The sequence below is a fragment of the Kitasatospora sp. NPDC091335 genome (genome assembly GCF_044757205.1).
Classification (GTDB): domain Bacteria; phylum Actinomycetota; class Actinomycetes; order Streptomycetales; family Streptomycetaceae; genus Kitasatospora.
Genome location: NZ_JBIVUM010000010.1, coordinates 280086 through 322145, shown reverse-complemented (window position 1 = coordinate 322145; position 42060 = coordinate 280086). Strand labels below are relative to the sequence as shown.

The following is a 42060-nucleotide window of genomic DNA, read 5'->3' as shown; positions in this document are numbered from 1 at the left end:
GGTGTCCAGTTCATGTTGGCGGACATGGCGATGAAGCTGGAGGCGGCGCGGCAGTTGACGTATGCGGCGGCGGCGAAGTCGGAGCGTGGGGACGGTGATCTGACGTTCTTCGGTGCGGCGGCGAAGTGTTTCGCGTCGGACGCGGCGATGGAGATCACGACGGACGCGGTGCAGTTGCTGGGTGGGTACGGGTACACGCGGGACTATCCGGTGGAGCGGATGATGCGGGACGCGAAGATCACCCAGATCTACGAGGGCACCAACCAGGTCCAGCGGATCGTGATGGCCCGCAACCTCCCGTAACCGGCCGGCGAGCGCACCACGGCGCGTACCACGCGCACCGGCGGCCGGGCCCGTGAGCGGCCCGGCCGTCGACGCCGCCCCCGTCCGTGGATGTTAGGTTCCGGTGAATGAGCGATCAGGAAGAGCAGGACCAGTCCATGAATGACGGGCCCTCGAAGCCGGCGATGCGCGAGGCGCTGGTGGCCGCGGCCTTCGAGCTCTTCCTGGAACGGGGCTTCGAGCAGACGACCGTCGACGACATCGTCTCGCTGGCCGGTGTCGGGCGGCGCTCCTTCTTCCGCTACTTCCCGGCGAAGGAGGACGTGGTCTTCCCCGACCACGAGCGCAGCCTCGCCGAGATGACGGAGTTCCTGGACTCGGGCACCGGCGAGGAGGACCCGGTCAAGCACGCCTGCGACGCCGCCCGCCTGGTCCTGCGGATGTACGCCGAGCAGCCCTCCTTCTCCGTCCAGCGCTACCGGCTGACCCGCAAGGTGCCCGGCCTGCGCGCGTACGAGCTGTCCGTGGTCTGGCGCTACGAGCACACCCTCGCCGCCTACCTGCGCGGCCGCTTCGCGGACCGCCCGGACGGACCGCTGCGCGCGGACGTGATCGCCGCGGCCGTCGTCTCCGCGCACAACCACGCCCTGCGCACCTGGCTGCGCTCGGGCGGGGAGAGCGACTGGGTGGCCGAGGTGGACGCGGCGATGGCCTTCGTCACCGGCACCTGGAGCGACCGCCCGGCCGAGGCCGCCGACGAGGGCGAATCCGACGAGGTCGTGGTCCTGGTCGCCAGCCGCCGGGCGCCGCTGTGGCGGATGGTCCAGGGCATCGAGAGCGCCCTGGGCGCCGACACCCGCCAGGCCTGACGACACCCGCCAGGCCTGACGACGCGCGCCAGGCCTGACGGCACCCGCCGGGGCCGGCGGTGTCTGCCGGGCCTGACGGCACCCGCCAAGCCTGACGGCACCTGACGACACCTGACACCCGCCGGAGCCTCAAGGGCTTCGCCTCACCCGTGCGGCGCAACCGCGCCCGGCCCGGCACCGCCCGGTCTCCCGCGCGCCGTGCGGCGCCCCGGCGTCCGGGCGAGACTCGGTCGCAGGACGGGGCCTCCCGGGCATCGGGCGGCCCGGGAGCGTGAGGGAGCGGCGATGCCGGAGACGTCCCAGCAAGGGGGCAGCGGCCCGACCCTGCGCGAGGTGCTGCTGCACAGGGGCTACCTCCGGCTGCTGCTGATCTCGGCACTGGTCGGCATCCCGGTCTCGCTGGCCGCCTTCGGCTTCGTCGGCCTGGAGCACGAACTCCAGCACTGGGTCTGGGAGAGCCTGCCCGAGGCGGCCGGCTACGGCCGCGCCCCCTGGTGGTGGCCGCTGCCCGCGCTGCTGCTGGCGGGCCTGCTGCTGGCCCCGATCGTGACCCGGCTGTCCGGCCACGGCGGCCACGTCCCGGTGGACGGGCTGGGCGGCCCGCCCACCGCGCCCGCCGCCGTCCCCGGCGTGGTGCTGGCCGCACTGGCCTGTCTGCCGCTCGGCGCGGTGCTCGGCCCGGAGGCGCCGCTGATGGCGCTCGGCGGCGGGCTCGCGCTGCTCGCCGTCCGGTCCGCCCGGCGGGCCGAACAGCCGCAGCTGGTGGCGGTGTTGGGTACGGCCGGCGCGGCGGCGGCGATCTCCACCATCTTCGGCAGCCCGCTGGTGGCCGCGGTGATGCTGATCGAGGCGGCCGGGCTGGGCGGCCCGCAGCTGATCGCGCTGATCCTGCCCAGTCTGCTGGCCGGCGGGGTCGGCGCGCTGGTCTTCACCGGTTTCGGTCACTGGACCGGTCTGTCGATCGGAGCGCTCTCGCTGCCGCGCCTGCCGAGGAGCGGTGTGCCCGACCCGGGGGACTTCCTCTGGGGCGTCCCGCTGGCCGTCGCGATCGCCCTGCTCTGTGTGGCCGGGCAGACCGTCGGCCGCCGGGTGAAGACCCTCACCACGACCGGCACCGCCCGGCAGACCGCCCTCCGTACCGTGCTGTGCGCGGTCGCGGTCGGCGGCTGTCTCGCCGGGTACGCCCTGCTCACCGGCCGCTCCCCGGAGGAGGCCGCGCTCTCCGGGCAGGCCACCCTGGGCGTGCTCGCCGCGGACCCGGGGGCCTGGCCGGTCGGCGCGCTGCTCGCGCTGGTGCTCTGCAAGGGGCTGGGCTGGTCGATCGCCCTCGGCAGCCTGCGCGGTGGCCCGATCTTCCCGGCGATCCTGCTCGGTGCGGCCCTCGGCACGGCCTGTTCCTCGTTGCCGGGCTTCGGCGCCGCACCCGCCCTGGCCGTCGGCCTCGCGGCCTCCGGTGCCGCCGTCACCGGCCTGCCGGTCACCGCTACCGTGCTGGCCGCCGCCCTGCTCGGCGGCGAGGCGGCGAACTCGATGCCGCTGCTGATCGTGTCCACGGTGGCGGCCCTCATCACCGCGGAGTCGCTGCGCGGCCGGCCGAAGCGGGACTCCGCCCCGGCCGGCCGTACGGGGGCCGCCCCGGTCAGCTGACCTCCTGGCCAGGGCCGTCCGCGACCGCGGTGAGGTACTGCTCGATCTGCTGCTGGTTCTCCACCAACCGCAGGCACAGGTGCCGCAGTTGGGCCAGCTCGTCGGGGTCGAAGCCGCGGAAGACGGCGGCCATGGCGCGTTCGGTGGGCACCCGGAACTCCTCCAGCCAGGCCAGCCCCTCGGCCGTCGCCGTGACCAGCACCGCCCGCCGGTCGTCCGGGTCGGGGGAGCGGCGGGCCAGCCCCTCCCGTTCCAGGGTGTCCACCAGCCCGGTCGCGTTGCGCGGACTCACCCCGCCGGCCCGCGCCAACTCGCCCACCGTCAGCCCGGATTCATCCGCCTCACCCGCTTCGCGGGCCGCACCGAGCCGCACCAGCACGTCCAGTGCCCCCGCGCTCAGCCCGCGCCTCTGCGATCCGTGCGCCCGCAGCCTCTCCACCGCGTGGAACGCCGACCGCGCGGCGGCGGCCGCCTCCAGCGCCAGGGTGTCCCCGCCCTTGGTGAACACGCCCATCGCGGTCCGCACCCTGCTGTCGTACAGCCGGCCCTCGGCGTCCCGCCCCAGCGGGCCGGTCGCCGTCTCCCCAGATTTATTTACCTGCTTCATAATGAAGCCATTCTGCACTGCCTTGGGAGCCTGTCAAGGGGCTGCGGGCTGGGGGCTGCCGACTCGATCGGCGCTGCGGGTCGTCGACGTTCGCCGGGCGGGGCCGTCGGCGCCGCCGCCGGAGCGGCCCCGCGGCGGGCGCCCGGCCGTAGTGGAGGGTGACCCGGAGTGCTCCGGCCGACTGATTCGCCAGACAGGCGTACGAACTGTATTTCTGCTGATGGGAGCGGCGTTTCTGACGGACTGTGAGACCGCGCGGGTGCGGGCACCGGTTGCGGCGGGATCCGGGGCATGGCTCCCTGAGTCCTGTGCGGGGCCGATCGGCGCCGCCGCCCGTGAACCCCGAAAACTCCGTGGAGGAGATCTTCATGCGTGCTCTCAAGCGAGTCGTGGCCGTCGGTGCTCTCACCGTCCCGCTCGTGATCGGCTGCGCCGGCCTGGCCTCGGCCCAGGAAGGCCTGGACGCGTCCTTCGGCAAGGGCCAATTCATCGCCAACGAGAACGGCGCGGGTGTCGCCAGCACCCAGTCCTCCGTCAGCCCCGACGGGGTCTCGCACGCCGACTTCTGGATCTGGGCCGACGACACCGGCGTCTACGGCTCCTTCACGGGATCCGGCGCCACCTGGCAGAGCGAGTGACGTAGCCCGCGGGCCCCGAGGGGAAAACCGCGATGGAAAAGCAGAAGGGCCCCAGATCGACTGGGGCCCTTCGTTGGTGTCCGAGGGGGGACTTGAACCCCCACGCCCGATAAAGGGCACTAGCACCTCAAGCTAGCGCGTCTGCCATTCCGCCACCCGGACCGGGTGTCGCCCTCGCGATTTCCGATCTCTCGTCCGTCGCGCTGACAGATGTAACTGTAGCAAAGATCGGCTTGGGCTCCCAAAACGGTTCCCGGCCGGGGACCGGGGCCGGCGGCGGGGGCAAGGACCGGCGTGTGGCGGCGGCGTGACCAGGGGGTTTCGGGGCAGTGCGGGGGGTGGATCGGGATCCGGGGCTGGGGGAGGATGGGCGGACGTGCTCGTACGGCCCGGGTGCAGGTCCCGGGGGTGGCGCGCTGGTGCGTCGGTGCGGGCCCAAGACGAGGAGTGACCGTGAGCGAGCGGAGCGAGTCGGCGGCCCCGAAGGTGACGGCTGAGTCGGAGGTCGCCGAGATCTGTCGCGATCTGATCCGGATCGACACCAGCAACTACGGGGACGGGTCCGGGCCGGGCGAGCGCAAGGCGGCCGAGTACGTCGCCGAACAGCTCGCCGAGTTCGGGCTCGAACCGAAGATCTTCGAGTCGGCCAAGGGCCGGGCCTCGACCGTGGTGCGGATCGAGGGCGAGGACCGCTCCCGTCCCGGCCTGCTGATCCACGGCCACACCGACGTGGTGCCGGCCAACGCCGCCGACTGGACCCACGACCCGTTCGGTGGCGAGATCGCGGACGGCTGCGTCTGGGGCCGCGGGGCGGTCGACATGAAGGACATGGACGCGATGACCCTGGCGGTCATCCGCGACCGGCTGCGCACCGGCCGCAAGCCCCCGCGCGACATCGTGCTGGCCTTCCTCGCCGACGAGGAGGCCGGCGGCACCTACGGGGCGCGCTTCCTGGTGGACAAGCACCCGGGGCTGTTCGAGGGCGTGACCGAGGCCATCGGCGAGGTCGGCGGCTTCTCCTTCACGGTCAACGACCAGGTCCGCCTCTACCTGGTGGAGACGGCCGAGAAGGGCATGCACTGGATGCGCCTGACGGTCGAGGGCCGGGCTGGCCACGGCTCGATGGAGAACGACGACAACGCGATCACCGAGCTGTGCGAGGCGGTCGCCCGGCTCGGCCGGCACCAGTTCCCGCTGCGGATCACCAAGACCGTCCGGGCCTTCCTGGACGAGCTGTCGGACGCCCTCGGGGTCGAGCTGGACCCGGAGAACATGGACGAGACCCTGCGGGTGCTCGGCGGCATCGCCAAGATGATCGGCACCACGCTGCGCAACACCGCCCAGCCGACCATGCTCGGCGCCGGGTACAAGGTGAACGTGATCCCCGGTCAGGCCACCGCGCACGTGGACGGGCGCTTCCTGCCCGGCTACGAGGAGGAGTTCCTGGCCGAGCTGGACAGCGTGCTCGGCCCGCGGGTGAAGCGCGAGAGCCTGCACTCGGACAAGGCGATCGAGACCGGCTTCGACGGTGCCCTGGTCGAGGCGATGCAGACCGCGCTGCGCGCCGAGGACCCGATCGCCCGGGCGGTGCCGTACTGCCTGTCGGGCGGGACGGACGCCAAGTCCTTCCAGGACCTCGGAATCCGCTGCTTCGGCTTCGCGCCGCTCCAGCTGCCGCCGGAGCTGGACTTCGCCGGGATGTTCCACGGCGTGGACGAGCGGGTGCCGGTGGACGGCCTGAAGTTCGGCGCCCGGGTGCTGGACCGCTTCATCGACGCCTGCTGATCAGGCGACTGGGTCGGCCCGCTCCCGGAGTGCCGGGGGCGGGCCGACCGCATTGTCGGAGCTGATGATTGTGGGACGGGTTGAGGGAGATCGACAGAAACGATTCTTCCGAGAATTCCAGGCTGATCATGTGTGCGAGTCATCACCGTTGCGGGTGAATGGGAGATTCCTTCCGTACCCCGTTTGCCGCAGTGTCGTTCATCCCTGTGCAGCCCGCCGAACGGGTTGCGTTGTCCATACAGGAGGAATGATGAAGGTCAAGAAGATCGCCGCTGTCACCGCCGCCACCGGCGGCCTGGTGCTCGCCGCCGCCGGTGTGGCGTCGGCTCAGGCCGGCGCCGAGGGTGTGGCCGCCGGTTCCCCGGGTGTGGTGTCGGGCAACCAGATCCAGATTCCGGTGCACGTGCCGGTCAACTTCTGCGGCAACACCGTGAGCGTCATCGGCGTGCTGAACCCGGCGTTCGGCAACTTCTGCGCCAACACCTGAGCCGACCTCCGGGCCGCCGAGGCCTGTTGAGCGGACTCGACGACCCCCGGGCGGCGGACGCGCCGCGCCGGGGGCGTTCGGGTTTCCGGCGGGCGGGGGAGGCCCCGGATACACGGAGCGCGACACGATCGCTCGATCGGGTGAAGCTGATTCGTTCGGCTCAACCTCGCCGTTGGCCTCTCGTTAACTCGTGTGCAGTCGAAGCCCTTGCGTGATTTACGGATATTCCGAAATTCCGACTTTCGCAAGGTTCATGTCAAGGTCGACACGTCGTCTCGAAATGTCAGGGGAAAACATGAGGAATGTAGCCAAGAAGGGGATCCTCACGGCCGTGGCCACCGGCAGTGTGCTGGCCTCGGCCGCCGGCTACGCCTACGCGGGGGGCGCCGAGGCACAGGGGGGTGCCGTCGGCTCGCCCGGCGTCGCTTCGGGCAACTCGGTGCAGGTGCCGATCGAGGTGCCGATCAACGCCTGCGGCAACACGGTCGACGTGATCGGCTTGCTGAACCCGTCCTTCGGCAACCACTGTGCCAACGCCAGTGGCGGGAGCCATCACGCGGGCCGGCCCGCCCAGGGCGGCCAGCCCGGCGGAGCGGGCAGCGGCCAGGGCGGCAGCGGCCACACCGGCGGAGGCGCGGGTGGCGGCTCCGGCACCGGCGGGGGCTCCGGTGGCACCGGCATCCCGGGCACCACCGGCATCCCGGGCGCCACCACCGTCCCTGGGGCCAGTGCCTCCGGCGTTGCCACCAACTCGGCCGGTGTGATCTCCGGCAACAGTGTCCAGGCGCCGGTGGACGTTCCGGTCAACGCCTGCGGCAACTCGGTGAACGTGGCCGGCGTCGGCAACCCGGCCTTCGGTAACGACTGCGTCAACGTGGCGAAGGCCGCCCCGAAGCCGGTCGAGGAGTGCGAGGAGGCCTGCCCGACCACGCCCCCGTCGCCGCCGCAGACCTCGGCCGAGGAGGTCACCCGCAACGGCGCTCCGGCCCCCGTGGCCACCTCGGCCGCCGCCGTGACGCCCGTCGCCGCGGCCGAGAGCGCCCTGGCGGCCCCGGCTGCCGCCCCGGCCGCCCAGCTGGCCTCCACCGGTGCCGGCGGCGTCGAGCTGCTCGGTGCCGCCGGCCTCGCGCTGCTGCTCGGCGGCGGTGTGCTCTACCGCCGCTCCCGCGCCGGCGTCCGCTGACGCGGCGGACCAGGGGCCGCTGACCCGGCCCCGCGCGCACCCACCGTGGGAACGACGCGCCCGCGGCCGCCGAGTGAACGGGCGGCCGCGGGCGCGTGAAGGGTCGGTGCGAGTTCTCCCCGGGGCCGGGACGCCCCGTCCGTCACCAGGCCCGGACCTGCCGGATGATCCGCCGCTTCAGCCGTACCGTCCGGCTGCCGTCGGGAAACAGCCTGAGCCGGTCGAGCTCCCAGTGCCCGTACTCGGCGTGCTCGGTGAGCAGTTGGCGGGCCGCGTTGCGCGTGGTGCCGCGCGGCATGCGCAGGGACTGGTACTCGTACTCCGGCTGCCGGACCGGCTTGCGTGGGATCAAAACGCTCCTCCTGGGGATCACCTTCGGGCAAGCCTACGGCCTGCCCCGGACGGAAGCGGTGCCCCGGGGGGATGCGGTCCGACCGGTCGACTGACAGTGCATCAGTTCTGTTGTCGCCGTGGAGGGGATACCCCGATGCCGGCGCGCGAAGCGGCACCCGGACGGCTCCGCAGGGCCCGGCGCGCGCCCTCCGCGCCCGTTGCGCGCCGGTACCGCACGGGGACGAACCGGCACCGATCGGACATCAGGGGGGAAGTTGCGGTGAAAACGGGGGTGTAGGTGACAACCGCTGTGCGTACCGGCGCCGCGGGGAGATAGCGTCTGCACCATGTCTGATGCCGCGCAGCCCACCATTGCCGAGGTACGCGCCGCCGCTGAGGCGGTCAAGGCCGCCATCGACCGTCATCTGGAAGCGGTGTCAAGCCCCAACGCAGCCGATGATCCCGCCGTGTCCGCCGCCTACGAGCAGCTCGCGACGGCGGCCATCGCCTACGACCAGCTCCTGTACGAGGCCTACGACGAGGTCACGCCCTTCGAGATCCCCGGGGACGAGGGACCCGGCGGGTACCACGGCCCCGAACAGCCCGAGGCGATCAGCGTGTTGATCCGCCGCGACTACCACGTCGTCGACCCCAAGCGGCTGCGTGCCCAGGCCGAGCGGCTGGACGAGTCGCTGACCCCGGGCGGCGTGGGCGCCGGCGAGGTGAACGCCGCGATCGGGGTGCTGTTCGGCGAGTACGAGCCGGACGAGATCGCCGCCCGCAGCGAGGAGTTCGGCCTGGAGGAGGCCGACTCGACGCTCTGGGTCGCGGCCGCCGAGCCGACCGATCCGGGGGAGTGGCTGCCGGAGCCCTTCGAACACGCCGATCCGCAGCTGCTGATCTGCCGGTTCGACGTGAGCGAGGTCTACGACGACGAGGACCCTGACGACTGAAGCAGTCGACGACCGAAGCCGTCCGGGACGGCCGACGGGCGGGCCCGGGACCACCGGGGCCCGCCCGTCGCGCGTCTCCGGCCGGTCGGCGCGGCGGGTCAGTACGCCGAGGCGGCGTTCTCGGCGAGGATCGCCCGGAGCCGGGTGGTGCGCGGCTGCGCCGGGCGCCCGGTGACGGCCTGGCCGAGCGCCGGGCCCGCCGCGTGCACCACGGACAGGTGCCGCTCGCCGCGGCCGAAGGCGGTGTAGACCCACTGCCGGGTGAGCACCGGGGCGGCGTCCTCGGGGAGCACCACCACCGCGCCCGGCCAGCGCCGGCCGAGCGCCTGGTGGACGGTCAGCGCCCAGCCGTGCCGCAGCCTGGCGGCCTCGGCGGGCGGGACGGTCCGGCGCGAGCCGTCCGTGTACTCCAGGTGCAGACCGGTGGCGTCGCCGTCCAGCACCCGCGCCGGGCGGGTGGTGCCGGGAGCGGGGGAGTCGACCACCCGGTCGCCCGGGTCGAAGCCGCCGAACCGGCCGGGGCCGGGGTTGAGCCTGGCCTTGGCGGCGGCGTTCAGCGCCCGGGTGCCGGCCGGGCCGCCGTGGCCAGGGGTGAGCAGCACCACCTGCTCGGCCGGGATGCCGAGCGCGCGCGGGATGGAGTCGGTGAGCAGCTGAATGGCGCGGTGGACGGCCTCGCCGCCGTCCTTGGCGGTCAGGATGACCACCTCCTTGTCCGGCGCCTCGACCGGCTGGAGCTCGCCGATGCCGATGCCGGAGACCAGTTCGCCGATCGGGCCGAAGTCCGGGGTGCGGGAGGCGACCGCCGGGCAGACCTTGGCGGCGAGCAGGTCGGCGAAGAACCGGCCGGGGCCGGCCGACCAGAGCTGACCGGGATCGCCGCTGAGCACCAGCCGGGTGCCGTCGGCGAGCGACTCCAGGACGATGGCGGCCAGGTCGACGTCCAGCAGTGGCGCGTCCAGGACGACCAGCAGGTCCAGGGCGAGGGTGCCGTCCGGGGCGCGGCCGGGGCCGGCGGTGCCGGAGAGCAGCTCGGCGAGGGTGACCACGGGGGTCTCGGTGCCGTCCGGGGCGCCGGCGAGCGCGGCGAGGGAGTCCCGGCCCTGGTCGGTCCAGGTGGCGGCCCAGGCCCGCAGCCCGAGGCCCCGGGCGGCGGCGACCAGGGTGGCCGGTTCGGCGCGGGACGCCTCGCCGCCGGTGTGGAGCACCAGGGCGCTGTCGGCGACGGCGCGGATCAGGGCGGTCGCGGAGGAGGACGGGGCGGCCTCGGCGGCGGCCGCCCAGGCGCTCGGACCGGGGGCGGCGGGGCCCCCGGCGGCCTCGGCGCTCACGGTGTCCTCGGAGTCTGCGGTGCCCGGCGTGTCCTCGGTGTCCGGCGCGCCCTCGGTGTCCCCGCCCGGGACGAAGGTGGCCATCAGCTGGACCAGCTTCTCGGCGAGGCTCTCCTCCGCCATCGCCAGCCCGGCCAGCCCGAGCAGCGTCCGGGTCGGTGCCTCGTCCTCCTCGTCGCCCCCCGTCGCCTGCGCCTCGGGGCCGGTCAGCTCCTCCTGGAAGGACAGCACCCGTCCGTCCTCGACGGCGGCCCGGATCGCGTCGGCCGGTTCGGGCATCCGGAGCCGGTCCAGGCCGGCCGCCACCTCGGAGAGCTCCAGGGCGGAGTGCCCGCGCAGCGCCGCCTGCTCCAGCAGCCACGGCACCAGCGCCCGGGCGCGGCGCTGGTCGTCCGGGCCGGCGCCGGCGCCGAGCAGTTCCCGGGCGAAGCCGTCCGCGTGCTCGGGCCGGACACCGGGCAGGCTCAGCACCGCCCACGGGTCCTCGCGCAGCCGCGCGGGGGCCTCCTCGCCGAACGCGGCCACGGCGGCCGCCGCCAGCTCGGCCGGGGCGCCGCCGGCGGTCAGCACCTCGGCGGTGGCGCGGAGCGCCTCATCGCGCTGCTCGTCGGAGACCACCGGAGCCGGAGCAGCGGGAGCGACCGGAGCGGCCGGGGTGACCGGGGCGGGTGGGGCAGCCGGGGCGGGAACAGCCGGCTCCGAAGCCTCGGCCGCCGACGCGTCGGGCTCCGGAGCCTCGGCCGCCGAGGGCTCCGCCATCGAGGCCTCCGCGCGGGCGGCACCCGCCCGCGCGGCGTTCGACCCGGCGTCCTCGGGCTGCATGCCGCGGATCCGCTGCGCCAGCTCCGCGAACGCGGCGGCCTTCGCCTCGGGGGTCAGCCGGGCCCCGGAGGTCACCTCCGGAGCGCCGTTCCCGGTGTCAGTCATCGTCGTCCGCTCCAAGGGTCACTCCACTGCACGTTCTGTTCGACGACCCGGGCCGGGGTCACAACTCGGTCCAGCCCTGGTCCGGGTAGCGGTGCACCGGCGACGAGATGTCGTCCAGCGCACCACGGATCTCATCCGGAAGCGTAAGCGCCTCCACCGACAGCGCCGCCTGGAGCTGGGTCACCGTCCGCGCTCCGACCAGCGCGCTCGCCACCCCCGGCCGGTCCCGGACCCAGGCCAGCGCGACGGCCAGCGGGCTGCTGGCGAGCCCGTCGGCGGCGGTGGCGAGGGCGTCCACGATCCGCCGCGAGCGGTCCCCGAGGTACGGCTGGACGAATCCGGTCAGGTACGGCGAGGCCCCGCGCGAGTCCTGCGGGATGCCGTGCCGGTACTTGCCGGTGAGCACCCCGCGCCCGAGCGGCGAGCCGGCCAGCACCCCGACCCCGGTGTCCAGCGCGGCGGGCAGGGCCTCGCGCTCGATGCCGCGCTGGAGCAGCGAGTACTCCAGCTGCGCACCGGCCAGCGGCACCCGCCCGGGGTGGGCGTGCTGCCAGGTGGCGGCCCGGGCGAGCTGCCAGCCGCTGAAGTCGCAGACCCCGACGTAGCGGGCGCGCCCGGAGGAGACGGCGATGTCGAGGGCGCTGAGCGTCTCCTCGACCGGCGTCGCGGAGTCGAAGGAGTGCAGCTGCCACAGGTCGACGTAGTCGGTGCCGAGCCGGCGCAGCGAGGCGTCCAGGGCGGCGAGCAGGTGGCCGCGCGAGCCGTCGAAGCGGCGGGCGGACTCGGGGACGCTGCCGGCCTTGGTGGCGATGACGAGCTCGGAGCGGGGGACCAGGTTGTCGGTGAGCCGGGAGATCAGGTACTCGGCGCCGCCGTCGGCGTACACGTCCGCGGTGTCGACCAGGTTGCCGCCGGCGTCGACGAACTCCTTGAGCTGCTCGGCGGCCTCGTGCTCGTCGGTGTCGCGGCCCCAGGTCATGGTGCCGAGGCCGAGCCGGGAGACCTGGAGACCGGTGCGGCCGAGGTGACGCTTTTCCATCGGACGGGTCCTCCACTGGCCGGTGGCCCCGGGAGCCCCGGCAGCCCTGTAAACGCGCAGGTGGAGAGAGTGCTCCCCACCCCGGCCGAGCGTAGCGGCCGGTGCCCGGGCAGGGGTGCAGACCCGCAGACGACCGTTCGCGGCGGAAACCGGGCGGGTGTGACCCAGCCCACCACTACCCGTCAGTAGCATGACGGGTCGGGCGCGGCTACCCTCGCCACCAACCCCAACCCACTGGAAGGTGCGGCAGATGCGACTCGGGATCAACCTCGGATACTGGGGACTCGGCATGGACGCCGACAACGTCGCCGTGGCCCAGGAGGCGGACCGGCTCGGCTACTCGGTCTGCTGGGCGGCGGAGGCGTACGGCTCGGACGCCGCGACCGTGCTCAGCTTCGTCGCCGCGAGGACCGAGCGGATCGACGTGGGCTCGGCCATCTTCCAGATCCCGGCCCGCACCCCGGCCATGACCGCGATGACCGCCGCGACCCTGGACACCCTGTCCGGCGGCCGGTTCCGGCTCGGCCTCGGCGTCTCCGGGCCGCAGGTGTCCGAGGGCTGGTACGGCGTCAAGTTCGACAAGCCGCTCGCCCGCACCCGCGAGTACGTGGAGATCATCCGCAAGGCGATGTCCCGCGAGCGCCTGGTGCACGAGGGCGCCCACTGGACGCTGCCGCTGCCCGGCGGCCCCGGCAAGCCGATCAAGCTCACCGTGCACCCGGTGCGCGAGCACATCCCGGTGTACATCGCCGCGATCGGCCCGAAGAATCTGGAGCTGACCGGTGAGATCGCCGACGGCTGGCTCGGCATCTTCTTCTCGCCCGAGCACGCCGCGATGTCCCTCGACCCGCTGACGGCCGGCCGCGCCAGGGCCGGGAAGACGCTGGAGGGCTTCGACCTCTGCCCGACCGTCAACCTCGCGGTCGGCGAGGACGTCAAGGCCGGGGTGGACGCCCTGCGCTCGTACGCCGCGCTCTACATCGGCGGCATGGGCAGCAAGGAGAAGAACTTCTACAACCAGCTGACCCGGCGGATGGGCTACGAGCGGGCCGCCGACGAGATCCAGGAGAAGTACCTGGCCAGGGACTACGCGGGCGCCGCGGCCGCCGTCCCGCACGACCTGATCGACGCCACCTCGCTGATCGGCGCCACCGCGCGGATCGCCGACCGGATGCAGGCCTACGCCGACGCGGGCGTCAGCACGCTCACCCTGGCCCCCGCCAGTTTCGGCAATTCGCTGGAGGAGCGAATCAACGCTCTCCGGGTGGGTGTCGAGGCCCTGGAGCGGGCGGGGCTCGCCTAACGGCGGGCATCCCCAGGGGCCGGGTTCGCCCGTTCAGCGGCGCGAGCCGCCCCGGCCCCTGGGGAACACATGCCCACCATGACCAGCACCAACGACACGCCCGTGACGCCGTACGACGGCTGCGGGCGCTGTCTGCTCGGCGTCCGCCGACTCTCCCGCGTGCAGGCGGCCACCAGCTCACCGGCACGGCAGCGGGACGCGATCCTCGACTCGGCCGAGCGAGCCGGAGGGCACGTCATCGGGTGGGCGGACGACTGGGAGTCTCCGGCGCGTCCGACCCTCTCACGCGCCCGAAGTTGGGGCCGTGGCTCAAGGCCCAGCGCGGGCCCTATGACGGACTCGCGGCGTCCGCAGTGGACCGCCTCGGGCGTGACGTCCGGGAGGGCCTGCGGCTCGCTAAGGAGACCAACGCGGGCCGTCTCCTGCTCACCGCCGATCACCCCGGCTTCTGGGACCTGGACGACCCGAGCCAGGAGATCGAGTTCAACGCGAAGCTGTTCGGCGCGCAGATCGAGCACCGGAACATCCGGACCCGAAACCGGGAGCGTGCGGTACAGGCCCGTTCGGCGGGGGAGGTCGCGGGGCGGCCCGCGTACGGGTTCGTGCACGTGCGCCTCGCCCACGGCGGGAAGGTGGACCACACGGAGAACGAGCCGGAGTCGGAGGCCGTGGCCCGTGAGTTCGCCCGTCGTCTGCTGACCGACGGGACCGGCCGCATCACCGTGGACTCCGAGGCCGCCCGGTTGACCCGTGCGGGGGTCCTCTCGCCCTCGGACTGGTCGCGGGTGATGTACGGCAAGGAACCGATCGGCGGCCGGTGGACCGGCAACGTGATCAAGCGAATCTGCCTCTCTGATGCCTCGCTGGGCTACCTCACGCACAAGGGGAAGGCCGTCCTGGGGCCGGACGGCCATCCCGTTCGCATCGCCCCGGGACTCTGGGACCGGGCCACTCAGACATCGCTGACGAAGAAGCTCACGAAGGCTCCGGCAGGTCCCCGCGCGGCCAAGGGTGAGCTGTTGCTGTCCGGCGGGTCGTTCTGCGGGATCTGCTCCGTACGGCTGTACAGGAGCACGACGACCCACAAGAGCGGAGTTGTTCCGGCATGGGCCTGCAAGGCCCGGACAGAGGGCCTGAAGGGCTCGGAGGAGTGTCCGCAGCCGGTCGCTCCGCTCGCCGAGATGGACGAGATCGTGGAGCGGCGGTTCCTCGCCGACTTCGGCCCCGCCGAGTTCTCGGAACGGGTGTGGGAGCCGGGCAACGGTGTGGCCCAGCGTGTCGCCGACCTGACGGCCGACCGCAAGCGACTTCGCGACGACCGCGCGGCGGGTCTGTACGACTCCCCGGACGATGCCGAGTGGTTCCGCCGGGAGTACGCCCGGATGGGTCGGGAGCTGGAGACGGCGAAGGCGACGCCCGAGAAGCCGGCGGGCTGGTACTCGGTGCCGACCGGCCGCAGGGTCGCGGACGAGTGGCGGGCCGGGGACACCGTGGCGCGACGGGAGTTGCTGGAGGCTTTCAGCGTTCGGGTGCTGCTGTTCCCGGCGCGGGGCCCGCTCAAGCGAGACCCCCGGATCGAGGTCACGATCGTTGACCCGAAGGCCGAAGAACTGGCCGATGTGCTGGAAGCGGCCATGGCTCCCGACACGCCCTGACCCTGCTACTGCGAGTCCCCCTGGGTTCTCTCGACTTGTGGAGGACCCGAGGGCGTTCGCAGACCACGGGGGCACCCACCTCGGTCGTTAACCGGCCCGGCTTAATACATGTGAGGGAAGCTCACGTGACAGTGGGGGCGGGTGTTAACCGGCCACCCTGAATAGTGTGTGGGCCCATCTACGGCCTTTGAGACCCCGGCGGCGTGCCGGGGTCTCTTGCTTTTGCCTCGGGATTCGTCTGAGGGCGAGAGGGACGGTTGCGTCCCGACTGTTCATGATCACCGCGTTTCGTCGGGGGGAGGAGGGCCGGACATGGAGACCGCCACAGCCGTGTGCCGGGTGTGCGGGGTGCGGCCCCGGGGGCCCGGGACGGCCCGCAGTCGGTCTGCGCGGACGACCGCTGCCGCAGGGCGTACGCCCTGGCGCAGGAGTCGCAGCGCGCGGCTCTCCGGGAGTCTGTGGCTCCTGTGTTGTGCGGCGAGTGCGGCGCGCCTTCGGGCAAGCGGCCTGCCCACGCCGGGCAAGTCGTCTACTGCGAGCCGTGTACGGTCGATCGCAGGCAGCGCCGCCGCGAGGACGCGCGCCGCGCCGAGCTGCTGGAACGCTCCAGATTGGGACCCCGGCCGTGCGGCAACCTCCGGTGCACGGGCGTCGTGGACGCGCTGGCGGACCCTCGCAGACGCTACTGCTCCGACAAGTGTTCCCGCGCGGCCGAGCACGCCCGCCGCAAGACCAGGCAGGCCGGGAAGGATCGCGACGAGAAGCCCCGCCCGTGCCGACGCTGCCGCTTCCGCCGGGAGGTGATGGCGTTCCCAGACAGCGTCTGCCAAGCCTGCCAGGCCGAGCAGCGCCGCCGCCTCAAGGACCGCAAGGAGTCGATCCGGCGGAAGGTGTCCGAGCGCCACGGAGACCGGTGCGCGTACTGCCCGCTCGACCTGGCCACGCCGGGAGAAGTCCTCGACCACGTCACACCGGTGGCGCGCGGCGGGCTCACGGAGATCGCCAATCTCCGCTGGGCCTGCCGGGACTGCAACACCGACAAGGGCGACATGCTGCTGACCGAGTGGATCTCACCCCGCGAACGCCTGACCCCACCTCAGATTCGGGGGGATGTCGTGACGTGCGTAGACCCCCCGACCCCCTGACCCCAGGGAGGGGGCCGCACCCCACCCTGGGCCCGCCGAGCCCCTTGCCGCAGCGGGCCGCGCCCCACCCATAGCCGTGACCATGATCACCAATTCTGGGGCGGATGAGGCCGCCGGCGTGCCGTTTCACCCCGAGCCCCCTGGTGATCATGAACCCCGCCATCCGACCGAATGAAGGACCCCCAACCGTGATCCACCCGTTCTCCCTCGCTGCCCGCCGCAAGACCCTGGACCTGTCCGTGGCCGAGGTCGCCGACCGCGTCGGCGTCCACCTCGCCACCGTCTACGCCTGGGAGGCCGAGGACAAGACCCCGACCCCCGCGCACTACCTCACGTGGTGCAACGCGCTCGGTCTGACCTACCGCGACGTGGTCAACCACGAAGCGTGGGAGGCCAACCCGGACGCCGAGTTCACGTTCCTGTCCGCCCTGCTGCGCCTGCGCCGCACGGGAGACCAGTACTTCATGAGCGGTGAAGCGAAGCTGTTCCGCGCCCCCGACGGCTACCAGCCGCCGACCGCCGCCGAGCTGTTCGCCGAGGCCCCCGCCGTTTCGGCCGGCTGACCGCCCCGACACCCGAACTACCCAGCCCCGTGCCGCAGATGGCCGGGGCTTTCGCGTTCCCGCCGCAGCGGCGGGAACTCCAGGAAAGGCGCCACCCCATGACCAGCAACACCTTCGAGATCACCGACGTCGTGGCCGTGAGCCTGGCCCTGATGCGCTCCAACTCCGTCCTTGGCGAGTGCGTGATGCGCGACGCCGAGGCCGCGTTCACCAGCGGCCGGGGCGACTCGGTGCGGGTGCGCACCCCCAAGCGCCGCGTCGCCCAGAACTTCAACGGCACCACCGTCTACACCAAGGTGGAGGAGGGCCACGTGCAGGTGAAGCTGACCGACGAGCCGACGGATGCCGCCGCCTTCACCACCAAGGACATGACGCTCAGCATCGAGAGCTTCGGCGAGCAGGTCCTCAAGCCCCAGTTGGACGCGGTGTCGACCTACGTCGAGAAGTCTGCCGCCGCCCTGCTCAACGCCGCCAGCAAGGCCGCCGGAGCCCGCGTCATCAAGGCCGACGCCAAGCCGGGCGAGCCGGGGCACGTCGTGAAGATGCTCACCGCCGCAGCCGCTGACTTCACCCGCCGCGAGATCCCCGCCACCGATCGGTTCCTGGCCATCGGCCCCGACGTGCAGAACATCCTCCTGGACGTCGAACAGCTCCAGAAGGTCAACGAGGCCGGAGACTCCCACGCGCTGCGCAACGCGACCATGGGCGAGCTGTTCGGCTTCCGCGTGGTCGTCTCCCCGCACCTGGACGGCGCGGTCGCCTTCCACAAGACCGCGTTCGCCCTGGCCGTGCGCGCCCCCAGCGAGGTGCAGGGCGGGGCCCGCTCGGTCTCCTCCGCCGACAACGGTTACGCGCTACGCGTGACCATGGACTTCGACCCGTCCGTGAAGTCCGAGGTCTCCATCGTGGACGCCCTGTGCGGCGTGGCCACCATCGACCCGGCCCGCGCCATCGCCTTCACGGTCACGCCGCTCGCCAAGGCGTGACCCCGGCTCGGCGGGTACCTCGTCCATTTTGGACGAGGTACCCCACAGGCCGGAACCCATCCGGGCATGAGTCGCCCGAGGAGTGACCGGCGCGGGGACCTCGTCCAAGTTGACGAGGTCCCCCACGGGCCGGAACCTCGGAAGATTCTTACCAAGGCTCGAACGCGAGCAGGGACCTCGTGCCGTATGGCACGAGGTCCCGCACAGCCCGCGCTACCTTTCCAAACGGCAAGGTGAGCGTCAGTCACTCAATGTCCATTTGGATGCTTGCGGCCCCCGCTCCCGCCGTTCACGACGAATGGAGATACCCCTGTCCGCAGAGCAGCCCACGCCTGTCGCCCCGACGCCCGCTGAGGCGATCCCGGGTGGCGTCGCCCACCCCGCGACCCCGACGCCGGACGCCCCCGCAACCGAGGCTGAGCCCGAACGCCGGCCGGAGCCCGACCCTGACCCGCGAGGCGCCCGAATCGCAGATCTGGAGGCCGAGTTGGCCCACGTCCGTGAGGAGCACAGCGGTGCGTCCGTCGAGGCGGACGAGCTACGCCACCAGGCCGCCGAGGATGCCCGCCGAGCCGAGGCGGAGCAGACCATCGCCAGGTACTCGCTGCCCCCATTCGCCGCCGACGCTGCCCGCGCCGCAGCCCCGTTCGTGGACCTGGACGCGCTGTGCCGCAACCTGGCCGAGGCCACCACCCCGCGCCCGCTGCTCGGCTCCGGCGGACTCGACCCGACCGCGCCCACCAAGCCCGATCACCAGGCGATCGCTGAGCGGCTGATCCGCCGGGCGTGGTGACTGAGGGCATCGCTGCAACCCCCCAGCTGCGCAATCTTGCGCAGGTGTCCGGTGCCTCATGTCCGAGTGGACATGAGGCACGCCGCCCCGCCTTCGAGCAGCAGTGATCAAGTGCAAGACTGCGCTTGATCACTGCGTTGTCCCATCGCCAGACCCTCGGAACTTCCGAGGTTAGCGAGTTATCGATCTCATGAACTCGACTTGCTGGAAGGCGAGTTGGTTGCTCCGGAGGCGTGATCGGCACGTATGTCGATCGCCTCACCCCGGGGGGTGACTCCCTCGTGCGCCTCTTTCTTCTCCGGGGCGTCATAGCAGCCCAGCGCCGATGCGCATAGGCATGAACCAACCCTCATGCGCACACAGTCACACCCATCCACCGAGAGTAGCGAAAGGGGCTTCCCTGAACGAGATCATCACCGACCTCCGCGCCGGATTCGCCGCCCTGGAGATCGAGTTGGACCCCCAGGAGGACGCGGCGCTCCGCCTCGCCGAACACCACCTACGCGACGCCGCGCACTGCGACGAACAGGTCCGCGCGGACGGCCGCCTGATCGCCGGAGGCACTCGCCACGGAGTCATGGTCGCCCATCCGCTGATCGCCGAGGCCCGTCAGCTCCGTACCGAAGCGGGCCGCCTGATCGCCCGCGTCCGCCTCCTCGCCGATGAGACCCCACACGGCCGTTCCAACGCCGCCCGCGGCCTCGCTGCCCACCGCTGGGGCAACCGCATCTGACCGCCCACAGCGCACCGGCCCCGGCCGCCCAGCGAACTGGGCGGCCGGGGTGTTTCGTCGTCCCTGGGCCGCTCCATCATGATCCTTAGTCCAACACGGGAATATTTCCGTCCTGTCATAGACATGCGCCGAAGGGGTCTCTAGCGTCATTGCCGGGAGGTCCAAGTGGGGCCGCAGTTCCAGGGGGTTGAGATGGACGACAGGTCGGGTCTCACGCGGCTGACGAACACGGGCAACGGCAGTGGCTCGGGGGAGTGCAACCAGAACGACTGCCCCAACGTGTACCGCACCGGGCGGGGAACGTTCGTGGTTCAGGGGGACGTCTCCGACGCCTTCACCCCGCCCAGTGGCGAAGGGCTCGTGGAGATCCCCGAGAGCGTTCTTCGGGAGGCCGTCCGTGCGCTTGGATGGTGATGCCTGGCAGGCTCGGTTCCGGGAGTTCAGGGCGGAGGCATGGCGTCTGGAAACTCTCCCGGCCTACAACGTGCCGCAGGAAATCGAGGAGCTGCGGGCCTTCCGGGCGGGGGAGCGAATTGACCCGCATGCACACTCCAACGATTACACGGACGACCTCAAGCGGGTGCGCCGGGAAGGGAAGTCCAAGGGGCGCGTTCGCATTGTCACGCGACCGCTCTCCGAATACCTGCGCTACGAGTTCATGTACTACCTGCCGCATGCCTGGGCGGGAGAAGACATTCGGATCATGGACGTCACGGATCGCCCGAATCCACTGGCCGGCGTCTCGGACTACTGGATGTTCGACAAGAGGGAGGTGGTGCTCATGAACTACCTGCCCGACGGAACGCAGATCGACCGCACCGTGTTCGAGGGTGACGTGAGCCCGTTTATCGAGTATCAGCGGATTGCCATCGCCGAATCGGTGCCTTTCGAGGAGTACGTGAAGGGCATTGGCGCTTGATCCGCAAGAGCTAGGTCAATCGAACTCGGACCTGGCGGCAATCCTTCAAGAGCTTCGCAAGCGAGCTGGACTCTCCGGGGTCCAGCTCGCTCGACGTGTCAACATGTCGCAGTCCAAAATTTCCAAGATTGAGACCGGCAAGGTTACGCCTTCGCTCGTTGACGTTGAACTGATCCTGCGAGCGCTGGACGCGCCGCCTGACCTTATTGCCCACGTCACGGCGCTCGCCCGGATCGCGAACACGGAGTGGCAGGATGCGCGGGCTCTGCGAAGGAAGGGCCTCGAAAAGAAGCAAGTCGAGTTGGCCACTCTTGAGCGAACTGCCGTCGAGTTTCGATATTTCCTACCGACCATGATTACCGGGCTTCTTGCGACCCCTGAGTACATTCGGGCCAGCCTCGCCCCGTTTCCTGGCGACCACTCGAAGGCGATTGCGAAGAAGCTTGAACGACAGGCTGTCCTCTATGAGCCGGCCAAGCGCTTCAGCTTCATTCTGACCGAGCAGGCTTGCCGCTGGCCTCTTGTCCCGGCGCAAGCCATGGCGATACAGCTCGATCGACTGGTCTCTGTCTCCCGCTTGCCGAACGTGCGCCTGGGAGTAATTCCGATGGCGGGTCACATGCCCTGGGCGCCATTGAACGTCTTCACTGTCTATGATGAGGCTCTGGCAACCGTTGAGGTCTCCACGGGTGCACTTGTGTTCCGTGACCCCCGAGACATTCAGGAGTACCTGGACGAGTTTCGAACCTTCGAGGGCTATTCGCTTTGGGGCGATGAGGCTCGGGTCAAGTTGGGGGAGTGGGCTGACCGCTATCGGGGGGTAATGCAAGATCTTTAGTCGATAGCGGGAATATCGTTGAGTCCATATCTGGAATCCCCCTAGCCTGGCATCTCATTTCATGAAGCCGAGCGAAGAGGAGCCAGGTGTGTCCGTTGCCGTGAGGCCCACCGGTTCGCACCGGAGCAGGGAGAAGGCCAGCCCGCAGGCGATGGCCGAGCTGAGGAGGCAGTACCAGGCGGCGAACGCGACGGATCGCAGGGTGAGTTACCCGCTCGACCCGGAGTGCCCGTGTCCGAAGTGCACCGAGCTGAGGTTGGCCCGCAATGGCACAGCTTGAGCTGGTGGCATCCGGGGAGCCGGGGCCGGGCCTGGTGATGCGCTATGAGGTGGTGGAGGCTGCGGGGTCGCACGCCCTGTGGGACGTGGTCATGGGCGAGTTCTGCACCCTGCCGGACAGGTTGGGCAAACTCTCGTTGCTGGCCTTCCCCGACGCCTACCACGCCCGTCTGTGGCTGATGACGGCGGACACCCGCAAGCGGTACGCGGTGAACGCCAGCCGTGTCCGCGCGGAGCAGGGCAAGAAGCCGTTGCAGGAGCACGCCAGGTGGCTGTTGTTCGACCTCTACGCCCCCGTGCCGGCCGATCCGCTTGCCGAACCCGACGGGTCCGATCCGGTCTCCGCCGAGGTGGCGCGACAGAGGGCGTTGCGTTCGGAGCGGCTGCGGCATCGACACCAGCACTGAGACGCCAATTGGTCTGATGATCACGGGATTTGGTGTCCCGTGGTCAGGGTGCGGGATCGTGGGCCGACCGCGCGATCGGCGCGCGGAAGTGACCACCAACGAAGGGGCGAAACCCATGAAGAGGATCGCTGCGAAGCTCTGGCGGATCATCCGGGGGCCGATGCAGTGGCGCGTTTTGTGGCTGTGGCACTCGAAGTTCATGGTCGGGGTCACGGGCATCGTCCGCGATGAGGAGGGCCGAGTCCTGCTGCTCAAGCACCGGCTGTGGCCGGAGGGTCGGCAGTGGGGCCTGCCGACCGGCTACGCCAACAAGGGCGAGAGCTTCGAGGACACGATCGTGCGTGAGGTCCAGGAGGAGACCGGACTCACGGTGAAGGTGTGCGAACTGGCGCACCTGAAGAGCGGATACAAGTTGCGCGTCGAAGTCGCCTACGAGGCGTTGTACGTCAGCGGACGGATCAAGGTCGCTTCATTTGAGATCTTGGAGGCTCGATGGTTCTCACCGGACGATCTCCCCGAGGGAATGCAGGGGTCGCACCGGCAGCTGATCAGCCGTCAGCGCTTCTGACCCTCGGTCGTTCGCTCACCCCCTCGTGCCTGGGGCCGAACGAGCACCTGGCCGGAGACGTGACCGAGCGCGCCGAGCTGGCGCACCTGCTCGCCGCGCGCCGGGCGACGGCAGCGCTGGACCAGGCGCATCCGCACGTGACGTTCTCGTTGCTGCACTGGGTGCTGGACACCTGGGCGGACGAGTCGGCGCGGGAGGTGTTCCGGCAGGGCGCAGCCCTCCTGGCCGACCGCTACCGCGAGCTGGGATTGAACCAGCTCCTGCCGATCGATCGAGTGTGGGTCGGGGTGCGCTCGACCCAGCCCGATGCGTTCGGCGGGTTCCACCACCCGAACCAGGGCTACCGGCACGAGCAGATGGCCTCCGTGATCACGAGGTACGGGCGGCTGAGCGACCCCCGGCTGACCTCGCCCGAACTGGTGGCGCTGGACCTGCTCAGGTCCTACGCCCATGACTGCCTGCACTGGGGGTCGTTCCGGGAGTACCGGTTCCAGTGCGGGCGCGTGGTCCGGAGCCGGTACGGGATCAACCGGCGCGACCCGCGGGGGCGCACCTACTCGGCGCGGGACAAGGACGATGCCGCCTCGACCCGGAATCTCGGGATCGTGATGGAGGGGGCGACCGATCGGGAGGCCCGGACGATCGCCGCTACGGTGGCCGCTCGGCTCGACCTGGCCGAGCGAATCGCACCGCCCGATCGGCTGGCCTTCCGCGACACCACCGGCCGCCTGGAGCCGTCCGACTTCGACCACGCGGAGCCCGGCATAGCGACGCGCTTCCAGCTGGCGATGGCCGGATACGAGCGCGGTGTCGGGGTGCGGTATCTGCGCTTCCTGACCGAGATGGGCGAGGTCGACGCTGGCGCGCTGCACGGCCTGATAGTGGCCGCGATGATCAGGGGGGACCTGTCCGGCCTGACCGGCTGGCTCGACCAGCGGCACGGTTCCCGAGCGTTCCCGCGCATCTTCCGCTCGTCGGCCTACACCGGGCCGGACCCCGGCCAGTAGCCCCCTTCGCTGCCCGTCCGTGCGCCGTTCCCCCGTGGCGCACGGACGGGCGTACGGTTGTATGCGGCCGGAGCCCGGCCGCAAAGGGGGCGGTATCCTTCCAGCTGATAGACGAATCCGGCCCCGTCCGGGTTCACCCTGGACGAGCGGATCCACGCGCTGCGCACCGGCGTCGAGGCGCTGGAGCGCGCCGGGCTGGCCTGACCGGACGGCGGGCGGCACGGCGGGCGCTACAGCCAGTCGTGCCGCTTGAACACCCGGTGCAGCACCAGGCAGACCACCACCATCAGTACCAGCACCGCCGGGTACCCCCAGACCTGGTGCAGCTCGGGCATGTGCTCGAAGTTCATCCCGTAGACGCCCGCGATCATCGTCGGCACGGCGGCCAGCGCCGCCCAGGCCGAGATCTTCCGCATGTCGTTGTTCTGCTCCACGCTGACCTGCGCCAGGTTGGCGTTCAGGATGTCGGACAGCAGCCGGTCCATGCCGTCCACCTGGTCGCTCACCCGGGCCACGTGGTCGGCGACGTCCCGCAGGTAGGGCGCGGTCTCGGGGCGGACGAAGCGGACGCCGCGCTCCAGGGTCAGCATCGGCTCCAGCAGCGGGCCGGTGGCCCGGCGCACCGACATCACCTGGCGCTTGTAGCCGTAGATCCGCCCGGCGGTGTCCCGGCCGACCCGGCCGGGGGAGAAGATGTCCGCCTCCAGTTCGTCCAGGTCGGTCTGGAGCCCGGCGGCCACCTCCATGTAGCCGTCCACGATGGTGTCGCAGACCGAGTGCAGCACCGAACTGGGCCCGTAGCGCAGCAGCTCGGGCTCCTGCTCCAGGGCGGTCCGCAGGCCGCTGAGCGGGCTGTCCTCGCCGTGCCGGACGGTCATCACGAAGTCGAGGCCGAGGAAGACCATCACCTCGCCGACCGTGACGACGTGTCCGCCGGGGTGGTATCCGAGGGTCTTCAGGGCGACGAACAGCGAGCCCTGGTAGGCCTCGACCTTGGGGCGCTGGTGGGCGCTGACGGCGTCCTCGACGGCCAGCGGGTGCAGCTCGAACTCGGTGCCGACGTGGTCGAGTTCCTCGGCGGTGGGCTCGAACAGGCCTATCCAGACGAAACCGTCGGGACCGGCCGCGCGGGCGGCGGCGAGCGCGCCGGCCAGGTCCTCGGGGGCCTCGATCCGGCGGCCTTCGTGGTAGGCGGCGCAGTGGACGATCATGCGGGCCATTGTCACCCGGAAGGGGCCGGCGGGCACGGATACGGGTCCTACCGGTTCCCCCGGCCCACCCCGCCCGGTCTCCCCGGCCCGCCCAGCCCGGTTCCCCCGGCCCACCGCGCCCGGTCCCGGCACCGGGCGGGAGACCGGGGCCCACGGCCGGGCCCCGAGGCCGTAGGGTGGCCCCATGCCGACCCTGCTGCTCGTCCGTCACGGCCGCTCCACCGCGAACACCGCCGGGATCCTGGCCGGTTGGACCCCCGGCGTGGACCTCGACGACACCGGGCGCGCCCAGGCCGCCGCCCTGGCCGGCCGGCTGGCCGGCATCCCGCTGGTGCAGGCGGTCAGCAGCCCGCTGGAGCGCTGCCGGCAGACCCTGGAGCCACTGCTGGCGGCCAGGCCCGAGCTGGGCCCGCCGGCCGAGGACGAGCGGCTGGGGGAGTGCCACTACGGCGAGTGGACCGGTCGCCCGCTGGCCGAGCTGGCCAAGGAGCCGCTCTGGCGCACCGTGCAGGACCACGCCGCCGCGGCGGCCTTCCCCGGCGGGGAGTCGCTGCGCGAGCTGAGCCACCGCACGGTGGACGCGGTGCGCGAGTGGAACCGGAAGATCGCCGCCGAGCACGGCGAGGACGCGGTCTGGATCGCCTGCTCGCACGGGGACGTGATCAAGGCCGTGGTGGCCGACGCGCTCGGGCTGCACCTGGACCACTTCCAGCGGATCAGCGTCGAGCCCTGCTCGGTCACCGCGATCCGCTACACCCCGCAGCGCCCGTTCGTGCTGAGGATGGGCGACACCGGCGACCTCGCCCCGCTCGCGCCCCGGCCGGGCCCGGCCGCGGCCACCCCGACCGGCGACGCGGTGGTCGGCGGCACCGCCTGAGCCGTTCCGCCGACGGGGCGTCCGGGGAGGCGCCGTCCAGGGCGGCACCGTCCGATTCCCCGGGTGCCACCCCGCCCGCGGCCGCCGGCTCGGCTCCCCGGCCGGAGCCCGAAGGTCGTAGGGTGACTGATGAGTCCATCCGGTCGCGATCCGCCCCCGGCGGAACCGCGCCGACCGACACGATCCGGAGCGAGAGCGTGCCCCGTCAGGTCTACTTCTACGACCAGCCCGAACGGTTCGTGGCCGGCACCGTCGGTCAGCCCGGCGCCCGGGCGTTCTACCTTCAGGCCAGTGCCCGGGGCCGGATCACCAGCGTGCTGCTGGAGAAGACCCAGGTCGCGGCGCTCGCCGAGCGCATCGAGGAGGTCCTGGACGAGGCGCTGCGGCGCAGCGGCGGCGACTCCGTCATCCCGGCCGCCGCCCCGAAGGACCTGCTCGACACCGCCCCGCTGGACCTCCCGCTGGAGCAGGAGTTCAGGGTCGGCACCATGGCCCTCGCGTGGGACAGCGCGGACGGCTGCCTGGTGGTCGAGGCGCAGGCGCTGATCGAGGACGAAGAGGAGGAGGCCGCCGAGGCGGTCTTCACCGACGACGAGAACGGCCCGGACATGCTGCGGGTGCGGCTGTCCGGCGCGATGGCCCGGGTCTTCGCCAAGCGCGCGCTGGACCTGGTCGCGGCCGGCCGCAAGCCCTGCCCGTTCTGCAACCTGCCGCTCGACCCGGAGGGCCACCTGTGCCCGCGCGCGAACGGCTACCGGCGCTGAACACCGACACCCCGCCGCAGGCCGACCCGGCGGCGGCCGCCGCGCTGGCCGCCGACGTGCCCACCGCCCTCGCGCTGCTGCGCCAGGGCGAGCTGACCGTGCACGGCCGCCTCACCGAGGCCTCCAACGCCGCGCTGTACTGCACGGTGGCGCACGGTTCGCTGCGCGCCCAGGCCGTCTACAAGCCGGTGGCCGGCGAGCGCCCGCTGTGGGACTTCCCCGACGGCACGCTGGCCGGCCGGGAGGTCGCCGCGTACGAGCTGTCGGCCGCGACCGGCTGGGGGCTGATCCCGCCCACGGTGCTGCGCGAGGGGCCGCACGGGCCCGGCATGGTGCAGCTGTGGGTGGAGCCGGACCCGGGGGCCGGGCCGCTGCTCGCGCTCCAGGACCCGCGCGGCCCCGAGGAGGGCTGGCTGCCGATCGTCCGGGCCGAGGTCGAGGGCGGGCGGACGGCCCTGCTGGTGCACCACGACGACCGGCGGCTGCGCCGGCTCGCCGTCCTGGACGCGGTGCTCAACAACGCCGACCGCAAGGGCGGCCACCTGATCCCGTCCGCCGACGGCCGGGTGTACGGGATCGACCACGGTGTCACCTTCAACACCGAGGACAAGCTGCGCACCCTGCTCTGGGGCTGGGCCGGCGATCCGCTGCCCGACGAGGCGCTGGAGGTGCTGGCCCGGCTGGCCGGGCAGCTGGACGGTGAGCTGGCCGAGCGGCTGGCCCCGCACCTGACGGCGGCGGAACTGGACGCGACCCGGGCCAGGGTGGCCGGGCTGCGCGGGTCCGGCCGGCACCCGCTGCCCCCCGAGGACTGGCCCGCGATTCCCTGGCCCCCGGTGTAGCCCAGGGGTACCGACGGGGGCGGGGCGTCGCCCCCGGAGTGCGGGTGGTCCCGACCGGTCTCGAAATCGGCGGCAGATGGTCTGGACCTGTCCCCGGAATAGGTCGCACACTGCTCCGATGGATGTGCGACGGACCACCCCCACCCCCCGAGTCACGCCGGACCTGCCGTTGCACCGGTTACAGGTCCCGCTGCCCCATCTGCTGCCCTTCGCCGTCGGAAGTTTCGACGCGATCGGCCCGCTCTCGCGGGCCGGATTCCCCCACCGCCACTCGTTCTACGAGATCGTCCACGTCACCGGCGGCCACGGCGCCCACGTCCTGGACCTCGTCCACCGGCCGTTGGCGCCACCGCAGTTGTGCGTGATCAACCCGGGCCAGGTGCACTACTGGGCGGACACCGAGGAGCTGACGGGCCGGGTCGTCCTGTTCAACGAGGACTTCCTGCTCGGTCACCCCCAGGACCTCGCCGCCCTGCGGGCCCTGTCCACCCGTCCTGCCCTCGCGCTCGGTGAACAGGCCGACGCGGTCGGCGCGTTGCTCGACGACATGGAAGACGAGTACCGGACCAGGGCGCCCGGCTACCAGGGTGTGCTGCGGGCCAGCCTGCACATCCTGATCGTCCGGGCGCTGCGCGCCTGCGCACCCGCCGACCGCCCGGCGGTGCCCAGCCGCCCGGCCGAAGTGGCCGCCGCCTTCACCCGGTTGATCGCCCGGCCGGGCGGGGTTCGGCACTCGGTGGCCTCCACCGCGCAGGAACTCGGCGTCTCGCCGGGGCACTTGCAGACCCTGGTGAAGCAGGCCACCGGCCGGACCCCGGGCGGACTGATCCGCCGCCAGCAGACCTTGGAGGCCAAACGGCTGCTCGCCTGCACTGATCTGACGATTCGTCAGGTATCCAAGGAGGCCGGCTTCGTCGACCCCGCGTACTTCTGTCGCTTCTTCCGCCGGGAGACCGGGATGACGCCGGGGGAGTTCCGCTCCCGGGTCGACGGAAATCACCACGATCCCCGGATCATGTCCATCGCGGTAGCGCCGGACGGCCCGTAACTTTGCTGCTGGCCACCGGTGGCCGGTCCGGCGCGCGTGGACGGGCGACCGGTCCGGCCCTTGTCATGCCCCCACCATGGCAAGGGCCGCCCCCACCCCCCGCCTCACGAAAAGGAGACGGCGCATGCCCACGCCCGACGGCATGATCAGCCGCAAGTCCGTCCTCAAGGCCGCCGCCGCGCTAGGGGCTGCCCCGCTGCTGGTCGGCGGCGGAGTCGCCCTGGCCCGGGACCAGGCCGGCACCGGCGAACCGCTCAGCCTCACCCCCGAGTGCCACGACGGGGACGCCCCCACCATCGAGCAGACGGAGGGCCCGTACTTCAAGCCCAACTCCCCGCTGCGCAGCTCGATGGTCAACGACGGCCCCGGCACCCACCTGATCGTCAGCGGCTTCGTCTTCGGCCGCGCCTGCCGGCCCATCTCCGGCGTACTGCTGGACTTCTGGCAGGCGGACAACAACGGCGACTACGACAACGTCACCTACACCTTCCGCGGCCACCAGTTCACCGACGCCAACGGCGCGTACAAGCTGGACACCATCGTGCCCGGCCTCTACCCGGGCCGCACCCGGCACATCCACGTCAAGCTCCAGGCCCCCGGCCGCCCGATCGTCACCACCCAGCTGTACTTCCCGGGCGAGCCGCGCAACAGCACGGACACCATCTACGACGCCCGGCTGCTGATGAACGTCCGGCAGAACGGCAACACCCGCGAAGGCAGCTTCGACTTCGTGCTGAACGTCGCGCAGACGCCCGGCACGCCGAGCCCGACGCCCACCACGCCCACGCCCACCGCCACCAACACGGGTGGTCCGACCACGCCGCCCGGCGGCACCTGGACCCCGGGCACCCTGTACAACGCGGGCGACCGCGTGACCTACTCCGGCGTCTCCTACACCTGCCTCCAGGGCCACACCGCCATGGCCGGCTGGGAGCCGCCGAACGTGCCGGCCCTCTGGAAGCGGTCGTAGCGGCTCCGGCCGCATCCCCAGGGGTGCCGGGCGCCCGGTCGGCGGCAGGGTCGACCGGGCGCTCACCCGCGCCCGGAGCCGGGCGGTTCCGTTCACTACCAGTCGGGAAACCGCCGGGCAACGCCAGGAAGCGAATCCAGTCGATCTTCCGCACTGGTTGGGCTTTCAAATGTTCGCAAGGTTAAAGTTGTTTCCATGCATGCCTGGCCCGCCTCCGAGGTTCCCGCCCTGCCTGGTCAGGGGCTCCCCCTCCGCATCCACGACACCGCAGCGGGAACGGTCCGCGAGGTGGTGCCGCAGGACGGCACCGCCCGGATCTACGTCTGCGGCATCACCCCCTACGACGCGACCCACATGGGCCACGCCGCCACCTACAACGCGTTCGACCTGGTGCAGCGCGTCTGGAAGGACGCCGGCCACGACGTCCTGTACATCCAGAACGTGACCGACGTCGACGACCCGCTGCTCGCCCGCGCGGTCGAGACCGGTCAGGACTGGACCGCCCTCGCCGAGCGCGAGACGGCCCTGTTCCGCGAGGACATGACCGCGCTGCGGATGCTTCCGCCGGCCCACTACATCGGCGCCGTCGAGTCGATCCCGTGGATCGTCCCGATCGTCCAGAAGCTCCTGGCCGCGGGCGCCGCCTACCAGGTGGACGGCGACATCTACTTCTCGGTCGACGCCGACCCGCACTTCGGCGAGGTCTCCGGCCTCACCGCCGAGGCCATGCGCCCGGTCTTCGCCGAGCGCGGCGGCGACCCGGACCGCCCGGGCAAGCGCAACCCGCTGGACGCCCTGCTCTGGCTGGCCGCCCGCCCGGGCGAGCCCGCCTGGGACACCGAGCTCGGCCACGGCCGGCCCGGCTGGCACATCGAGTGCGTCGCCATCGCCCTCCAGTACCTCGGGATGTCCTTCGACATCCAGGGCGGCGGCAGCGACCTCTCCTTCCCGCACCACGAGATGGGCGCCGCGCACGCCCAGGTCGCCACCGGCACCCACCCGTACGCCAAGGCGTACGTGCACGCCGGCATGGTCGGCCTGGACGGCCACAAGATGTCCAAGTCCCGCGGCAACCTGGTCTTCGTCTCGGCGCTGCGCCGCGAGGGCGTCGACCCGGCGGCGATCCGCCTGGCGCTGCTCGCGCACCACTACCGCGCGGACTGGGAGTGGACCAAGAGCACCCTGGACGATGCCGTCGAGCGCCTCGCCCGCTGGCGCGCCGCGGTCTCCCGTCCGGACGGCCCGGCCGGCGAGCAGCTGCTCACCGAGGTCAGGGCCGCGCTCGCGAACGACCTGGACGCGCCCGCCGCGCTGGCCGCGGTCGACCGCTGGGCGGCCCGGCAGGAGGCCGAGGGCGGCACCGACATCGGCGCGCCCGGTCTGGTGACCCGCACCGTGGACGCCCTGCTCGGCGTCGCGCTGTAGGCCAGGGGCCCCGCACCACACGCCGAAGGGGCGTCAGGACACCTGGTCCTGACGCCCCTTCGGCGGTTCCGGCGCCCGTGGGCGCGGGCTACTCGTCCTCGGCGCCGTCCTGGCTCTCCCTGGCGGTGCCCGGCGTCTCCGGATCGGCCGGCCGCTCCGCGGTGGCGTGCCCGGCCACCGGCTTCTCGCCGGTCGGCCCGACGTTCTCCCGGCGGCGCAGGTAGCGCTCGAACTCGCGGGCGATGGCGTCCCCGGAGGCCTCCGGCAGCTCCGCGGTGTCCTGCGCCTCCTCCAACTGCTGGACGTACTCGGCCACCTCGCTGTCCTCGGCGGCCAGCTGGTCCACGCCGAGCTGCCAGGCCCTGGCGTCCTCGCCCAGCTCGCCCGGCGGGATGCGCAGGTCGAGCAGGTCCTCCAGCTTGTTGACCAGGGCCAGCGTGGCCTTGGGGTTCGGCGGCTGGGAGACGTAGTGGGGCACGGCCGCCCAGAGCGTCACGGCCGGCACTCCGGCGTGGGTGCAGGCCTCCTGGAGCACCCCGACGATGCCGGTGGGGCCCTCGTAGCGGCTCTCCTCCAGGTCCAGCCGGCGGGCCAGCTCGGGATCGGAGGTGACCCCGCTGACCGGCACCGGGCGGCTGTGCGGGGTGTCCCCGAGCAGCGCGCCCAGGATCACCACCAGCTCGACGCCCAGCTCGTGCGCGAAGCCCAGCAGCTCGTTGCAGAACGAGCGCCAGCGCATGCTCGGCTCGATGCCGCGGACCAGCACGATGTCCCTGGTCGTCGGCTCCGTGACCCGGACCACCGAGAGCCGGGTGGTCGGCCAGGTGATCCGGCGGACGCCGCCGTCCAGCCAGATCGTGGGCCGGTTGACCTGGAAGTCGTAGTAGTCCTCCGCGTCCAGGGCGGCGAACACCTTGCCGCTCCAGGTCTCGTCCAGATGCGCCAGAGCCGCGGAGGCGGCGTCGCCCGCGTCGTTCCAGCCCTCGAACGCGCAGACCATCACCGGGTCGATCAACTCGGGAACATCTTCCAGCTCGATCACCCAGCGTCTCCCTCCGGTCGGCGGTCGGACCTGCGCCGCCCCGGCTGGCCTGCCGGGGCGCCGACGGGCCGGCTGCCGACTGTCGAACCTCTCGTCTCCCATGGAACGCCTCGCTCCATGGTCCCTACCTGCCCAGCCTACGGGCTTTGATGCGCACCGCGGCCGGGCACCGGGACAGTCTGGGGGAGCGGACCGCCCCGATCCAGCGGATATCGGGAGCCCGGGACTGACGGTCCGTCAGGTAATCGACGAAGGCGGAGAGTATGCGGATCGTGCCACGGCGTGACGGTCGCCCCGTCGTGGCACGGTCCCGCCGGTCCGCCGGCGGCGCCGCTACTCCGGGGCCACCCAGCCGCTGCGGTACGCGGCCCAGTGCTCGGGCAGCGAGGCGAAGTCCACGTACAGCGCGACGCCGAAGTTCGCCCGCCGCCGGTCCTCCCGGCCCAGGCCCAGCCGGACGCCCCGGACGGCCGCCCGGACGGTCTCGGCGTCGCCCCAGTGGCCCCACTTGTCGTCCCAGAAGAACGGCAGGCCCATCAGCAGGTCCACGTCCGCCGGGGTGGCCCGCAGCGCCAGCTCGGTCTGCCGGGCGACGTAGCCGCCGTACAGCGGCTCGGTGGGCATCGAGGTGTCGTAGCTCATCACCGCGATCTGGTCGACTCGGCGGGCGGTCTCGGTGAAGTACGCCGCGTCCCACCACTTGCCGTGGCCGGTGAGCAGGATGCCGGCCGTGTGCAGGCCGGGGACCGGGTCGATCTGGGGGGCCGCCACCGACAGCTCGGCGCCGCGCGCCGCGGTGACCGGGCGGACCTGGTCGAGCAGGGCCAGCCAGCCGGCCGAACCGGGGCGGATCGGCTCCATGTCGAAGTGCACGCCGTCGAAGCCGAGGTCCAGCACCTGGCGGGCGGAGGCGGTGACCCGGTCCCGGGTGGGGCCGTCCTCCAGGTCCAGGCCGTCCTTCTCCGGCCTGACCTCGTCCCCCAGCCAGCTCTGCAGGCGCACCCCGGGCAGGGCCCGGTGCACGGTGTCGGTGAACCAGCGGCCCCTGGGGTGCACGGCGGGCGGCAGCGAGCCGTCGTGCTCCAGCGGTCCGGTGTGCACGTACAGGTCCCTGATGCCGGTTCCGGCCAGTTGCCGGACCAGTGCGGCCACGTCCGCCTCGGTCCTGCGGCCGTCCACCCAGGCGTGGCCGAGCCAGAGCGCGTCCCGGCCCCTGGTACGGGCCTCGGCGGCGGGCTCGCCGGTGTAGTGCAGCCGGAACACCACGAACACCGAGCCCAGCGCGGTGGCCGGCACGGCCGCCACCAGGGCCAGGACCAGCAGGGCCCGGCGCCACCGGGACCAGGCCCGCCAGCGGTCGCGCAGCGCGCGGAACGGGGCCCCCAGGGCCCGACCGGCACGCCGCGCGGAGGTCCGGAATCCGGCCACGCGCTTGCTCCCCCCTTGCGGTCGAGCGCTCAGGATACGGAATGGAACGGCGGGCCGAGCCGTGGGCCGGATACTCTGGCCACGTGCGTGCCCGAGCAAGCGGGTCGCAAAGCCGACAGCCGTCGCACCAGGGAGAAGCCCCATGGCCATTGCCGCCACCCCGTCCATCACTCAGCAGAGCCGCGCGAACGCGCTGCGCGAAGCGCTGGCCACCCGGGTGGTGGTCGCCGACGGTGCCATGGGCACCATGCTCCAGGCGCAGGATCCGACGCTGGAGGACTTCCAGAACCTCGAAGGCTGCAACGAGGTCCTCAACGTCACCCGCCCCGACATCGTCCGGTCCGTCCACGAGGCCTACTTCGGTGTGGGCGTGGACTGCGTGGAGACCAACACCTTCGGCGCCAACTTCAGCGCGCTGGGTGAGTACGAGATCGCGGGCCGGATCTTCGAGCTGTCCGAGTCCGGCGCCAGGATCGCCCGCGAGGTGGCCGACGCCCACGCCGCCGCCGACGGCCGCACCCGCTGGGTGCTCGGCTCGATCGGCCCCGGCACCAAGCTGCCGACGCTCGGCCACGCCCCGTACGAGACGCTGCGCGACGGGTTCAAGGAGAACGCGGCCGGTCTGATCGCCGGCGGCGCCGACGCGCTGCTGGTCGAGACCAGCCAGGACCTGCTCCAGACCAAGGCCGCCATCCTGGGCTCCAAGCGGGCGCTGGCCGAGGCCGGCCTCGACCTGCCGGTGCTGGTGCAGGTGACGGTGGAGACCACCGGCACCATGCTGCTCGGTTCCGAGATCGGCGCCGCGCTCACCGCGCTGGAGCCGCTGGGCGTGGACTACATCGGCCTCAACTGCGCCACCGGCCCGGCCGAGATGAGCGAGCACCTGCGCTACCTGGCGAAGAACGCCAGGATCGGCCTGTCCTGCATGCCGAACGCGGGCCTGCCGGTGCTCGGCAAGGACGGCGCCCACTACCCGCTCTCCCCGGCCGAACTGGCCGACGCCCACGACGTGTTCACCCGCGAGTACGGCCTCTCGCTGGTCGGCGGCTGCTGCGGCACCACCCCCGAGCACCTGCGCCAGGTGGTCGAGCGGGTCCAGGGCCGCCCGGTCACCCCGCGCGACCCGCAGCCCGAGTCCTCGGCGGCCTCGCTGTACCAGGCGGTGCCGTTCCGCCAGGACACCTCGTACCTGGCGATCGGCGAGCGCACCAACGCCAACGGCTCGAAGAAGTTCCGCGAGTCGATGCTGGCCGGCGACTGGCAGGCCTGCGTGGAGATCGCCCGCGACCAGATCAGGGACGGCTCCCACCTGCTGGACCTCTGCGTGGACTACGTCGGTCGCGACGGCGTCGCCGACATGAAGGAGATCGCGGGCCGGCTGGCCACCGCCTCCACCCTGCCGATCGTGCTGGACTCGACCGAGCCGGACGTGCTGCGGGCCGGCCTGGAGGCGCTCGGCGGCCGCGCGGTGCTCAACTCGGTCAACTACGAGGACGGCAACGCCCCGGACTCGCGGTTCGGGAGGATCGCCTCGCTGGCGCGCGAGCACGGCGCCGGCCTGATCGCGCTGACCATCGACGAGGAGGGCCAGGCCCGCACCGCCCGGCACAAGGTCGAGATCGCCGAGCGGCTGATCGCCGAACTCACCGCCGACTACGGCGTCGACGAGGGCTCGATCCTGGTCGACTGCCTCACCTTCACCCTGGCCACCGGCCAGGAGGAGTCCCGCAAGGACGGCGTCGAGACCATCGAGGCGATCCGCGAGCTCAAGCGCCGCCACCCGAAGGTGCAGACCACCCTGGGCCTGTCCAACATCTCCTTCGGCCTCAACCCGGCCGCCCGGGTGGTGCTCAACTCGGTCTTCCTGCACGAGTGCGTGGAGGCCGGCCTGGACTCGGCGATCGTGCACGCCTCCAAGATCCTGCCGATCTCCCGCATCCCCGAGGAGCAGCGCGAGACGGCGCTCGACCTGGTCTACGACCGCCGCCGGGACGGCTACGACCCGCTGCAGCGCCTGCTGGAGCTGTTCGCCAACGTCTCCGCCGCCTCGGTCAGGGCCTCCAAGGCCGAGGAACTGGCCGCGCTCCCGCTGGACGAGCGGCTCCAGCGCCGGATCATCGACGGCGAGCGCAAGGGCCTGGAGGCGGACCTGGACGAGGCGCTGGCCGGGCGCCCGGCGCTGGAGATCATCAACGAGACCCTGCTGGCCGGCATGAAGGTGGTCGGCGAGCTCTTCGGCTCCGGTCAGATGCAGCTCCCGTTCGTGCTCCAGTCCGCCGAGGTGATGAAGACCGCGGTGGCCCACCTGGAGCCGTTCATGGAGAAGTCCGACAGCGAGGGCAAGGGCACCATCGTGCTGGCCACCGTCAAGGGCGACGTCCACGACATCGGCAAGAACCTGGTCGACATCATCCTGTCCAACAACGGCTACAACGTGGTCAACCTGGGCATCAAGCAGCCGGTCGCGGCGATCCTGGACGCGGCGCAGGAGCACAACGCGGACGTGATCGGGATGTCGGGCCTGCTGGTGAAGTCCACGGTGATCATGAAGGAGAACCTCCAGGAGCTGAACCAGCGCAAGCTGGCCGCGAGCTACCCGGTGATCCTCGGCGGTGCCGCGCTCACCCGGGCCTACGTCGAGCAGGACCTGCACGAGATCTACGAGGGCGAGGTCCGCTACGCCAGGGACGCCTTCGAGGGCCTGCGGCTGATGGACGCGCTGATCGCGGTCAAGCGCGGCGTGCCCGGCGCGGCCCTGCCGGAGCTCAAGCAGCGCCGGCACGCCAGGGTCGAGGTGGAGGAGCCGGAGCCCGAGGTGAACCTCGGCCAGATCCGCTCCGACGTCACCGTCGAGAACACCGTGCCCTCCCCGCCGTTCTGGGGCGACCGGATCGTCAAGGGCATCCCGTTCGCTGACTACGCCTCCTGGCTGGACGAGGACGCGCTGTTCAAGGGGCAGTGGGGGCTGAAGGCCTCCAGGGCCGGCGACGGCCCCTCGTACGAGGAGCTGGTGGAGACCGAGGGCCGGCCGCGGCTGCGCGCCTGGCTGGACCGGCTCCAGACCGAGGGCTGGCTGGAGGCGGCCGTGGTCTACGGCTACTACCCGGCCAACTCCAAGGGCGACGACCTGATCGTCTTCCACGAGGACGGCACCGAGCGGACCCGCTTCACCTTCCCGCGCCAGCGGCGCGGGCGGCGGCTCTGCCTGGCCGACTTCTTCCGCCCGGAGGAGTCCGGGGTGCGGGACGTCGTGGGCCTCCAGGTGGTCACCATGGGCAACCGGATCTCGGAGGCGGCCAACGAGCTGTTCGCCGGGAACTCCTACCGCGACTACCTGGAGCTGCACGGCCTCTCGGTGCAGCTGGCCGAGGCGCTGGCCGAGTTCTGGCACGCGCGGGTCCGCTTCGAGCTCGGCTTCTCCGGCGAGGACCCGCAGGACGTCAGGGACATGTTCGCGCTCAAGTACCGCGGCGCCCGCTTCTCGCTCGGCTACGGGGCCTGCCCCGAGCTGGAGGACCGGGCCAAGATCGCCGAGCTGCTGAAGCCGGAGCGGATCGGCGTGGTGCTCTCCGAGGAGTTCCAGCTCCACCCGGAGCAGTCGACGGACGCGATCGTGATCCACCACCCGGAGGCGAAGTACTTCAACGCCCGGTAACCCCCGGTTCGCCCCGCGTCCGCTCCTTCCGGACGGAGCGGGCGTATCCTGGATGATCCCGAACGGGCCGGTCCGCTCACCAGCGGGCCGGCCCGCGCCCTTCCCCGGAACGCCCCGGGCCTGCCGGAAGGACCCCACCATGACGACCAGTTCCACCGCCACGCGCCTCCTCGACCACGGGGACGACCGCGGGCTCCAGGCGGTGCTGCTGGACATGGACGGGACCCTGGTGGACACGGAGGACTTCTGGTGGCAGGCCGAGGCCTCGCTCTTCGCCGAGCTGGGCCACGAGCTGGACGAGGCGGACCGCGCCCACGTGGTCGGCGGCCCGATGACCAGGGTGATGGACTACCTGGTCGCCAGGACGGGCGTGGACATCGCGCCGGCCGAGCTCGGCGTGCTGGTCAACCAGCGCTTCGTCGACCTGCTGGCCGGCGGCGTGCCGCTCATGCCGGGTGCCGAACGGCTGCTCAACACCCTTGCCGCGCACGGCGTCCCGGCCGCCCTGGTGTCCGCCTCGCACCGGCACGTGATCGACATCGTGCTGCGCTCGCTGGGCGCCCACCACTTCGCCTTCACCATCGGAGGGGACGAGGTGCCGCGCACCAAGCCGTTCCCCGACCCGTACCTGGAGGCGGCCCGGCGGCTGGGCGCGGAGCCGTCCCGCTGCGTGGTGGTCGAGGACACCCCGGCCGGGGTGCAGGCGGGCGAGGCGGCCGGCTGCCCGGTCGTCGCGGTGCCCTCGGTGGCGGCGATCGAGCCGGCTCCCGGGCGGCTGGTGCTGCCCTCGCTGGAGCGGGTCGACCTCGACCTGTTGCGTTCGCTGGTCGCTTCCCGAGTGTGATAGTCATCTCATTGCGACCCGGACCTACCCGCCGGTACGCGATCTGACGGGGCTCCGGACCGGAGTCGCCGGGGGAGAAAACGGGCATTGGCTGACAACTCGTCGGGTGCGCCGCGATGCCCTGAACCACCGTGTCCCAAACGTCATCTGCACGGGTATCGGTCGTGCGTGTTCGATATGGCACGCTACTCCAGATTCGTGCCACCCAGAAGGACGCGCCTCGTGAAGACTTCAGCTGAACGCCTGGCAGCACTCGGATGCGCCGGCCTGGTCGCCGTTTCGGTGGCGGGCTGCGGATCGGTGACCGACGTGGTCAAGGGGGACGGCGGCAAGTCGATCACCATGGGCACCAGTCAGCTGACCGGTGTCCTGGACCCGGCCGCCGCCTACGACTCCGGTTCCTGGCTGCTGCTGCGCAACACCTTCCAGTCGCTGCTCACCTTCCAGGCGGCCGCCAGTGCGCCGTCCCCGGACGCCGCGCAGTCCTGTGAGTTCACCGGTGGCGAGGCCACCGAGTACCACTGCGTCCTGAAGCCCGGTCTGAAGTTCTCCAACGGGCACCCGATGACCGCCCAGGACGTGGTCTTCTCGATCGAGCGCACCAAGAAGATCAACGACCCGAACGGTCCGGCCGAGCTGCTCGACTCGATCAAGTCCGTCGAGGCCAAGGGCGACAACGAGGTGCTGTTCCACCTCTCCACGCCCGACGCCACCCTGCCGGCCAAGCTGGCGAGCCCGGCCGGCGCCATCGTGGACCACCAGGCCTACCCCGCCGACAAGGTCGTCCCCAACGACAAGCTGATCGGCTCCGGCCCGTACCGCATCGACTCGGTCGAGAACATGAGCGGCGGCAAGCAGCTGGGCAAGGTCGTGCTGTCGGCCAACGACAAGTACGGCGGCGAGGCCAAGCGGCGCAACGGCAAGTTCACCGTGCGGTACTTCGACAAGCCGGACGACCTGAAGACGGCGCTGGACAAGGGCGAGGTCGACCTCACCGACAACAGCCTGGAGCCGAACACCGCCGCGCAGGTCCGCTCCGACCAGCAGGGCGGCAAGACCGACCTCCAGGTGACCGAGGGCGACAGCAACGACACCCGTTCGCTGGTCTTCAACACCAAGGACCAGCTGATGAGCAACGTCGCCGTCCGGCAGGCCGCGGCCCAGCTGATGGACCGCAAGGCGCTCGCCCGCGACGTCTTCGCCCGCACCGTCCAGGCGCTCTACTCGCTGGTCCCGGCCGGCCTCCCCGGCCACACCACGGCCTTCTTCGACCGCTACGGCGACCAGGACGTGGCCAAGGCCAAGAAGATACTCACCGACGCCAAGGTCCAGACCCCGGTCAAGTTCACCCTGACCTGGTCCCGTTCGCGGGCCGGCAGCAACGAGGCCGAGACCCTGAAGAAGCAGCTGGAGACCGGCGGCCTCTTCCAGGTGACGCTGGCCCAGGAGCCGGACTGGGACTCGTACCGCAAGGGCTGGACCGAGAGCAAGTACCAGGCGTACATCATCGGCTGGTTCGCCGACTACCCGGACCCGGACAACTACCTCGCCCCGCTGCTGGTCAACGGCGGTGCCTACCACCACGGTTGGGACGACCAGCGGATCAGCGGGAAGCTGGTGCCGGACGGCCTCAAGCAGACCGACCGCAGCGCCGCGGCCGGCACCTACGCGCAGATCCAGCAGATCGAGGCCGAGTCCGTGCCGCTGATCCCGCTGTACCAGAACAAGTCCTTCTTCGCGTCCCGCTCGTACGTCACCGGCGTCGAGTCCACCGTCGACACCACCGGCTACTTCCGCTTCTGGGAGATCGGCCGGACCAACAAGTAGCGCCCGCAGGACGGCGGCCCGCCCGCATCCCCCACCGGTACGGGGGATGCGGGCGGGCCGCCGTGACGTTTCCGCGCGCCCCGGGGGGCCGCGGCGGGCCTCAGAGGGCGCCCGGGCGGACCAGCCCGCTCTCGTAGGCGTACACCGCCGCCTGCACCCGGTCGCGCAGCTGGAGCTTCGTCAGCACGTGGCCCACGTGGGTCTTCACGGTGGTCTCGCTGACGAACAGCTCGGCCGCGATCTCCGCGTTCGACAGCCCGCGCGCCACCAGCTTCAGCACCTCCAGCTCACGCTCCGTCAGCGCGCTCAGCGCCTGCGGCGGCGCCTCGTCGCCCGAGGGCAGCTTGGTGGCGTACATGTCCAGCAGCCGGCGGGTGATGCTCGGCGCCAGCATCGCCGCGCCGTCCGCGACCACCCGGATCGCCTGCACCAGCTCCTCGGCCGGGACGTCCTTCAGCAGGAAGCCGCTGGCGCCCGCGCGCAGCGCCTCCACCACGTACTCGTCCAGGTCGAAGGTGGTCAGCACCAGCACCTTGGCCGGGCCGTCCCGGCCGGGGCCGGCGATCCGGCGGGTCGCCTCGACGCCGTCCATCCTGGGCATCCGGATGTCCATCAGCACCACGTCGGGCTGGAGCGCCCGCACCTGGTCCAGCGCCTGCTGGCCGTCGCCGGCCTCGCCGACCACCACGAGGTCGGACTCGGCCTCCAGAATCATCCGGAAACCGGTGCGAAGCAGCGGCTGGTCGTCGACCAGCAGCACTCGGATCGTCACCTAGGACTCCTTGTTCATCGGATCCCCCGTGGGATCGCTTTCATCCGACGTACGAGCCACCGGCAGCGGGTACGGCGGCGGGGTGCCGCCGAACTCCGGGCAGCTGGCCTGGTGGTCACACCAGTCGCAGAGGCGGTTGCGGGTGGCCGGGAAGTCCCCGGTGGCCACCGCCTGGCCGATCCGCTCCCACAGCGCCTGGAGCTTGCGCTCCACCGCGAGCAGGTCAGCCTGGTCCGGGTCGTACGAGACCACGTCCCCGCCACCGCCGAGGTAGACCAGTTGGAGGCGCCTGGGGATCACGCCCTTCCAGCGCCACACCACCAGGGCGTAGAACTTCATCTGGAACATCGCCTTGCCCTCGAAGTCCCGCGAGGGCGCCCGGCCGGTCTTGTAGTCCACCAGCCGGACCTCACCGGTCGGGGCGACGTCCACCCGGTCGATGTAGCCGCGCAGCAGCAGCCCGGACTCCAGGGCCGTCTCCACGTAGAGCTCCCGCTCCGCCGGGTGCAGCCGGGTCGGGTCCTCCAGCCGGAACCACTGGCCGACCAACTTCTCGGCGTCCGCCAGCCAGCGGGTGAGCGCGGCGCCGTCCGGGTCGTCGGGGAACAGCCCGCCCAGTTCGGGGCGCTCGCCCAGCAGCCGCTCCCACTGCGGGCGCAGCAGGCCCAGCGCCCGCTCCGGCGTCCGGTCGGCCGCCGGGCTGTCGAACAGCCGCTCCAGCACCGCGTGCACCAGGGTGCCCCTGGTCGCCGCCGCGCTCGGCGGCTCCGGCAGCCGGTCGATCACCCGCAGCCGGTACAGCAGGGGACAGGTGAGGAAGTCCCCCGCGCGGGACGGGGAGAGCCCGGTCGGAGGTGCCGCCGGACGCCCGGCGGCACTGCTGGTCTCGGTGTGCTGCATGGCCACGAGCCTATTGCCCTTTGCTGTCATCCCGCTGCCACGGTGCTGCCGCAGCGGCGGAGGAGTGGGTATGAAGCCAGAAGGAGGGGCCCGCAGCGCCCGCGGCCCGCGATCACGTAGCGTGGGCGCACCGGGGCACGACGGGGGAGACGACCGAAGGGATCACGGTGAGCGACAGCAGGGGGCAGCGACCCTCCGAACGGCCACCGCACGACGACGGCCGGCGCCCGGCCGGGCCGCCGCCCGAGCCCGGCGGCGGCATCCTGATGGGCCGGCCCTTCGGCGTGCCCGTCTACGTGACCCCCTCCTGGTTCCTCATCGCCGCGCTGATCACCTGGGTGTTCGGGGGGCAGCTGGGCGACGTGCTGCCCGACCTCGGCGGCGCCCGCTACCTGGTCGCGTTCTTCTTCGCGGTCGCCTTCTACGCCTCCGTCCTGGTGCACGAGCTGGCCCACACCCTGGTCGCCCTGCGCTACGACCTCGGGGTGCGGCGGATCCAGCTCCAGTTCTTCGGCGGCGTCTCGGAGATCGAGAACGAGGCCCAGAGCCCCTGGCGGGAGTTCTGGCTGGCCTTCGTCGGCCCGTTGCTGTCGCTGCTGCTCGGCGGCGTGTTCTACCTCGCGGTGCGGGCGGTGGAGCTGTCCACCGTGCCCGGGGTGCTGCTCACCGGCCTGATGGTCTCCAACCTGGTGGTCGCCGCCTTCAACCTGCTGCCCGGCCTGCCGCTGGACGGCGGCCGGATGCTGCGCGCGGTCGTCTGGGCGATCAGCGGCAAGCCGATGACCGGCACGGTGGCCGCCGCCTGGGTCGGCCGCGGGCTGGCCGTCGCGGTGCTGTTCGGCCTGCCGCTGGCGAGCGCCGCCCGCGGGGTCGAGCGGACCACCACCGACACCCTGGTGGACGCGGTGCTGGCCGCGGTGCTCGCCGCGATCATCTGGAACGGCGCCACCGGCAGCCTGCGCAACGCCCGGCTCAAGGAGGTGCTGCCCGGCCTGCGGCTGCGCGAGCTGGCCCGGCGGGCCGTCGAGGTCACCGCCGACACCCCGCTCGGCGAGGCGCTGCGCCGCGCCCGTGAGGCCGAGGCCGGCGCGGTGATCGTGGTGGACGGCCGGGGCGAGCCGATCGCCCTGGTGCGCGAGTCCGCGGTCCGGGCGGTGCCCGAGCACCGCCGCCCCTGG

40 protein-coding genes and 1 tRNA gene (1 of these 41 cut by a window edge) are annotated in these 42060 nt (G+C 72.0%); 31 read left to right on the top strand and 10 right to left on the bottom strand.

From position 1 onward, the window contains the following. From ACIQOW_RS22985 to ACIQOW_RS22975, 3 genes are all read left to right on the top strand, one after another. A partial coding sequence (locus ACIQOW_RS22985) for an acyl-CoA dehydrogenase family protein (protein ID WP_401087730.1) occupies positions 1-303 on the top strand: 303 nt, incomplete at its 5' end. A 164-nt stretch (positions 304-467) separates the two neighbouring features. Continuing rightward, a complete protein-coding gene (locus ACIQOW_RS22980) occupies positions 468-1151 on the top strand; it encodes a TetR family transcriptional regulator (RefSeq protein WP_188301826.1) in 684 nt (227 codons plus the stop codon). A 285-nt stretch (positions 1152-1436) separates the two neighbouring features. After that, positions 1437-2798, top strand: coding sequence for a chloride channel protein (locus ACIQOW_RS22975; protein WP_401087728.1), 1362 nt, complete (start codon positions 1437-1439; stop codon positions 2796-2798). On the opposite strand, the gene ACIQOW_RS22970 is transcribed toward ACIQOW_RS22975, so the two are convergent. After that, positions 2791-3405 (bottom strand): MarR family winged helix-turn-helix transcriptional regulator, encoded by a 615-nt coding sequence (locus ACIQOW_RS22970; RefSeq protein ID WP_401087726.1) that lies wholly within the window; start codon positions 3403-3405, stop codon positions 2791-2793. The two genes, ACIQOW_RS22975 and ACIQOW_RS22970, sit on opposite strands and share 8 nt — an antisense overlap. A 368-nt stretch (positions 3406-3773) precedes the next feature. Here ACIQOW_RS22970 and ACIQOW_RS22965 point away from each other — a divergent pair, with 368 nt between their 5' ends. Further along, positions 3774-4043: a hypothetical protein gene (locus tag ACIQOW_RS22965; RefSeq protein WP_401087724.1), complete on the top strand. Its 270-nt coding sequence runs from the start codon at positions 3774-3776 to the stop codon at positions 4041-4043. 74 nt (positions 4044-4117) lie between these two features. On the opposite strand, the gene ACIQOW_RS22960 is transcribed toward ACIQOW_RS22965, so the two are convergent. Further along, positions 4118-4205 (bottom strand) — tRNA-Leu (locus ACIQOW_RS22960). Between the two features lie 291 nt (positions 4206-4496). Here ACIQOW_RS22960 and ACIQOW_RS22955 point away from each other — a divergent pair. From ACIQOW_RS22955 to ACIQOW_RS22945, 3 genes are all read left to right on the top strand, one after another. Continuing rightward, complete coding sequence (locus ACIQOW_RS22955; protein WP_049659731.1) at positions 4497-5828, top strand: M20/M25/M40 family metallo-hydrolase; 1332 nt, start codon at positions 4497-4499, stop codon at positions 5826-5828. Between the two features lie 250 nt (positions 5829-6078). Beyond that, positions 6079-6315, top strand: a complete 237-nt coding sequence (locus tag ACIQOW_RS22950) for a chaplin (protein WP_401087722.1) — start codon at positions 6079-6081, stop codon at positions 6313-6315. Positions 6316-6610: 295 nt separating this feature from the next. Then, positions 6611-7498 carry a chaplin gene (locus ACIQOW_RS22945; RefSeq protein ID WP_401087720.1) on the top strand — a complete coding sequence of 296 codons (888 nt, stop codon included), beginning with the start codon at positions 6611-6613 and terminating at the stop codon, positions 7496-7498. 142 nt (positions 7499-7640) lie between these two features. On the opposite strand, the gene ACIQOW_RS22940 is transcribed toward ACIQOW_RS22945, so the two are convergent. Continuing rightward, entirely contained in the window at positions 7641-7847 is a 207-nt protein-coding gene (locus tag ACIQOW_RS22940; protein ID WP_401087767.1) for a DUF5703 family protein, read from the bottom strand. Positions 7848-8178: 331 nt separating this feature from the next. Here ACIQOW_RS22940 and ACIQOW_RS22935 point away from each other — a divergent pair, with 331 nt between their 5' ends. Further along, positions 8179-8784, top strand: a complete 606-nt coding sequence (locus ACIQOW_RS22935) for a hypothetical protein (protein WP_188301825.1) — start codon at positions 8179-8181, stop codon at positions 8782-8784. A 98-nt stretch (positions 8785-8882) separates the two neighbouring features. Here ACIQOW_RS22935 and ACIQOW_RS22930 read toward each other — a convergent pair whose 3' ends face one another. Further along, positions 8883-11042 (bottom strand): helix-hairpin-helix domain-containing protein, encoded by a 2160-nt coding sequence (locus ACIQOW_RS22930; RefSeq protein WP_401087718.1) that lies wholly within the window; start codon positions 11040-11042, stop codon positions 8883-8885. Positions 11043-11100: 58 nt separating this feature from the next. After that, positions 11101-12081 carry an aldo/keto reductase gene (locus ACIQOW_RS22925; RefSeq protein WP_401087716.1) on the bottom strand — a complete coding sequence of 327 codons (981 nt, stop codon included), beginning with the start codon at positions 12079-12081 and terminating at the stop codon, positions 11101-11103. Positions 12082-12331: 250 nt separating this feature from the next. Between ACIQOW_RS22925 and ACIQOW_RS22920 the strand changes: the two genes are divergently transcribed. The 13 genes from ACIQOW_RS22920 to ACIQOW_RS22860 all read left to right on the top strand — a co-directional run bounded on the left by ACIQOW_RS22920 (position 12332) and on the right by ACIQOW_RS22860 (position 23277). Next, positions 12332-13384, top strand: a complete 1053-nt coding sequence (locus tag ACIQOW_RS22920) for an LLM class F420-dependent oxidoreductase (RefSeq protein ID WP_401087714.1) — start codon at positions 12332-12334, stop codon at positions 13382-13384. A gap of 242 nt (positions 13385-13626) precedes the next feature. Further along, positions 13627-15039, top strand: a complete 1413-nt coding sequence (locus tag ACIQOW_RS22915) for a recombinase family protein (protein WP_401087712.1) — start codon at positions 13627-13629, stop codon at positions 15037-15039. A gap of 803 nt (positions 15040-15842) precedes the next feature. Beyond that, the gene (locus ACIQOW_RS22910) at positions 15843-16184 is read left to right on the top strand and encodes an HNH endonuclease (protein WP_401087711.1); all 342 of its coding nucleotides are present in this window, start codon (positions 15843-15845) and stop codon (positions 16182-16184) included. A gap of 188 nt (positions 16185-16372) precedes the next feature. Continuing rightward, positions 16373-16747: a helix-turn-helix transcriptional regulator gene (locus ACIQOW_RS22905; protein ID WP_401087709.1), complete on the top strand. Its 375-nt coding sequence runs from the start codon at positions 16373-16375 to the stop codon at positions 16745-16747. Positions 16748-16845: 98 nt separating this feature from the next. After that, positions 16846-17733 (top strand): P22 phage major capsid protein family protein, encoded by an 888-nt coding sequence (locus ACIQOW_RS22900; RefSeq protein ID WP_401087708.1) that lies wholly within the window; start codon positions 16846-16848, stop codon positions 17731-17733. Between the two features lie 487 nt (positions 17734-18220). After that, positions 18221-18526 carry a hypothetical protein gene (locus ACIQOW_RS22895; protein ID WP_401087706.1) on the top strand — a complete coding sequence of 102 codons (306 nt, stop codon included), beginning with the start codon at positions 18221-18223 and terminating at the stop codon, positions 18524-18526. A 337-nt stretch (positions 18527-18863) separates the two neighbouring features. After that, complete coding sequence (locus tag ACIQOW_RS22890) at positions 18864-19259, top strand: hypothetical protein (RefSeq protein ID WP_401087705.1); 396 nt, start codon at positions 18864-18866, stop codon at positions 19257-19259. Positions 19260-19451: 192 nt separating this feature from the next. After that, positions 19452-19673, top strand: coding sequence for a hypothetical protein (locus ACIQOW_RS22885; protein WP_401087765.1), 222 nt, complete (start codon positions 19452-19454; stop codon positions 19671-19673). After that, a complete protein-coding gene (locus ACIQOW_RS22880) occupies positions 19657-20178 on the top strand; it encodes a DUF6879 family protein (protein ID WP_401087703.1) in 522 nt (173 codons plus the stop codon). Before ACIQOW_RS22885 ends, ACIQOW_RS22880 begins: the two co-directional genes overlap by 17 nt. Continuing rightward, entirely contained in the window at positions 20168-21016 is an 849-nt protein-coding gene (locus ACIQOW_RS22875; protein WP_401087701.1) for a helix-turn-helix domain-containing protein, read from the top strand. Before ACIQOW_RS22880 ends, ACIQOW_RS22875 begins: the two co-directional genes overlap by 11 nt. A 266-nt stretch (positions 21017-21282) precedes the next feature. Continuing rightward, a complete protein-coding gene (locus tag ACIQOW_RS22870; protein ID WP_401087699.1) occupies positions 21283-21702 on the top strand; it encodes a hypothetical protein in 420 nt (139 codons plus the stop codon). A 115-nt stretch (positions 21703-21817) separates the two neighbouring features. Continuing rightward, on the top strand, positions 21818-22270 hold the full coding sequence (locus ACIQOW_RS22865; RefSeq protein WP_401087697.1) for an NUDIX domain-containing protein: 453 nt from the start codon (positions 21818-21820) through the stop codon (positions 22268-22270). A gap of 59 nt (positions 22271-22329) precedes the next feature. Next, positions 22330-23277 carry a hypothetical protein gene (locus ACIQOW_RS22860; protein WP_401087696.1) on the top strand — a complete coding sequence of 316 codons (948 nt, stop codon included), beginning with the start codon at positions 22330-22332 and terminating at the stop codon, positions 23275-23277. A gap of 230 nt (positions 23278-23507) precedes the next feature. On the opposite strand, the gene ACIQOW_RS22855 is transcribed toward ACIQOW_RS22860, so the two are convergent. Next, positions 23508-24488, bottom strand: a complete 981-nt coding sequence (locus tag ACIQOW_RS22855; protein ID WP_401087694.1) for a magnesium and cobalt transport protein CorA — start codon at positions 24486-24488, stop codon at positions 23508-23510. 184 nt (positions 24489-24672) lie between these two features. Here ACIQOW_RS22855 and ACIQOW_RS22850 point away from each other — a divergent pair, with 184 nt between their 5' ends. The 6 genes from ACIQOW_RS22850 (at position 24673) to mshC (ending at position 30414) form a co-directional block, all read left to right on the top strand. Next, on the top strand, positions 24673-25365 hold the full coding sequence (locus ACIQOW_RS22850) for an MSMEG_4193 family putative phosphomutase (RefSeq protein ID WP_401087692.1): 693 nt from the start codon (positions 24673-24675) through the stop codon (positions 25363-25365). Between the two features lie 197 nt (positions 25366-25562). Next, positions 25563-26129: a DUF3090 domain-containing protein gene (locus ACIQOW_RS22845; RefSeq protein ID WP_401087691.1), complete on the top strand. Its 567-nt coding sequence runs from the start codon at positions 25563-25565 to the stop codon at positions 26127-26129. 44 nt (positions 26130-26173) lie between these two features. Further along, the gene (locus ACIQOW_RS22840; protein WP_401087764.1) at positions 26174-26971 is read left to right on the top strand and encodes an SCO1664 family protein; all 798 of its coding nucleotides are present in this window, start codon (positions 26174-26176) and stop codon (positions 26969-26971) included. A gap of 169 nt (positions 26972-27140) precedes the next feature. After that, positions 27141-28019 (top strand): AraC family transcriptional regulator, encoded by an 879-nt coding sequence (locus tag ACIQOW_RS22835; RefSeq protein WP_401087689.1) that lies wholly within the window; start codon positions 27141-27143, stop codon positions 28017-28019. A gap of 124 nt (positions 28020-28143) precedes the next feature. Next, positions 28144-28989: a carbohydrate-binding protein gene (locus tag ACIQOW_RS22830; RefSeq protein WP_401087687.1), complete on the top strand. Its 846-nt coding sequence runs from the start codon at positions 28144-28146 to the stop codon at positions 28987-28989. Positions 28990-29184: 195 nt separating this feature from the next. Then, entirely contained in the window at positions 29185-30414 is a 1230-nt protein-coding gene (gene mshC, locus ACIQOW_RS22825) for a cysteine--1-D-myo-inosityl 2-amino-2-deoxy-alpha-D-glucopyranoside ligase (protein ID WP_188299073.1), read from the top strand. Positions 30415-30502: 88 nt separating this feature from the next. Here mshC and ACIQOW_RS22820 read toward each other — a convergent pair whose 3' ends face one another. Further along, positions 30503-31456: a PAC2 family protein gene (locus ACIQOW_RS22820; protein ID WP_188299074.1), complete on the bottom strand. Its 954-nt coding sequence runs from the start codon at positions 31454-31456 to the stop codon at positions 30503-30505. A gap of 333 nt (positions 31457-31789) precedes the next feature. Continuing rightward, on the bottom strand, positions 31790-32884 hold the full coding sequence (locus ACIQOW_RS22815) for a hypothetical protein (RefSeq protein ID WP_401087684.1): 1095 nt from the start codon (positions 32882-32884) through the stop codon (positions 31790-31792). Positions 32885-33026: 142 nt separating this feature from the next. Between ACIQOW_RS22815 and metH the strand changes: the two genes are divergently transcribed. The 3 genes from metH to ACIQOW_RS22800 all read left to right on the top strand — a co-directional run bounded on the left by metH (position 33027) and on the right by ACIQOW_RS22800 (position 39210). Further along, entirely contained in the window at positions 33027-36539 is a 3513-nt protein-coding gene (metH, locus tag ACIQOW_RS22810) for a methionine synthase (RefSeq protein WP_401087682.1), read from the top strand. 139 nt (positions 36540-36678) lie between these two features. Beyond that, positions 36679-37383, top strand: a complete 705-nt coding sequence (locus tag ACIQOW_RS22805; RefSeq protein WP_401087680.1) for an HAD family hydrolase — start codon at positions 36679-36681, stop codon at positions 37381-37383. A 222-nt stretch (positions 37384-37605) separates the two neighbouring features. Continuing rightward, complete coding sequence (locus ACIQOW_RS22800; RefSeq protein WP_401087679.1) at positions 37606-39210, top strand: ABC transporter substrate-binding protein; 1605 nt, start codon at positions 37606-37608, stop codon at positions 39208-39210. A 100-nt stretch (positions 39211-39310) separates the two neighbouring features. Here ACIQOW_RS22800 and ACIQOW_RS22795 read toward each other — a convergent pair whose 3' ends face one another. Together ACIQOW_RS22795 and ACIQOW_RS22790 are read right to left on the bottom strand one after the other, a co-directional pair. Further along, complete coding sequence (locus tag ACIQOW_RS22795) at positions 39311-39982, bottom strand: response regulator transcription factor (RefSeq protein ID WP_188299078.1); 672 nt, start codon at positions 39980-39982, stop codon at positions 39311-39313. Further along, the gene (locus ACIQOW_RS22790; protein WP_401087678.1) at positions 39983-40882 is read right to left on the bottom strand and encodes a RecB family exonuclease; all 900 of its coding nucleotides are present in this window, start codon (positions 40880-40882) and stop codon (positions 39983-39985) included. It lies immediately after the preceding gene. Between the two features lie 161 nt (positions 40883-41043). Between ACIQOW_RS22790 and ACIQOW_RS22785 the strand changes: the two genes are divergently transcribed. Beyond that, on the top strand, positions 41044-42060 hold the 5' portion of the coding sequence (locus tag ACIQOW_RS22785; protein ID WP_401087762.1) for a site-2 protease family protein. 201 nt of this gene lie beyond the right edge of the window; only the first 1017 of its 1218 coding nucleotides appear in the window; it begins with the start codon at positions 41044-41046; its stop codon lies off the right edge, out of view.

Coding starts and splice junctions, on each gene's coding strand:
- ACIQOW_RS22980 (WP_188301826.1), top strand. CDS start 468: ATGCGCGAGGCGCTGGTGGCCGCGGCCTTCGAGCTCTTCCTGGAACGG.
- ACIQOW_RS22975 (WP_401087728.1), top strand. CDS start 1,437: ATGCCGGAGACGTCCCAGCAAGGGGGCAGCGGCCCGACCCTGCGCGAG.
- ACIQOW_RS22970 (WP_401087726.1), bottom strand. CDS start 3,405: ATGAAGCAGGTAAATAAATCTGGGGAGACGGCGACCGGCCCGCTGGGG.
- ACIQOW_RS22965 (WP_401087724.1), top strand. CDS start 3,774: ATGCGTGCTCTCAAGCGAGTCGTGGCCGTCGGTGCTCTCACCGTCCCG.
- ACIQOW_RS22950 (WP_401087722.1), top strand. CDS start 6,079: ATGAAGGTCAAGAAGATCGCCGCTGTCACCGCCGCCACCGGCGGCCTG.
- ACIQOW_RS22945 (WP_401087720.1), top strand. CDS start 6,611: ATGAGGAATGTAGCCAAGAAGGGGATCCTCACGGCCGTGGCCACCGGC.
- ACIQOW_RS22935 (WP_188301825.1), top strand. CDS start 8,179: ATGTCTGATGCCGCGCAGCCCACCATTGCCGAGGTACGCGCCGCCGCT.
- ACIQOW_RS22930 (WP_401087718.1), bottom strand. CDS start 11,042: ATGACTGACACCGGGAACGGCGCTCCGGAGGTGACCTCCGGGGCCCGG.
- ACIQOW_RS22925 (WP_401087716.1), bottom strand. CDS start 12,081: ATGGAAAAGCGTCACCTCGGCCGCACCGGTCTCCAGGTCTCCCGGCTC.
- ACIQOW_RS22920 (WP_401087714.1), top strand. CDS start 12,332: ATGCGACTCGGGATCAACCTCGGATACTGGGGACTCGGCATGGACGCC.
- ACIQOW_RS22910 (WP_401087711.1), top strand. CDS start 15,843: ATGGCGTTCCCAGACAGCGTCTGCCAAGCCTGCCAGGCCGAGCAGCGC.
- ACIQOW_RS22900 (WP_401087708.1), top strand. CDS start 16,846: ATGACCAGCAACACCTTCGAGATCACCGACGTCGTGGCCGTGAGCCTG.
- ACIQOW_RS22890 (WP_401087705.1), top strand. CDS start 18,864: ATGAACCAACCCTCATGCGCACACAGTCACACCCATCCACCGAGAGTA.
- ACIQOW_RS22885 (WP_401087765.1), top strand. CDS start 19,452: ATGGACGACAGGTCGGGTCTCACGCGGCTGACGAACACGGGCAACGGC.
- ACIQOW_RS22870 (WP_401087699.1), top strand. CDS start 21,283: ATGGCACAGCTTGAGCTGGTGGCATCCGGGGAGCCGGGGCCGGGCCTG.
- ACIQOW_RS22865 (WP_401087697.1), top strand. CDS start 21,818: ATGAAGAGGATCGCTGCGAAGCTCTGGCGGATCATCCGGGGGCCGATG.
- ACIQOW_RS22855 (WP_401087694.1), bottom strand. CDS start 24,488: ATGATCGTCCACTGCGCCGCCTACCACGAAGGCCGCCGGATCGAGGCC.
- ACIQOW_RS22850 (WP_401087692.1), top strand. CDS start 24,673: ATGCCGACCCTGCTGCTCGTCCGTCACGGCCGCTCCACCGCGAACACC.
- ACIQOW_RS22830 (WP_401087687.1), top strand. CDS start 28,144: ATGCCCACGCCCGACGGCATGATCAGCCGCAAGTCCGTCCTCAAGGCC.
- mshC (WP_188299073.1), top strand. CDS start 29,185: ATGCATGCCTGGCCCGCCTCCGAGGTTCCCGCCCTGCCTGGTCAGGGG.
- metH (WP_401087682.1), top strand. CDS start 33,027: ATGGCCATTGCCGCCACCCCGTCCATCACTCAGCAGAGCCGCGCGAAC.
- ACIQOW_RS22805 (WP_401087680.1), top strand. CDS start 36,679: ATGACGACCAGTTCCACCGCCACGCGCCTCCTCGACCACGGGGACGAC.
- ACIQOW_RS22790 (WP_401087678.1), bottom strand. CDS start 40,882: ATGCAGCACACCGAGACCAGCAGTGCCGCCGGGCGTCCGGCGGCACCT.